Here is a 55,937-nt window from a genome sequence, read left to right on the forward strand (position 1 = left end):
AGCGCTCGGCGTTCTCCACCTGGGCTGCCGCGGGGGCGGCAAGGGTCAGGGCAACGGCTGCGGTCATCAGGGTTTTCATAATGTGTACTCTCTTTTCTGCTTCTGGCGGCTCGGCCGCCTGTTTTGGGGTTTGCGGCAGGCCTCTCGCCCGCCGTCATCTGCCCACCCAACCGCCGCGCCCCGCAAAAAGGTCCGCAACCTCACGACCCCGTGAATACACGTCAGTCGACCGTGAGACTTGCCGCCCCCGCCGCACGGCCCCATATCCAGACTATGCTGAAGCTCTCCCCCTTCCTGCTCGCCATTGTCTATGCGTGGGTGATGTATAAATTCTCCGCCTGGAACACCAAGCGGGCGCTCGACGCGCAGTCCACGCGGCTTGCCGATCCCGATCTCGAGCGGTTGAACCGCGATATGGCCGCAGCCCTCAATCTGCCGCAGATCAAGGTGCATATCTACGAGATCGACCCGATCAACGGTCTGGCCGCCCCCGACGGGCGCATCTTCATCACGCGCGGCTTCTACAACAAATACCGTGCAGGCGACGTCACGGCGCAGGAAATGGCATCTGTCATCGCACACGAGCTGGGCCACGTTGCCCTCGGCCACGCGCGCCGCCGCATGATCGATTTCTCCGGCCAAAACGCGATCCGAGTTGCACTGGCCTCGGTGCTGGGGCGGCTGATCCCGTTCGCGGGCGTCTGGCTTGCCAACATTCTGACCTCTATGCTTGCCGCCCGCCTGTCGCGCCGCGACGAGTACGAGGCCGACGCCTATGCTTCCGCCCTGCTAACCAAGGCGGGCATCGGAACAGGGCCGCAGAAGTCGCTCTTCACCAAGCTCGACAAACTCACTGGCTCCATGGGCGCGGGGGCACCCGCCTGGTTGATGAGCCATCCAAAGACCCCCGACCGCATCGCAGCCATTGAAGCGAACGAGGCGAAATGGGGCACCGTGAGTTGAGTGAGGCACGGCCCGACATCACGACGCTGACCACGGGTGCCGAGCTGCGCCGCTGGTATTGGCGCAAGGAGGAGCTGGTCGCCCACGCCAAGCGGCTGAAGCTGAAAAGCACCGGCGGCAAGTTCGACATCCTCGATCGGATCGCGCAATTCCTAGATACCGGTGAGGTGGCAGCGCCCGCCACGCCCAAACCAAAGTCCAAGTTCGACTGGCATTCAGCGCCGCTCTCGCCCGAGACGATCATCACCGACAGCTACCGCAACAGCCAGAACGTGCGCCGCTTCTTCAAGTCGCAGCTGGGCGACAGCTTCAAGTTCAACATCGAATTCATGGCCTGGATGAAGGCCAATGTCGGTTTGACCCTCGCCGATGCCTGCGCCGAGTACCGCGCGATGAAAACGCGCGAGGCCGACCCGAACTTTCAAAGCCAGATCGCCCACCACAACCAGTTCAACCAATACACGCGCGACTTTCTGGCCGCCCATCCGGAGGCCAGCCTTGAGGATGTCCGCACGTACTGGGCGCTGAAAATCCAGCAGCCGTCCGAGACCGGGCGGCACGAATACCACCCCGATGATCTGAAGCTACGCTAGCTCAGCGCCTTGCCCAAGCGCGGCAGTTTCGCCCGTTTCATCAATCCGCGCAGCGGCAGGTCCTCGCCGGACATTTCGCAGGCCACTTGATGCACGCGGTGCACGACGTTCGAGACCGGCTCCGGCGCGCCCATCCACATATCCATCAAGAATCCGTCCGGGCTGACCCGTTCGACCCCCTCAAACCGCAAGGTGCTTTGCGGAAAGTCCCGCGCGTTCAACGTCACCAGCACATCCGCCGAGCCCGCAATCGCGGAAGCCAGCACATGAATGTCGTCCTCATCCGGCAAATGCAGCCGCGCGAGGTCACCCGCCCGAGGGGTGATCGATGCGCCGGGCCAGCGCGCCTTCAGCATCGCCACCTCGCCGCGCGCAATTGCCTCGGCCCCGGGACCCAGCTTGACCGTCGCCCGCGCCCATTCCTCCAAAATACGCTCGGACCAGAGCGGCTCGAACAGCCCCTCGCCTGCGCATCCCATCAGAACTTCGCGCAACACCGTCGGATAGAGCACGCAGGCGTCGAGCAGCGCGCGCATCAGTCCAGCCGGAAGAACAGCGACTTCAGATAGCCGCTCTCTGCCAAGGCCGGGTGCATCGGGTGATCCGGCCCCGCCGCGCCCGTGTGCAAAAGCTGCGCCGCCCGTTCGGCCCGGGCGATCCCACGCAGCGACGCTTGGCGGAACTTCGTCACATCCGCCGCGTGCGAACACGAACACAGCACCAGATACCCGCCCGGCGCCACCAGCTTCGAGGCCAGCGAGGCCACGCGCGCATAGGCGGTCAGCCCGTTCGCCAGCGCTTGCTTGTTGGGCGCAAAGGCGGGCGGGTCGGCCACGACCACGTCAAACTGCGCGCCTTCCGCGATCAATGCCTCCATCACCTTGAACGCGTCGCCCTTGCGGGTCTCGAACCGGTCTGCAAGGCCAGAAGCCTGCGCCCCTTGCTCCGCCAGCGCCAGCGCGGCTTCCGATCCGTCGACCGCCACGCCAGACGCGGCCCCCGCCGCCAAAGCGGCGAGCGAGAAGCCCCCCACATGGGAAAATACATCCAGCACCCGCGCGCCTTCGGACAGCTTGGCGGCAAAGGCATGGTTGTCGCGCTGGTCATAGAACAGCCCCGTCTTCTGGCCGCCTTCGACATCCGCGATGTAGGTCGCGCCGTTCATCGGTACCTCTATCGGCCCGGGCATCTCGCCTCGCATAACCGACGAGACATCGTCGAGCCCTTCCAGCCCCCGCGCCCGGCCAGAGGCGTTCTTGATCACACAAGACGCCCCAGTCACCTCGCAAAGGATATCTGCCAGCGTCTCGCTGGCCTGCTCGGCCCATGCCGCGTTGGGCTGCATCACCAGCGTGTCGCCAAAGCGGTCGATGATGACGCCGGGCAACCCGTCGGCCTCCGCATGCACCAGCCGGTAGAACGGCTCTGCATAAAGCCGCGAACGCAGCGATAGCGCCCGCTCAATCCGCGCCCGCAGCCAGTCCGCATCCGGCACGGCACCGGGGTCACGATCCATCACGCGGGCAATGATCTTGCTCTCGGGGTTTACCGTCACCAGCGCCATGGGCGTGCGCCCGGCGTCTTCCAGCACGGCGAGCGAGCCGGGCGGCAAGCGCCGCGTGCGGCGGTCGGTGACAAGCTCGTCGGCATAGACCCAAGGCGCGCCCGCGTTCAACGCGGCGGTGTTGGCCTTGGGCTTCAGGCGGACGACGGGATAGGGCGGGACGGAAAAAGGGGAGGCACTCATGCCTCCCCCTCTAATCTCTCTTGATGTCGGGCGAAAGCCTTACCCGCCGGTATAGACATCCTCGGCTTCCAGCGCCGGGCGGGTCACGACCTGCACCGGCTGGCCGCCATGGAAATTCTTGCGCATCGTGCCCGCCAGATGGCTCTGGATGCGCACCTTCTGGGTCAGGCCCTGACGCTCGGCAATCAGCGCGCGCTGGCCGCCATAGGCTTTCAGGTCGACCTCCATGCGGATCGGGCCATGAAGCGCCTGGCCGGTGGCCGCATCGATCACGGTCAGCGTGTAGATGATGTTATGCACGCCGCCGGTCACCGCGCGGGCTTTCTCGGTCAGCGAGTGAAAGCGGTGCAGCTCGATGTCGAAATAGACGGGGCGCGGTCCTTTGAGGTGGCGCAGCCCGGCGGTCATGCCATCATCGAGGATCTTGGCTACCTGCGCACGGCGCTCGCCGTAAGGGTCGCCGCGCCACACGATGTCGGCCACCGGGTAGTACATGTTCGCCTCAGAGACGCTCAGCTTGCCCGATACGCGCACACGCACGTCCTTGAGCTGCCAGTCGGCGCTCTGGGCGGTCAGAACGGGTGCCACATCGGGCGTCGCCGTGCTCGGCGCGCTCCGGGTCACAGTCTCGCTGTTGGAGATCGGGGCACCGGCGCAGGCGCTCAGTCCAGCGGCCAGTCCAAGGGCGGCAATCATCTTGATCAGTTTCATATCGTCAACCTTTCCCGCAGGCCCGGCTCCCGGACTCCACGACTTCAGAATTGGTTAACGTCTGCTCCCGAAATGAGGCCAAAATGAGAAAACCCCGGACCGCTTTAAGGGCGATACCGGGGCTTTGACGGGCGCTGTGACGCGCCGGGTTGGGCTGGTCTCAGGCGGTCTTGCCGGAAACCGCAGCACCGCCGGACAGCTTCTCGGACAGCCATCCCCGCAGGTTGGCGGCCATCGCACGCATCGCCTCGGCCCGCAGGGCACGGGCTTCGCGCTCAATGGCGAAAGTGTCAATCATAATGGCGTCTTGAGTGTCGGTCTTCATCTTCATCGGGCATCTCCTGAATGTCTCTGTTCGCTTGAGACATATCTAGGCTCCGCCCCCGGCCACGACATCAGACAATGGCGAAATGCTGCCATGCGGCACGCGCATGGCGAGACCTCAGGCGTCTCGCATGCTCGCCACCGCCGCACGCGCGCCCGCCAGCATCCACGCATGTTCCGACCCCATGACGAACACGGTAAACCCGAAGCGCGTCCAGTCCTGCGCGACCTCGGCATTCGGCACCCAGGTGACATAGGCTTTGCCTGCCGCACGGGCGGCCTCGCCCACCGTCGCCATTGCCGCGCGCAGGTCGTCATTGTCGACCGAGCGGTGGCCATAGGCCACGCTCAGGTCGGCGGGCCCGATGAAGACGCCGTCCACGCCCTCGGCGCCGACAATGCCCTCAATCGCCTCGACCCCTTCCGGCTCTTCGATCTGCGCAATCACCAGCGTCTCAGCCTGCGACTGGTCCAGGATCTCCCCCATCGGCCGCGTCGCGTAGCCCGCCCAGCGGGTCGAGCCGGCAAAGCCGCGCCCACCGCGCCCGAACCGGGCCGCCTTCGCAATCGCTCGCGCCTTCTCGACAGAATCCACATGGGGCACCACGATCCCCAGAGCCCCCGCATCCATCACTTTCAAGATGTCATCCGCCCCGCCAGACGGCACCCGCACCAGCATCGGGAAATCCAGCGCGCGGGCCACCGCCAGACAGGCATCGAGCCGCATCCGGTCAAACGGCGCGTGCTCCGCATCCAGACAGCCAAAATCCAGGCCAGATTTTGCCAGCACCTCGATCATTTCCACCGATGGCGTCTTGATGAACGTGCCCAGCAGCTGCTCGCCCGCCAGCATCCGCGTCCGCAATGTAGAAAACCCCATGGGCCTCTGCCCTCCCCTGTCTTTCTTTGTTCCATAAATACGGGAAAAGCCGACACTGGCAACCAAACGCCACGCTGCTAGGTTGAAAGCCATGGTTCTCGAATTCAAATCCGAAGGCATCTACTGCCCCGCAGGTGATTTCTACATCGACCCCTGGCGGCCGGTGGAGCGCGCCTTGATCACGCACGGCCATGCCGACCACGCCCGCTGGGGCCACCGGCGCTACCTCGCCACCGAGCCCGCCGCCCCGGTAATGCGCCACCGCCTGGGCGACATCTCCCTCGAAACCATCCGCTACGGCGAGACCCGCCAGATCGGCGATGCGAGCGTCTCCTTCCACCCTGCCGGTCACGTGCCGGGCTCCGCGCAAATTCGGGTCGAGGTCGCGGGCGAGGTCTGGGTCGCCTCGGGCGATTACAAAACCGTCGATGATGGCTTCTCGGAGCCGTTCGAGACCATCAAATGCCACGCCTTCATCACCGAAAGCACGTTTGGCCTGCCGGTCTTCACCTGGGACACGCAGAAGACCGTCACCGATCAGATAAACCAGTGGTGGCAGGCCAACCGCGCCGCGGGCCGCTTCAGCGTGCTGGGCGCCTACGCGCTCGGCAAGGCCCAGCGCATTCTCGCCTCGGTCGACGCCTCCATCGGCCCGATCCTGACCCACGGCGCGATCGAGAACACCAACGAGGTGCTGCGCGCCCAGGGTCTGACACTGCCCGACACGATCCGCGTCACGCCGGACACGGACCTCAAGGCGCTCAAAGGCGCGCTTGTCATCGCGACCCCGTCCGGCATGGGCGGCCCGTGGATGCGCCGCTTCGGCGTTGGCGCCAATGCACCATCCACCGCCTTCGCCTCGGGCTGGATGTCCATGCGCGGCCACCGCCGCAGGCGCGCCGCCGACCGGGGCTTCGTGATGAGCGATCACGCCGATTGGGACGGGCTCAACGCCGCGATCAAGGCCACCGGGGCCGAGCGGGTCTTCGTGACCCATGGCTACACGCAACAATTCTCCCGCTGGCTGGGCGAGCAGGGCTATGACGCCGCCGTGGTCGAGACAGAATATGAGGGCGAAAGCCTCGACGCCCCAGAGCCAGAGACCCAGCCCCAACCGGAGACGACCCCATGACCTCCACCGCTCAAAAATTCTTTAACGGCTTCGCCCGTTACGTGCAAAAACCGGTACTGGCCTATGTGCCCCACCAGCCCACGCTGAACCGCATCTTCGAGGCCACCGCCGCGGTGACAATCCGACCGATGCGCGGCTGCGAGCAGCGCTTCACCTTCCTGCCAGATCTGCGCATTCGCCGGATGATCCCGAACGAGACGGCCAAAAACCTGCTTTTGTATTTCCATGGCGGCGGCTTCACCATCGGCTCCAGCTTCACCCATCGCTGGCTCGCCGCGCGGTTGGCCGCAGGCATCGATGCGCAGGCCTGGCTGCCCGATTACCGCCTTGCGCCCGCGCACCCCTACCCCGCCGGTCCAGACGATTGCCTGACGGCCTACAAGCATGCGCTCGACCACTACCCGGCAGAGCGCATCGTCGTCGCAGGCGACAGCGCGGGCGGCTGTCTCGCGCTCAACCTGTCGACGCGCGCACGCGACGCAGGTCTGCCCCAGCCCGCAGCCCTCGCCTTGCTGTCGCCCGCGACGGACCTAGCGGGCGGGTTCGAGAGCCGCGAAACCTTTCGCGAGACGGACATGCTGCTACCCGCGCAATGGGTCGAGCGCGCGGTCGCGATGTATCTTGACGGCCAAGACCCGGCGGACCCGAACGTCTCCCCCGCCCGCGCCGACCTCAGCCAGACACCGCCCACCGCGCTGCACTGGGCCGAGGGCGAGATGCTGGCAGGCGATGCGGAGGATCTGGCCAAGCGCCTGCCGCAGGTGGACTGCCAGACCTTCAAGGACGTCCCCCATGTGTGGCAGCTCGATGCGGGGTGGACGCCCGAGGCCGATCGCTCGCTTAAGATGATGGCCGATTACCTGAGAAAACATCTGCCATGAGGGAGTTCGCCGCTCTCTTCACTACGCTCGATCAGACCACCAAGACCAACGCCAAGGTCACAGCCCTCGCGGGCTACTTCCAGACCGCCACTGACAGCGACAAGCTCTGGACCATCGCGCTGCTCTCGGGCCGCCGCCCCAAGCGCGGGGTCACCACGACGCTGTTGCGCGAATGGGCCGCCGAAGTGGCCGACATCCCGCTTTGGCTCTTCGAGGAAAGCTATCCCATCGTCGGCGATCTGTCCGAGACCATCGCCCTCGTGCTGCCCCCCGCCACGGGCCAGAGCGACAAGACGCTCACCGAGTGGCTCGAGATTGTGCGCGATATCGGCCAGCAGGAGCCCGATCAGAAGAAGGCGATCATCGTTGCGGCCTGGTCCAGCCTGCCCCCGATCGAGCGGTTCCTGTTCAACAAGCTGATCACCGGCGGCCTGCGCATCGGTGTCAGCCAGAAACTGATGACCCGCGCGCTGGCCCAAGCAACCGAGATCGAAGAGGCCACGCTGGCCCACCGCCTGATGGGCGACTGGACCCCTGCGACGACGACCTTCCACGACCTGATCGAGGCCCACGATCCCAAGGCCGACGCCTCCAAGCCCTATCCGTTCTACCTCGCCTACCAGCTCGAGGACCTCGACGCCCTCGGGCCTCCTTCTGACTGGCGGGCGGAGCGCAAATGGGACGGCATCCGCGGCCAACTGATCATCCGCTCCCGCCAGCCGTTCCTGTGGTCGCGCGGCGAGGAGCTGATCACCGACCGCTTCCCCGAATTTGCCGCCGCGCCCGACTTTATCCCCGATGGCACCGTGTTTGACGGCGAAATCCTCGCCTGGGACCACGCCTCCGAGACGCCGCAGAATTTCAACGCCCTGCAAAAGCGCATCGGCCGCAAGACCGTGCCCAAAAAGCTGCTGAAAGACGCGCCCGCGATCCTCTACGCCTACGACCTGCTGGAACATGACGGCCGCGACCTGCGGGCAGAGCCGCTCGACACCCGCCGCGCGCTGCTCGCCCAACTGGTCGACACATTGCCCAAGGAAGCGCCCCTGCGCCTCTCCACCCAGCTGCCATTTGAGACATGGGACGACCTCGCCGCGATCCGCGCCACCTCCCGCGACAATCAGGCGGAAGGCTTGATGCTAAAGAAGGGCGACAGCCCCTATCTGGCGGGCCGCAAGAAGGGCGATTGGTGGAAATGGAAGATCGATCCGCTGACCATCGACGCGGTGATGATCTACGCGCAAGCGGGCTCCGGCCGGCGCGCGGGTCTGTTCACCGACTTCACCTTTGCCGTGTGGTCCGGCAACGATCTGGTGCCCTTCACCAAAGCCTATTCCGGCCTGACCGATGCCGAGTTTCGCAAGATCACGGCCTGGGTCAAGAAAAACACCCTGCAGCGCTTTGGCCCGGTCCGCCAGGTCACGCCCGAGCATGTGTTCGAGATCGCGTTCGAGGGCATTCAGGCCTCCCCCCGCCACAAATCCGGCGTCGCCCTGCGCTTCCCGCGCATGCTGCGTTGGCGCCACGACAAGCCGATGCAAGAGGCCAACACGCTGGACGATCTCAACGAAATGCTGGAGACCTACGGATAAGCGAGGGCCACGCCTTGGCTTCGTTTTGGTAAAAATACTCCCGCCGGAGGCTCCCATGATCCCCACCAGCGCCCCGCCCAACACGGCGACACAACCGCGCCAGAAAGCCCCCGCAGGCGCGGTGGACAGCCATATCCACATGCTCGCCGCCGCGTCCGAATTCCCGCTCTGGGAGAAGCGCGTGGAAAACCCCGCCGCCGGGATCGACATGGACGGCTTCCTCGCCCGATACCGCGCCCAGATGGACACGCTCGGCATCAGCCGAACGGTGGTCGTGCACTCGATCCTCTACGGGGCCGACAATGCTGTCACGCTCGAGGCCATGCGCCGCCTCGGCCCCGCCACGACCCGCGGCGTGGCTCTGCTGCCCGACGGCGCGCACGAGTCCGAGCTGGATGCGCTGGCCGATGCGGGCATCAAGGCACTGCGGCTGAACTACATCCATGGCGGCATCCTGACATGGGAAGGCGCCAAGGCGCTCGCCCCCGCGCTGGCCGCGCGAGACATGCATCTGCAAATCCTCGCCTCCGCCAATCGCCACATTCCCGAGATCGCCGATGATATCCGCGTCCTGCCCTGCCCCCTCGTGGTCGATCACATGGGCTGGCCGGATCTCACACTCGGCACAAACGACCCCGGCTTCCAGACCCTCTGCCACCTGCTGACCGAGGGCCACGCCTACGCCAAGCTCTCGGCCCCGTATCGCGTGTCTCAGCCGCCCTTCACCGACGCCACGCCCTTCGCCGCGGCGCTGGCAAATGCCAACCCGGAGCGCTGCCTCTGGGGCTCCGACTGGCCGTTCATCATGCTCGGCGATGCCACCATGCCCGACGCGGGCACGCTTCTGGACCGCTTCCACGAGGCCGTCGAAGACCCAAGTGCACGCCGATTGATCCTCGTGGACAACCCGACCGCGCTTTACGGGTTTTGACGCCACGTCGCAGTTGCACGCCCGGACCGCGCGCCCAAACTGACGCCAACGTCACACCACAGGGGAAGCAGGCCATGTCGTCCTTCGACAACTTCATCGAGATCGTCAACACCAAGGCGAAGGGCGCCATCAAGGGCACCGCCAAGCTGCTGGTCAAGGGCGAAGGCGCAATCATCCTGTCCGAGCACGGCGCGGCAGAAGCCTCCACCGAGGCCCCCGCAGATGTCACCCTGAAAGCGTCCGAAGCCACGTTCCGCGCGATCCTCGACGGCTCGCAAAACCCGATCATGGCGGTGATGTCCGGCAAGCTGAAAGTCGACGGCAACCAGATGCGGGCGCTCAAGGTCTCCGAAGCTCTGACCGCTTAGGTCCTCAGCCCCTCAAACATCACATCCGTGCGCAGCACGTATTTCTCGCCCGAGACAATCTCTTCGCCCCGGTGGGACAGCGGGTGGTGGAAGAACAGCGCCTTGCCGACCCCGGGCACAATTGTGAAATCCTTGAAGATGTGGGGCGAGAAGATGTCGGCAAACCGTGTGCCGCCGCCCTCGCACGCATCATTGAGGTAGATCATCATGGTAAACTGGCTGCGCCGCACGGCGCTGTCTTCGAACACACCATCCTGATGCCAATCGAAAAACTGACCCGGGCCATACCGGTAGACACGAAAACGCTCGTTCAGCCGCACGGCGCGCTGCCCCTTGAAAGGCTGCGCGAAATGTGACGCTGCCCGCAGCCACAGCGTTCGGGCAAGATCCGGATCATCGAAGATCACGCGCTCATTGTTGCGGATCTCCGGGGCGATCCCGGTGCCGTGCTCGGATGTGATCGTGGCGGGCTCGAACCCGATCGCGGTCGCCCGCGCAATGATGCGGTCGCAAAACCCAGGCGCCACAAAGTCAGGCGCTTCAATAACCAGATGCGCGATATCTGCTGGAATACTCATCTTCCATCTCCATAACTGTCTTTAAAGGGGGATCGTCGTCAGACCGCGAGGCGATCAACGATGGCAGCCCTTCAGAAAGCAGGCGTGGCAAGGCCACTGGAGAGTGTCAGAAAGCGGTTTCATGGCAGCCCGGATCGCAAATCACGCCGCCCGGTTCAAGAGAAATGACAACTCGCGCGCGGTGACCGCGGCAAAACCGCATCGCTGGAGGTGGCTCAGGCGAGCTTCAGAATTGCAGGCCGCTCGCCCTTGGCCCAACTGCGCGCAGCATCGCCAAAGCCCGCGAAAAGCGGACGCGACACGGGGTCTTCGCTCGCCTTGTATTCCGGGTGCCACTGGACAGACAGCGCAAAGCCCGGCGCATCCTTGATGTAAATCGCCTCCGGGGTGCCATCCGGGGCGAGCCCGTCGATGACGATCCGGGCGCCCGCATCCTTGATCCCCTGACCATGGAGCGTGTTGGTCATCACGACCTCCGCCCCCATCAGCCGGTGGAACGGCCCACCTTTGGTGAATGTCACTTCGTGGCGCAGCTCGAACTTCTCTTCCAGCGTGCCGTCGGGCGGCATCCGGTGGTTCATCCGACCCGGAAGGTCGCGGATCTCGGGATAGAGCGTGCCGCCCATCGCCACGTTGACCTCCTGGAAGCCGCGGCAGACGCCAAGGATCGGCTGCCCCGCCTCAACACAGGCGCGGATCAGGGGCAGAGCGACGCGGTCACGGGAGCGATCAAAGGTTCCATGCGCCTCGGTCTCTTCCTCGCCGTATTCCTCGGGATGCACATTTGGCCGCCCGCCCGTGAACAGGAAGCCATCGCAGGCATCCATCAAGGCAGGGATATCCACAAGTGACGGGCAAGACGGGATGATCATCGGCAGTGCGTCGCACACTTCGGCGATCGCTTCACAATTCATCTGGCCCGCCGCATGGGCGGGGTATTCATCGTTGATCAGGTAGTGGTTGCCAATGATGCCAATGACAGGCCGTGCCATGCTCGAAGACCCTCTTTGCTTTCCCTTCAAATACTACAGACACACGCATCCGTCGAGCCGCGCCGATGCACAGGCTGCCTGCGCACGCGCCGAATGCTGAAACTCTAGGCAGAAGAGGTGAATAAAGCGCTTACGCCTCACCTATCAGCCCGGCGGCTTCGATCCCGGCCAAGGCCGCTTCAGCGTCATTGTCCGACGTGTCGCCCGTGACCCCGACGGCCCCGATCACAGCGCCCTTCTTGTCGCGCAGCAAAACGCCGCCCGGCACCGGCACGACCGCGCCGCCGAACAAGCCATTGACTGCATTCATGAAATAGGCCTGCTGCTCGGCCCGCGTCATCTGCGCTTGCCCGCCCATGCCCAGCATCACTGCCCCAAACGCTTTGCCTCTCGCGATGTCAAACCGCCCCGGGCTCGCGCCATCTTCGCGCTCGAAAGCCTGAACGTGCCCGCCCGCGTCCAGCACCACCACGGAAAGCGGCTTCAGCTCCATCTCGCGGCCCTTCGCCAGCGCCTTGCGCACGATCGTGCGGGCCTTGTTCAACGACACGTTTGCCAACTGTCTGCTCCTTCTTTGTTCCGAAAATACGGCGGGTGAGGGTCCGGGAGAGGGCAGCGCCCTCTCCCGGCCTAGCTTGCTTTCAACTCAAGACGCCGGGCATGCAACACCGGCTCGGTGTAGCCCGACGGTTGTTCACGACCTTTGAAGACCAGATCGCAGGCCGCCTGAAAGGCGATCCCGTCAAAACCCGGGGCCATGGGCCGGTAGCCCGCATCGCCTGCGTTCTGGCGATCCACCACTTCGGCCATCTTGCGCATGGCCCCCATGACCGCCTTTTCCGAGACCACCCCGTGGTGCAGCCAGTTCGCCAGTGCCTGGCTGGAAATCCGGCACGTCGCGCGGTCCTCCATCAGCCCCACATCGTTAATGTCAGGCACCTTGGAGCACCCGACGCCGGCATCGATCCAGCGCACCACGTAGCCCAGGATGCCTTGAGCGTTGTTTTCGACCTCGCGCATGATCTGGTCCTCTGACCACATGCGATAGCTCGCCAGCGGAATGTCGAGGATCGTCTCCACATGGGCGCGCCTGCCGCCTGCCCGCAGTTTCTCCTGCACCGCGAAGACATCGACCTTGTGGTAATGCAGCGCGTGCAGCGTTGCCGCCGTGGGCGACGGCACCCAGGCGCAGTTCGCGCCCGCCTTGGGATGCTCGATCTTCTGCTCGATCATCGCGGCCATCAGGTCCGGCATGGCCCACATGCCCTTGCCGATCTGCGCCCGCCCCGACAGGCCGCATTCGAGGCCAATATCGACATTGCGGTTCTCGTAGCCGCCGATCCAGGCCTTGCGCTTGATAAATTCCTTGCGCGAGAACGGCCCGGCTTCCATCGAGGTATGGATCTCGTCGCCTGTGCGGTCCAGAAAGCCGGTATTGATGAACGCGACACGCGATTTGGCCGCCCGGATACACTGTTTCAGGTTCACCGTCGTGCGGCGCTCTTCATCCATGATTCCCAGCTTCACGGTGTTGGCAGGCAGGCCCAGCACGCTCTCGACCTTCGAGAAGATCTCGTTGGCAAACGCCACCTCATCCGGCCCGTGCATCTTCGGCTTCACCACGTAGACCGAGCCTTGGGTGGAGTTGCGCGCCCCCTCCGATTTGCCCAGGTCATGCATCGCGATCAGCGTGGTGACCATAGCATCCATCAGGCCTTCGAAAATCTCTTCTCCATCTCGGGTCAGGATCGCGGGGTTGCGCATCAGGTGGCCCACATTGCGCACCAGCATCAGCGCGCGGCCTTTGACGGACAGCTCCCCGCCATCAGGCCCCGTGTAGACCCGGTCCGGGTTCAGCGCGCGGGTGAAAGTCTTGCCGCCCTTGGAGACCTCCTCGGTCAGGTCCCCACGCATCAGGCCCAGCCAGTTGCCATAGGCCTGCACCTTGTCCTCGGCATCGACGCAGGCGACCGAATCCTCGCAATCCATGATGGCGGAGACGGCGCTTTCCATCACCACATCCGCCAGCCCCGCCTGATCGCGCGAACCGATCATATGGGTGCGATCGAAAACAAGTTCGACATGCAGCCCGTTGTTTTTCAACAAAACTGCGTCGGGCGCCTTGGGGTGCCCACGGTAGCCTGCAAACTTGGACGGGTCCGCCAGCGGCAGGTCATCGACCAGAAGCGCGCCGTCATGCACGTAGTAGCGCCGCGCGTCGGCGTGGCTGGTGCCCTCCAGCGGGAAGGCCTCGTCCAGAAACACCCGCGCCCGCGCCACGACCCGCGCACCGCGGCCCTTGTCATAGCCACCTTTCGGCGGGGCCGAGCCCATGGCATCGGTGCCGTAGAACCCGTCATAGAGCGAGCCCCAGCGGGCATTCGCCGCGTTCAGCGCGTATCGCGCATTGGTGATCGGCACCACCAGCTGAGGCCCGGGCACTTTCGCGATCTCGGCGTCGACATTGGCCGTATCGATTTCGAAATCATCGCCCTCCGGCAACAGATAGCCGATCTCCTGCAGGAACGCCTTGTAGGCGGCGTGGTCATGCTGCTGGTTGGCGCGGGCCTTGTGCCAGTCATCGATCTGGTCCTGCAACTCGGCGCGGCGGTCGAGCAGCGCCTGGTTCTTCGGCCCCATCTCGTGGGCAAGGTCCGACAGCCCCTTCCAGAAATCTTCTGCTGCGACGCCAGTGCTCGGCAGCGCCTGCTCTTCGATGAAGGCGGCCAGTTCGGCATCCACCTGCAGGCCATGTTTGTCGAGGCGGTTCTGGGCAAGGTCTTTCATCGCGGCGGTCTCCCAAGCAGCGGTCTGGTATACGTTGGCACACTACCTAGAAACAAAGTTTCCGATAGGCAACAAACCTGCCGGGAAATACTTTCGAATTCTGCCGTCCGCGCAAACAATCAGATCAGAAACTGAGGCGTAGCCCGCGCCAACGATCAGACCTCCGTCGCAACCGTAACGGCATGCGGTCTTCCGAGATACCGAACAGGATCAGGACCGCTTGAAGAGCGATCAGGACACCAACCAACTTGGCGATACGTCCACTCCAAATCGTTCGGGTGAGCATCTTGTCGCTGCGCATGTCGCCCCGGTCCGGATCGTAGCGCCCGGAAACGACATCCCCCGGCTGATGCGGTTTGAAATGAAGCCACCAGTTTTTGCCCACGTATTCTTCCCGGGGCGAAGCTGCCGTTTCGAGGGCAAGGACCGGGCGATACGACCATGCGCCGCCGACGCTTCGCTTCGATTGCACTTCCAGAACAATCAGCTGCGCAGGTTGTGAGCGGTCCCGGAAATGTGTTGCATCGCCAAAAAACAAGGCCCCCGCAAACCATACAAAGCAGGCGATCGCTAAGTATTTGAAGACCGTGATCGCGCGCGTGATGAATTCCATGGTCCCGGCTCCCGAGGTTTCGGGTTGAGGATGGTCAGAAGAAGCGGGCGAAATTGAGTTGGCTATGTGAAACCTTGATGGTGTCAGAGGCGTCAGCTCTGCAAAACCCAGCGCCTAGGTTTGACGCTTGGCCTCTCGGCGGCAGCGGTCCGAGCAATATTTGACCTCGTCCCAGACCTTTTCCCATTTCTTGCGCCACGTGAACGGCAGGCCGCATTGCGCGCAAATTTTCGATGGCAGGTCGGATTTCTTGCGCATCTTCGGCATGTTACAGGTCCAACTTCATTTGCCGCTCGGCCTTGGGCTCCGGGTCCCGTATGAACCGCCGCTGGCGATCCTTTCGGCTGGCGTGTTTCTCCACGATCTGCGCGGCCTCGGCCCGGAAGGCCTCGCCCTTGCGCACGCCCCAGACCCGCTCCCGCGCGGCTTTCGCGGCGGCTTTCACGTCAACGAGCGGCTCGGGGTAGCTGCGCCCCAAGATGCGCCCGGCCCCGTCCCAGCGCCACGGCTCTTGCAAGACCTCATCCGGCACCTCCGCCAGTTCCGGCACCCAGGCCCGTGTGAACACGCCATCCGGGTCCTGATCGCCCCCCTGTTTGACCGGGTTATAGATGCGCACCGTGTTCATCCCCGTCGTGCCCGATTGCATCTGCATCTGCGACCAATGAATACCCGGCTCGTAATCGGTGAAATACCGCGCCAGGATCGGCCCTGTGCTGCGCCAGTCGAGCCACAGGTGGTACGAGCCCACGGCCACGACCATGCTGCGCATGCGGAAATTCAGCCAACCGCCTGCCCGGGTGTAGCGCATGCAGGCGTCCACAAAAGGCAGCCCGGTCTCGCCCATCTCCCACGCGCGGAGTCGCGCGGCGTCGGTGCCGCGCAGGCCCTCATAGGCGCGGTGCAGGCATTCGCTCTCGATCCGCGGCTCGTCTTCGAGCTTTTGCATAAAGTGATCGCGCCACGCGAGGCGCGAGCGGAAGCTTTTGACCGAGCCGCCCCAGCCTTCCCGCGTGCCTTTGACCTCCGCCGCGCGGGCGCGGGCCGCCGTTTCAGCCTCCCGGCCCGACAACGTGCCAAAGGCCAGATGCGGCGAGAGCCGCGAGCAGGCCCATTCGCCCGCCACGGGTGAAGACATGTCGCGGCGGTAGGTCCGGCCTCGCTCAGTCAAAAAGCCACCCAGCAGCGACAGCGCATTAGAGCGCCCGCCGGGTTGGCGATCCGGGCACGGGTCCGGGGCGAGATCGGGATCGGGGATGTCCCCGGGCTCGACCGCCACTGCCTTCAGCGCAGCTGGGGCCACCAGAGGTTGGCCCATGAACCGGTCGCGCTGTTTCGCCCAGCCATCGCGGCCCTTGAGCCTGCGGACCACGCCCGATTGCGGCAGCTCTTCCCATGCGATGCCCTCCGCCCGCGCCCATGCTGCGACGCGCAGATCGCGGGCATAGGTCCAGGCGTTGCCGGTCTCCTCATGACTGATGATCCGCCCGATGCCGAAGCGCTGATGCGCACGCGCCAGAACATCGATCACGTCCCCCTGCCGCACGACCAAGGGCGCCCCGAGGCCCGCCAGCGCCGAACGTAATTCGATCAGGCTTTCACGGCAGAACGCCCATTGCCGGGCCGAGGTATCGTCGAGCGCCCAATATTCCGGTTCAACCACATAGAGCGGCAGCACGGGCGCACCGATCTCGGCCGCGCGCGCGAGCGCGGGGTGGTCTTCGACGCGCAGGTCGCGCTTGAACCAGAGGAGGGTTATGCCGCTCATGGGGTTCATCTATGCCCGCATCCTCTGCCGACAAGAGAGCGGCGGGGAAGGCCGTTGAAACGGCCTTCCAAACGCGAATTGAAATTCGCGTTTAAACCGTCTTCGAAGACGGTTTTCGCCCCGATCCAGACCGTCACGCCTATGCACTTGCAGGCCGCCAGCCCCCCGCCTACGCTCCGCCGCAACGCCGCCCCCGAAGGACCCGCAATGAAAGATGCAAGCCCCGCGACCCCGTCGCAGACGATCTACCTCAAGGACTACACCCCGCCGAGCCATTTGGTGGACAGCGTCGAGCTGGTCTTCAAGCTGCACCCGACGCAGACCCGCGTGATCTCGAAAATCGCGTTCCGCCCGAATCCGGACGCGGCCGATCCCACCTTCTACCTGCATGGCGAGCAGTTGAAGCTGATCCGCGCCAGCATCGACGGGCAGGACGCCAACGCCAAGGTCACCGATCTGGGCCTGACCGCGCAGGCCCCGGATGCGCCCTTCCTATGGGAGGCGGAGGTCGAAATCAGCCCGGCCACCAATACCGCGCTGGAGGGGCTTTACATGTCGAACGGCATGTATTGCACCCAGTGCGAGGCAGAGGGGTTTCGCAAGATCACCTACTACCCGGATCGCCCCGATGTGATGGCGGTCTTCACTGTCAAGATCGAGGGCGAGGAGCCGGTCAAGCTGTCCAATGGCAATGATCTGGGCGACGGGACGTGGCATGACCCCCACCCCAAGCCCGCCTACCTGTTCGCGCTCGTCGCGGGCGATCTGGTCAATCTGCACGACACGTTCACCACCCGTTCGGGCCGCAAGGTGGACCTGAACATCTATGTGCGCGACGGCGATCTGCACAAGACGCCCTTCGGAATGGACGCGCTGAAGCGATCGATGACATGGGACGAGGAGGTCTACGGGCGCGAATACGACCTCGACCTGTTCAACATCGTGGCCGTGGACGATTTCAACATGGGCGCGATGGAAAACAAGGGGCTCAACATCTTCAACTCCGCTGCCGTGCTGGCCTCGCCCGACACCGCGACCGACGGCAACTTTCACCGCATCGAGACGATCATCGCGCACGAGTATTTCCACAACTGGACCGGCAACCGCATCACCTGCCGAGACTGGTTCCAGCTGTGCCTGAAAGAGGGCCTGACCGTGTTCCGAGATCAGCAATTCTCCGGCGACACGCGCGGACACGCGGTGGAGCGCATTTCCGACGTGCTGCAACTGCGCGCGCGCCAGTTCCGCGAGGATAACGGCCCGCTGGCCCACCCGGTGCGGCCGGAAAGCTTTGTCGAGATCAACAACTTCTACACCGCGACGGTCTATGAGAAGGGCGCCGAGGTGATCGGAATGCTCAAGACGTTGATCGGCGACGCGGACTATTACGAGGGTTGCGATCTCTACTTCACGCGCCATGACGGGCAGGCCTGCACCATCGAGGATTGGCTGAAATGCTTCGAGGACGTCACCGGACGGGATCTCGCGCAGTTCAAGCTGTGGTACAGCCAGGCCGGCACGCCGCGCGTGAAGGTCGACGAAAGCTTCCACGACGGCACCTACACGCTGACCTTCATCCAATCGACCCCGCCCACACCGGGCCAGGACACCAAGGACCCCAAGGTGATCCCCATCGCTGTGGGCCTGCTCAATGAGGCGGGCGAGGAAATCCACGCCACCAAGGTCTGCGAGGTCACCGACGAGGTCCACAAGTTCCGCTTCACCGGGCTGGAGGCCAAGCCCGTCCCGTCGATCAACCGGAACTTCTCCGCCCCGATCATCCTTGAGCGCGACCAGAGCAATGCCGAGCGGGCCTTCCTGCTGGCCCACGACACCGACCCGTTCAACAAGTGGGAAGCGGGCCGGGCGCTGGCGCGCGACGTCATGGTGCGCATGGTGACCGAGGATGCGACACCCGATCAGGCCTATCTCGACGCGCTCGTGGCGGTGGCGCGCGACGACACGCTCGAGCCCGGCTTCAAGGCGATGTGTTTCTCCGGCCCCTCCAATGACGACATCCAGCAGGCGCTGGTGGATGGCGGCGTAACCCCCGACCCGACCAGAATTTTCCTGACAGGCCAGACGCTGAACCTCGCTATCAGCCAGACGATGCAGGACCTGCTGCCGCGAATCTACGCCGAGATGCAGGTCGACGGCCCCTACAGCCCGCGCAGCGAGGATGCCGACCGGCGCTTCTGGGGCAACGCGGCGCTGGCGATGCTGTCCCGGCTCGACGGCGGCGCGCAGGCGGCGGCGCAATATGCCAGTGCCGACAATATGACCCAGCAGCTGGCGGCCCTTGGCTGCCTGCTGCGCGCAGAGGTGGGCGAGGCGCAGAACGCGGCCTTCTACGCGCAGTGGAAGGATGACCGGCTGGTGATCGACAAGTGGTTTTCCATGCAGGTGAGCCACGCGAAGCTTGCCGCGGCCCCGGCCAAGGCGGCGGAGCTGACCGCCCATCCCGACTTCACCATGGCGAATCCCAACCGCTTCCGCGCCGTCTTTGGCGCGCTGGCGGGCAACAGTGCGGGGTTCCACGAGCCGGGCGGGTCGGGCTACGCCCTGTTGGCCGATTGGCTGATCAAGCTCGACGCCAAGAACCCGCAGATCGCGGCGCGCATGTCGACCGCGTTCGAGACTTGGCCGCGCTATGACGCGGACCGGCAAGGCATGATGCGCGAGGCGCTGACGCGCATCCAGGCCGCACCCGGCCTAAGCCCCGACCTGTCGGAGATGGTGAACCGGATTCTCGCCGCCTGATCCCTTGCGGGCCCCACATCGCGCAAGCGGGGCCTGCGCCGCGCATCGCACGTGCATTCCGGCTGCGCCTGTGTCATGCTGCATCGCAGCAACACGCGACTCGGGGGTAGTCTCTCATGGCAGGCACGGCAATCACCATCGCCCAGCAGAAGGGCGGCAGCGGCAAGACGACCGTGACTGCGAACCTCGCCGTGGCCTTCTCGCGGTTGGGCAAGCGCGTGGCGATCATCGACACCGATCCGCAAGGCAGCCTCGGGCGCTGGTTCATGGCCCGGCGCGAGCTGATGGAAGACCCCGGACTTGAGTTCTCCACCGCGTCGGCCTGGGGCATCGAATACGAGGTCGGCAAGATGCTCGGGGACTACGACCTCGTGCTGGTCGACACGCCGCCCAAGGCCGACAGTGACTTGCGCCCCGCCCTGCGCAAGGCGGCTTTGACGATCGTTCCCGTGGCTTCCAGCCATGTTGATCTGTGGGCCACCGAGGGCGTTCTGGATCTTGCCCGGCGCGAGGACACACCCGCGATGCTCGTGCTCAACCGCACCCGCAAAGGCACGCGGCTGGGCGAGGAAGTCGCCACAAAGGCCGCCGAAATGGAGGCGGGTCTGGCCGAGACAAGTCTTGCCAATCGGGTGATCTACGCCGAGGCGCTTGGCCGTGGGCAAGGTGTCGAGGACGCCGCGCGCTCTGGCCCCGCCGCCAAGGAAGTGCGCGCGCTGGCCGAAGAGATTTTGGCCCGTATCTGAGCGGTTTTCTGCCCGTCCGCGCTGCGACTGGCACGACCGCCATAAATCCGCCAAACTCCCACGGTTGAAGGCACAAAACAGCGTCACCCGAGGAGAGCTCCCATGGCCCGCAAGACCAAAACCGTACTGATCACCGGCGCAAGCTCCGGCATCGGGGCCGCCACCGCCGTGCTGGCCTCGAAAAGCGGCTATGACGTGGGCATCCACTACAATTCCGACCTGAAGGGCGCGCAGCTGGTGGCCCAGATGTGCGAGCAGGAAGGGGCCGTAACCCATACGTTTCAGGGCGATGTGGCCGATCCCGGCGATGTCGAGCGCATCTTCGAGGAGTTCGACGCGGCCTTCCCGCAGATGGACGCGCTGGTCAACAACGCGGGCATCGTCGACAAGCCCCAGCGGGTCGAGGAGATGTCCTACGCCCGCCTGCGCCGCATGGTCGATGTCAATCTGATCGGCGCGATGATGGTCGCCCAGCAGGGCGTGCTGCGCATGTCAAAAAGCTTTGGCGGCGATGGCGGCGTGATCGTCAATCTCGGCTCGGCGGCGGCGCGGCTGGGCTCGGCGGGGCAATATGTGGACTACGCGGCCACCAAGGCCGGTATCGACATTTTCACCAAGGGTCTGTCCGACGAGGTCGCCCCCGACGGCGTGCGTGTCGTGGCGATCCGGCCCGGGCTGATTGAGACGGCAATCCACGGCAAGGGCGGGCTGCCCGACCGCTGCGACGACCTGGCCCACCTGGTGCCGATGAAGCGCCCGGGCGAGGCCGAGGAGTGCGCGCATGCCATCGTCTTCCTGATGGGCGAAGGTGCGAGCTACATCACCGGCACCTCGATCGACGTGAGCGGCGGGCGGTAGAAAAGGCCCCTATCCGGCCTTATTCCTTGCACTTTTCTCGTGCTGTCTTGCGCGCACCGACCGCAAGGAGCCGACATGCACACATTCTTTCGCAGTCTCCCCGGGATGGGGCTTGGCCTGCTGGCCTTGCCCTTTGTCGCATTGGGCGCGCTGCAGCGCCTCCCTGCCGCGCTGTTGCGCCGCTTCCAAGGCGAGGGCGCGGGCTTCAAGGCGGAGTTTCTCGAGGCGAACCTCGTGATCGACAGTTTCACCGATCCCGCGAATGAGGCCGCGCAGGATGCGCTGCACGACCGCGTGACCGCGCTGCTGGACAAAGAGGATTGGGTCGGCATGGCCGCCTTCCTCGAAGAATTGGACCAGACGCGCGCGCGATTGCCCAACGGGATCACCTCGCTGAGCGTCGCCTTGAACAAGCTGCGCTGGTTGGTGTCTGATTTTTACGAGAACCCGCTGTTTTGTAACGATGAAATCGCCTTTTCCGTCAATGCGAGCGTCCTCGAGGCGGTCACAGAGGCCCATCGCGCCAACCCTGAGAACTACGCGCTCGCGGCGCTTCTGGGACGGCTTCACCTCGACTGCGGATGGGCCGCCCGCGGCAGCGACTGGGCCCACCGGGTCGACGAAGAAGGCTGGGCCGCGCTCAACAGCCATTACGCCCAGGCGCGGGCGCTGGTCACCCGGTTCGACCCGATTGCCTACAATTCTCCGTTCCTGGCGGAGGTTCAGCTGCTGATGAATATCGGCCTGTCGGAAGGCTATGATCGGTTCCAATCCGCGGTCGAGGACTGGGTGGAGCTCGATCCGACCGACCGGCGCATCTACCGGCTCGCGGCGTTCTACAGCCTCGAGCGGTGGTTCGGGGGCGATGAGGAAGCGGTCGAGATGGCCGCGCTCTGTGCCGAGCTGTCCAAGGACACCCTGAGCGACGGCGCCTATTTCCTGGTGGCCGCCCATGCAATGCATCACGACGAAGAGGTCACGCGATATGTCGATGTCGACCGTTTCGTAGCGAGCTTCCGGACAATCCTGCGCGCGAGCGCGTCCAACAGCTTTGCCCAGACCCGCCTGCTGGCGGCGCTGGACGACGCGTTGACGCCGCATAGCCCGTTCTCCCTGGTGTTTGACGACCCCGATGGGCGGGTGATGCTTCTGCTGCGCAAGCGTACCGGCGAGGTGCTTCGCGAAAATGTCCCGCAGCTCGATCATACGGCAATCCGCGGGCGCATGGCGCAGCTGCGCGCCATCCTGTCCTACGGCTTTGAGGAAGAGCTGCGGCGCGGCGCGCGGGTGAGCTTGTCGGGTGGCACGGTCGAGATCACGGAGCCGCCCGAGATCGCGACGGCCTGAGCCGTTGGCGCTAATCGCGCCGGGCGCTTTCGGCGGAGACCGACGTCAAATCCTTTGGACGCGGCTGCGGCTTCACGTCCGATATCAGGCGGCAATAGGGCTGGTCGCGCAGCCAGCCGGCCATCTCGCGCCGCTTCTTGGCGTTCACCATCGGCCCCCAATCGGCCGCAACGCCGCCGAGCCTGCCATTGGCCTTGCGGGCCACCGCGTTGTCGCGGATCACCGTTGTGGCCATGATGCGCACCGCGCAGCTGAGGTTGTCCGGACCGTCGCGCAAGGCCGCCCCGGTGCCCACGCGGCATTTGTAGCCGCGCGCGGTCGCAGGCAGAATTTGTGTCAGCCCGTACCATTTGCCGCCGCCGCCCACGGCGCGGGGCTTCCACGTGCTTTCATGCTTGGCCAGCGCGCTCAGGAAGCCGGTCCAGAAGGCCGCACGCTTGTCCTCGGAATTGCTGGCATAGGCCGGGCACCAGTCCGCCATATCCCGCGGCACGGTTTCGATCAGTGGCCGCCCGTGGCCCTTGAGCGCCTGCATCGTTGTGCGGGTCCAGAGCCGCCCCTCGGGCCGGAAGTCCCAGCGCGCCCGCGGCAGATACGTGTCGCGCGGCGTGGGTCGGATCGCGGGCATGGGGGGTCCCGACAGAGGCTGCCCTCCCAAAACAGCCCCTGTCGCGGTGCTTTTCAGCACCGGCTGCAGCACGCTCTCCCCCCTCGCCCCCGCTACGGGAGCGCTCAGAAGCAGTGCCAGCGATATGGTGATCCCCCTGATCATGCCGGATACCCTGCCCCGGAACGCGATTGCTGTGCAAATTCAACGGCGAAGCGGGCGCATTGGGGCCCGATTTCCGCGCAAATCCGCCGATTCTGGGCGATTGTTTCCGATCTGGCCACAATCAATCGCCCGAATCGCAGGCCGCCCCTGCCGTTGACCCAAGGGCAATTTGCGGTAGCGTGGAGGCATTGTTTTGCCAGTTTCAGGAGGCCGGAATGGTCGCCGCTCCACAGGCCTTGCCGGAGATCGTCTCCGTCGAAGGCGCACCGACCGACGATGTAGACCTGATCATTGTGCCCGGGGGCGACCGGCCCGGTGCGACCGCGCTGCGTGAACACTTGGCCACGCTTGTGGGCCTTGCGCATGGAGGACAATTGACCGATGGCGGGCTTCATTGGTTCGGTCAGCCCGAACGCCGTTTCCTTGTCCTGCCCCCGATCTCGGAGCCCGAGGACTACGAGGAAACGCTCGAGCGCGCCCTGCTGAGCGAGACTGCACCGGGCGGCTCCATTTATATTACACATGGTGCCCTATCAGATTTTGACGTCTCTCTGGGGCGCGAGGGGCTGTGGCTATCCGAAGTCCTGTCTCGGGTCTTCAGCGAGATGTCCGACGACATGCGTCCCGCCATTGTCGAAGTCGGCACACCTCCCGAGCTGCGCGCAATGTTCGACAGCGATGGCGCGATCCAAAGCTCCGCGCCGAAGGCCAAGGTGCCAGAACCAGACGAACAGACGGCCTTTGCGCTCCGCCTGTTGAACCGCGTGTTGCGCGGGTCGCTTCCCCGCTCGAACGGGCAGACGCACTTAGAGTTCACCGAAATACTGGCCCCGACAAACGAGGAACTCCTTGTTCTGACCGCGGCTTACCTCACTGCCAATCCGCATCTTGCACAAAAGACGGAAACAGCGAACGACCGGGTGGTCCACGCGTTTTACGTCGACGGCATCGTGAGAAGCATGTCCGGTTCTGGACCCGACATAAGACAAGATATTCTGGATCTGACCAATTTTCGATCTGACGAGACCAACGCTCATCTGACGAATTTTGAAACGGTCCTGTCCGGGGTCAAACTGGAGGTGTTCGCCTCGTTCCGAGGCAAGGACAGCGTCCGCATTTTTATCCCCATTAGCCCCGATCCGCAGAAAGGGGATTTCATTGAGGTCGATCCGGTGATCTCGGCCATCTCAGAGATAGGCACCGCAGATGACTGGCCCGAGCAGGTCACATTCCGCTTCGCCTACGATACCCCGCTGTCTGACGCAGCCCACACCCAGCTTCGCCACTCGGTCAAACGCGCGATTGAACGGCATGGCGGCACGTACCAGCCGCCCGACGATCCAGCTCTAGATGACGACAGCCCCGTCAACGAGATGCCCGCGCAGTTTCATCCCGACTACGCGCTGACCCATCCCGATGAGGATGATCTGGGCCGCGCCGCGATTGCGGAGACGATCGTCGAGAATGTCCGGCGGGTCTGGGGGGCGCAGAGGACTGCCTCTCGGCCCTTTGCCATCCACCTTTCGGGCCGGTGGGGGTCGGGCAAATCCTCGATCCTGACCTTCCTGAAGGACAAGCTGGTCCATGACTACACCTTCTTCGAGCCGTCTCCCGGCACGATCTACAAGCAGAAAAAGGAAGGCTGGGTGGTGATCGAATACAACGCCTGGCAGATGCAGGAGGCCGGCCCGCCCTGGTGGTCGCTGCTGACCACCGTGCGCGAACAGGGCTACGCGGCGCTGAAGGGCAAAGGCCACATGCCGCGGCTGCAAGACTGGCTCTGGCGCAACACGCGCGTCGCCTGGCCCTGGCTTGGCGCGCTGGCGGTCATCGCCGCGGGCCTGCTGGCCTTCACCATATTCGGCGACAGCGAGACCATGGGCTCGCTCTTTGACGCCGAGAACGCATGGAAGTTCGTGGCGGCCATCGTCACCGCCCTGGGCTCGCTCGGGGCGCTGGCCAAGCTTGTGCAGGGCTGGTCGCAAAGCGCCACCGAAACGGCCGAGGCCGTGCGCGACCTGCAATCGGACCCCACGGCGGTGGTGAAGGCGCGCTTCAAGAAGATCATCACCACGATCGAGCGGCCCGTAGCGGTGTTCATCGACGATCTCGACCGCTGTGAGGCGGGCTTTGTGGTGGAGCTGTTGCAAAGCCTGCAGACGGCCTACGCGCAGGTGCCGGTGCTCTATGTCGTGGCGTCAGACCGCGAGTGGATCGTGAGCGCCTACAACCAGGTCTACAAGGACTTCAAGCCGGAGATCTCGAAGCCCGGCGCGCCCTTGGGCTACCTGTTCGTCAAGAAAATCTTCCAGCTCTCCGTGCCGGTGCCCGACCTCGCGCCCGGCGACCGGACCCGCCTGACCGAGGCGCTGCTGAAATCCAAGGCAAAAACGCCCGTGCTCACCGCAACCCGCGAGGCCCGCGTGCAAAAAATCGAGGCCGCCGCCGCCAAGGGCGATCTGAGCGAGGTCTCCCGCATCCAGAAGAAGGCCCTGTCGGAGGGCCAGAACCTTGCCGACGCGGTGATGAAGGCAGTGACCGAGCCCAAGAACCAGATGAAGCTGCGCCACCAGCTGCTTGAATACACGCATCTTTTTGACGGGAATCCGCGCGCCATCAAGCGCATCATCAACGCGCTGACCTTCCGGCAGGGCTATATCCTGTCGGCCGCCGAGGACATCGCCTTCAACGTGATCGCGCGCTGGACGATCCTGAGCCTCAACCATCCCTACTCCGCCGACCTTCTGTCAGAGAATCCCGCGCGCATTGATGCGGTCTTCGCCGGGCCACCCGCCCCCGGCGAGACCGAGTTCCCCAATCGGGCGGCGGCGGCGCTGATCCTCGACGGCCTTGGCAAAGAAGACATTGAACAGATCGCGGCCTTTGGATAATTCCCGGGGGTGAGCCAAAGCGGAGAGCCCCCATGCTGGACCTGACCTACGAGACCCCGAAGCCCAAAGTCATCGCCGGTGCCAAGCAGGATTGGGAGCTGGTGATCGGCCTTGAGGTCCATGCCCAGGTGGCCACCAATGCCAAGCTGTTCTCCGGCGCCTCGACCCAGTTCGGGGCCGAGCCGAACTCCAACGTGGCCTTCGTGGATGCGGGCATGCCGGGCATGCTGCCGGTGATCAACGAGGAATGCGTGGCGCAAGCCGTGCGCACCGGGCTGGGGCTGAAGGCCGATATCAACCTCTACTCGGCCTTTGACCGCAAGAATTACTTCTACCCCGACCTGCCGCAGGGCTACCAGATCAGCCAGCTCTACCACCCCATCGTGGGCGAGGGCGAGGTGCTGGTCGATATGGCCCCGGGCATCGCCCGCGTGGTCCGCATCGAGCGAATCCACCTGGAACAGGACGCGGGCAAATCGATCCACGACATGGACCCGACCATGTCCTTCGTCGACCTCAACCGCACCGGCGTCGCGCTCATGGAGATCGTCTCCCGCCCCGATATCCGCGGGCCGGAAGAGGCCGCCGCCTACGTCTCCAAGCTGCGCCAGATCATGCGCTACCTCGGCACCTGCGACGGCAACATGCAAAACGGCAACCTGCGGGCGGATGTGAACGTGTCGATCTGCGGCCCCGGGGCCTATGAGAAATACATGGAAACGCAGGATTTCTCCCATCTCGGCACCCGCTGCGAGATCAAGAACATGAATTCCCTGCGCTTCATCCAGCAGGCGATCGAGGTCGAGGCCAAGCGCCAGATCGCCATCGTGGAAGCGGGTGGCGAAGTGGTGCAGGAAACCCGGCTCTACGATCCCGATAAGGGCGAGACGCGGTCCATGCGCTCCAAGGAAGAGGCGCATGATTACCGCTACTTCCCCTGCCCTGACCTGCTGCCGCTGGAGATCGAGCAGGACTGGGTCGACGATCTGGCCGCCCACCTGCCGGAGCTGCCCGATGAGAAGCGTTTGCGCTTCATGGCCGATTTCGGGCTCAGCGAATATGACGCGAGCGTGTTGACCGCCGATACCTCGGATGCCGCCTATTTCGAGCAGGTGGCCGAGGGCCGTGACGGCAAGCTGGCCGCCAACTGGGTGATCAACGAGCTGTTCGGGCGGCTGAAAAAGGACGACGACAAGGCAATTACCGACAGCCCCGTCAGCCCCGCGCAGCTGGGCGGCATCATCGACCTGATCACGTCTGACGCGATCTCCGGCAAGATCGCCAAGGAGCTGTTCGAGATCGTCTATACCGAAGGCGGCGACCCGGCCGAAATCGTCGAGGCCCGCGGCATGAAGCAGGTGACTGATACCGGCGCCATCGAGGCCGCTTTGGACGAGATCATCGCGACAAACCCGGCCCAGGTCGAGAAAGCCCGCGAGAACCCCAAGCTTGCGGGCTGGTTCGTCGGTCAGGTGATGAAGGCGACGGGGGGGAAAGCGAACCCAAAAGCCGTCAACGAGCTGGTTTCAAAGAAACTCAGCGCGTAGCGACCTTTTGGATTGGGTGCCATTAAAGCGCCCATACGGGATGGCGGGCGGGGCGATGGGCACAGCCCGAGCGTCGCACGTCCGTCCCGCACGCACCCCCGCCGCGGCACCAAGGCCGGACGGGAACCCGTATCTCTGATATGAAATGGTGGCGCCACCGAAGCAGACGGCCATGATCGGAGCCTGTGCCTTCAGGGGCTGTACCCCCCCAAAGACCCTTGATGTTCCGCGCGAAACAGATGGCAGCTTGCAATAAGCCGAGGCCCTGTCTCATGTGATGTCTTGGTGCGGCCGGGCGTCACCCCGGGCCCGCGTGGATCCGGGGCCTGGTATAGCGCCGTTGCGTTAACCAATTCTGACACCACCGTGCGCCGCGCCGCGCTGCCATGAAGACAGGCGTGAATTCTTTCTCACTCTTAACTCACGCGCCTTCCCCAAGGTCATCGGGCATAGTGATCCCACACCGAGTGACAAATTAACGAGTGACCTCCCAATGCCCGACGCAGTCAGCCTATATCAGATCATCGGCATCGCCGGATTTCTGGCCTATATGGCTGGCTTCGCCGGGCTGCAACTCGGCCTCATCGACGGCAATGGCACGGTCTATATCTGGACAAACCTCGTCGGCGCGAGCCTTGTTCTGATCTCCCTGCTCCACGCGTTCAACCTGGCCTCCCTGCTGATTCAGGTCAGCTGGATCATCATTGGTCTGGCCGGGCTGATCCGCCGGGCGCGCGTGCGCGCCGTGCCACGGGTGGCGCACCCGGTGCCATTTGTGCGAAGACCCGCCCGCAAACGCCCGGTCTATCTGGACAGTAGCCTGCGCGTTTTGTAAGGGCTATGGCTCACGTCTGATGGGGGACAGAGCCATGACAACCTACGAATACCAGGTGGTGCCCGCGCCGCGCAAAGCCAAGGCGCCGCGCAAGGTCAAGGGCCCGGAGGCCAAATTCGCAACCACCCTGACCGATGTGATCAACGAGATGGCGGCGGACGGCTGGGAATACCAGCGCGCCGAAACCCTGCCCTGCGACGAACGGCAGGGCTTCACCGGCAGAACCACGAAATACCACTCTGTCCTGGTCTTCCGGCGCGCGGTATCGACCGCGCCCGCACCCGAAGAAGCGATTGAGACCCCGGCGCTTTCAGCGGTTGCCGCGGCCCCCGTGGTCGCCGCGCCCGCCGCGATTTCCGAGCCGGTCTTAGAGCCGCAGCTTACTCGCGCGGAGGAAGGCCCCGCCCCGGAAGGCTTCCTGCAGGGCGACGACACCGTCGAGGCCGAGGCCGAAGACGAACAGAAGCGCGACGAAAGCGCCTAGGCGTCGAGGTCCAGCGCCAGCGCGTGGATCTTCCCGATAAGCTCCGGCCCGAGCGCACCGTGCACGGCGCGGTGACGGGCAATGCGGGACTGTCCCGCGAATGCCTCAGAGCGGATACGAACGTTCCAATGGCTCTCGCCGCCCTCCTGGTAGCCCGCATGGCCGCGATGGCTCTCGCTGTCATCGACCACCGCCAGTTCGCGCGGCGCGAAGGCGTCGGTCAAGCGCCGCTCCATCTCCTGCTGAATGCCCATCTTTTCTCCATTTTTTTCGGCCAAAGCCCCTTCACCTCGGCGCGTTAAGCTTTAAGCTGTCTGCTCCGAGTCGAAAAGGTGAAGCAATGGCCCGTCCCCCCTTTGATCCATTTGAGTTTGATATCTCAGCCAAGTCCGACAAGGCGCGCCGCGCCAAGGGCCGGCGCGGGATGTCGGGCGCGGTGGAGACATCGCAGCGCACCTGCGAGGCCCCGGACTGCCAGGAGGCGGGCAAATACCGCGCGCCGAAATCCCCCGACGTGCTCGATGACTACTACTGGTTCTGTAAGGACCACGTGCGCGAATACAACCTCAAGTGGAACTTCTTCGAGACCCACACCCAAGAGGAAATGGAGCGCCAGATGTCCTCGGACAAAGTCTGGGAGCGTCCCACCAAGCCACTCAAGAAGGGCGAAGAGCAGCGCGCCTGGTCGCGCCTGGGCGTCGATGACCCGATGGCCGTTCTGGGCGAGAACGCCACCCGCAACCCGGGCCGCAACCCCAATGGCGCAGGCCGCCGCCTGCCCGCAACCGAGCGCAAGGCGCTCGATATCCTAGAGGGCACCGTGCACATGTCCAAGAAGGACATCCGCAAGAAGTACAAAAGCCTTATCAAGGACTTGCACCCCGATATGAATGGCGGCAACCGCGCCGATGAGGAGCAATTGCAGCAGGTCGTCTGGGCGTGGGATCAGCTGAAAGACAGCCGGAATTTCTCCGACTAGGGCTTCGCCTCGTCAGAAATATTGCGCCACCGGCATCGCGTGCTGCGCGATCTGCGCGGCGTCGGGCATAACCGCACCCTCGTCGAAGACCGGGAAGGTGAAGGACAGCATCTGACCGGCCTTGGCCTGCCCGTTATGTAAAAGCCTGCCGCCCAACTGTTCGATGCACAGCGCGACGATGAAATCGGGCTCTCCGACGGGCACCATCGGGGCGCCGCAGGCCCATGTCAGCTCTGACCAACCTGCGATTTGAGGTGTCGCGCGCAGAACGAGCGGCGCACTTTGCAGCATGCCCATACGCAGGTGGTGCAGCAGCATCACAAGTGCGGCCACATCCTGCACCCGGATCGCCAGCCCCGGCGCGAGGTCAAAGCGACGCAGCCGCTCCGGCACCCGGCGCAGCGCGCGACCGACCACATCCTCAAGCGGCAAGGCGGCGCGGTTTTTCTGTTCGTGCAAGAGCACGTCGGAGGCCAGTTGGTGGGCGTCAGACAATGCGTGGATCTGGGTCTGCAACATTGCCGCGAAATCCTCGGCGCGGCGGTATTCCATCTCGCCCATGGCGATCAGCGCCTCCATCAGCGCGTAGCTGTTATTGACCCGGTGATCCATCTCACGGGTCAGGTCGAGCCTGCGCGCCTCTTCCTGCTTGGCCCGGGTCATGTCCCAGTTGACGCCAATCATGCGCAGGGGGCGGCCGTCATCGTCACGTTCGACCACGCGCCCGCGCCCGCCGATCCAGACGGTCCGACCGGCGCGCAGAATACGAAACGACGTGTCGAAATCTGCGCCCCGCGGCGCGAGCGTCGCCGCGATCGTGGCGCGTAGCGCGCTCAGGTCATCGGGATGGACCCGATCGAACACCATCGCCCCCGTCACCTCGCCCTCGGGCAGGTCGAAAAGCTGGCGCAGGGTCGCATCCACGATGCAGGTATCGGCCGCCAGGTTCCACTCGAACGTGGCAAGGCTGCCCGCCTCGAGCGCAAGCTGGGCGCGGTGGGAGAGGTCTTCGACCTTGCGCAAGGTGCGGCGCATCGGATTGGTGGGAAAGGTCACGCTCATCGATCAGGCAATCTCGCGCTGCATATCCGGCAGGGAGATCTGCGCGGCAAGGGCATCGACGATCTCCGGCGTCGGCGCCGGCTTGTCGAGCGCGCGCACCCAGGCCGTGGGCCCCGTGGTCAGCACCGGCTGGTCATGGCCGGAGTGAAACACGATCGGCACCCAGCGCTGGATCAGCAGCTCTGCGGCGGGCAGCACCGAGCCGTCCTCCAGCGAGACATCGAGCAGCGCGACATCAAAATGGCGGTCGGCCATATGGGCCAATGCCTCGACATCGGCGGCGCGGCGCACCGGGGTCACGCAGGCGCCCGCCCGCTCCAGCACCCGGCACAGATAGCGAGAGATCAGAACCTCGTCTTCAGCCAGCAAAATGGTTCGGTCGGCCAACACCGGATGTCGTGTCATGGATACTCCCTTTCGTCTGACTTCACGCGGACCGACGTCGAGGCTCCAATGCGCCGGCTCCACCGTGATGGCCGGGTGTTGGTTAAGACAGAATTAATGCAGGTTGAGATTTTCTACCCAACGGCGAGTTTTCGCGCAGGCCCCCTTGGCGACGAGCCCGCGCGCCGCCTATTCGGGCGCCTTCACCGTCACGAAAACGGTGGCGTCCCTGACCGACCAGGTGGGATGGTCGAAATCGATCCGGTAGGTGCCCGCCGTGAGCGGCAACGTCACCCCGCCAGAGACGCCCTGCTGCGACAGATCGGACCGAAGCATCCCGTTCTCGAACACGGTGAGATCCAACGCGTCGGGCAGCCGCATCTGCGTAACCGCTTCAAGTGCGCGGCGCAGGATCGGCTTTTCGAGACGCCAGTCGAGATAGAGCGCCTCCACCGGCGCGGCCTCGAACCTTTCGCCGTTGGCGACCGGGTGGCTGACCTCCACCGCGGACCAGCCCAGCAGCACTAGCCCAGCCCCACCGACGCCCAACGCCGCCAAGCCACCTGTCCCGGCTTTGATCAACCCACTGAAGCGGCTGACTTGCGTGGTCACGACCTCCAAGACACTTGGCCGCTCCGGCAAGGACGTTCCCGGCTCACCTTCCACCAGCTTCATCCGCAGCCCGTCGATCAGCGGGCGGGCGTGGTCTTGCACCATGATCAGCGGATCGTTGCCCCAGAACTCCAGCCGCTTGTCGCGGACGTTCACGGCGAGGTTGATGCGGGTCATGCCGTGGGCCTCGAGCGAGACATTGATGGCGCGCAGGGTCTTGTAGCCGTCGCCCAGCCCTTCGAAGAAATCCGGCAGGGTCTCGTAGGGCTCCAGAACCTCGACCGGGCCATCGAAGCGTTCCTGCGCCTGCCCGTCGCGGGTCAGAAACAGGTGGGTCACCTCTGGCGCGGGATGGTTGCGACCGGAATCCGAGCCTTGCGCCCCCTTGGGCCGCCCGCGTCGGCGCAGCCGCCCGACCATGCGTTTCAGGCCGTCCTCGAACATATGCGGCGACCACCGCCCGATCTCGTAGGTCAACGTGCCGGAGCGATAGGTATCGCGGGCCTGGCTCAGGCGCTGCAGGCCGATTTGCGCATCGAGCGTCTCGCAGGCGTCCGCGATTAAGGTCGAGCTGGCCGTGGCCCATGTGTAGAGGTCAATGAGGCCGGTGGGCAGCGTGAAGGTGCAGTCGAGATCGCCGTCGCGTGTGTAAAACGACGCACGCACGCGCCTTATCTGGTGAAATTCGTCCAGGTCGCCCAGGGCTTGCTTGAGCGCCGCAAGGTCCATCTCGGCGGAGTTGTAATCCTTCTGGCGGCGTTTGGAGAGGTGAAATTTTGCGGGCTTCAGCGCGGTCTTGGCCGCGGACAGGGCCTCGATCGCGTCCAAAACCACCGCAGCGCTGAGGGCCGTGGTCGAGACGCGCGTCAGCTCTTTTGCGGTGAAGCTCTTGCTGTGCTTGCGGTCGACCTCGAGCTGCAGCGCCGCGGCGAGCGTGTCGAGGCGCGCGGCGGCGGCCTCCGCCGTGGGGGCCTCGCTGGTGATATAGACGCGCCCGAGCCCATCATCGGGGTGGAAATTCAGATACAGCGCAGCCGCGTCACGGCGGCCCGAGATCGAAAAACTGGACAGTCCCTCGCCGCGCAGGGCCGCCGCGTCGATCTGGCCCACCGTCATGCGTGTGCCGTTGTCCTGGACGACCTCAAGGCGCAGCTCCGCCTCGCCCACCTCCTTGCGCACAAGAGCCAACGCACGTTCGACCCACGCGGCATCGATCGGGTGCGCGGGAACGAAATCACCCAGATTGGTCGCCGGGTCCGGCTGCGCCCCTTCCCTCATCTCCCTCACCGCCTGATAAGACCAGTTTCGCGCAAGCTTATGCCCAAGACGGCGGCATCTCCAAGCCCTGCGGCCCGGAGCGCCGTAAATGTCCCTTTGCCGCAGGGCTTCCCCTTGTCCTTCCCCGCGATATGTTGCATCCCGTCCGGGTTATTCGAGAGGACTTCACCCATGGCCGACGGCAGCATCGATCTGAACGCGAAACCCACCGAGGACGTCTCCGTCCGCGAGGTCTTCGGCATCGACAGCGACATGAAGGTCAAGGCCTTCCCGGACCGCACCGACCGCGTGCCGGAGTTCGACAGCACCTACAAGTTCGACCGCGACACCACGCTCGCGATCCTCGCGGGCTTCATGCACAACCGCCGGGTGATGATCCAGGGCTACCACGGCACCGGCAAATCCACCCATATCGAGCAGGTCGCAAGCCGCCTGAACTGGCCCTGCGTGCGGGTGAACCTCGACAGCCACATCAGCCGGATCGACCTGATCGGCAAGGACGCGATCAAGCTGAAAGAGGGCGTGCAGGTCACCGAGTTTCAGGAAGGCATCCTGCCCTGGGCGCTGCGCAACCCCACGGCCATCGTCTTTGACGAATATGACGCGGGCCGCGCGGACGTGATGTTCGTGATCCAGCGCGTGTTGGAGACCGACGGCAAGCTGACCCTGCTGGACCAGAACAAGGTGCTGACGCCGCACCCGCAATTCCGCATCTTCGCCACCGCCAACACCGTGGGCCTTGGCGATACGACGGGGCTTTATCATGGCACCCAGCAGATCAACCAGGGCCAGATGGATCGCTGGTCGCTGGTGTGCACGCTGAACTACCTGTCCCACGACGCGGAGGCCGCGATCGTGCTGGCCAAGAACCCGTTCTTCAACACCGAGAAGGGCCGCAAGACCGTGGGCCAGATGGTCACCGTCGCGGACCTGACCCGAACGGCCTTCATGAATGGCGATCTGTCCACACTGATGTCGCCCCGGACCGTGATCGCCTGGGCGCAAAACGCGATGATCTTCAACGATGTGGGCTACGCCTTCCGCCTGAGCTTCCTGAACAAATGCGACGAGCTGGAGCGGGAGACCGTGGCCGAGTTCTACCAGCGCTGCTTCGACGAAGAGCTCCCCGAAAGTGCCGCCAGCGTGTCGCTGGGCTGAGGTTTCGGACATGGGTTTGATAGGCCGCTCCCTGTGGGGCGGTCTTTTGTTTTTGGCGCCTTTGCCGCAGGTTTTGGATTGTCGCGGCGGGCCCAGCTTGTAGGGTACCTGCCATGATGAATGCTGCCCTCCTCCGCCCCGTGGCCCTGGCGCTTGCCTGCGCGTGCCTGCCCTACACCGTCCATGCCGCCGAGCCGATTGTGCCGCTCGAACGCGTGATCTCGGGCGGGGCCGATGTCAGCACGGTGGCCTTGCATTGTGCGGGGCTGTTCCACTCGGTTCTTGATTTCGGCAGCGAGGTGCGGCTCGACGCCGAAAATATCGATGCTGCGAAGGCCAATGTCTCGCGCTTCCTGACGGCGGGGATCGATCTGCGTCTGAAGGCGGGCGGCGCGAGCGAGGCGCAGCTGCGTGACGCGGCGGTGAAGGAGGCCTTCGCCGTCTCCAGCCGCTACCACGCGCATTACACGGCTAATGTGAACGCCGGGCGCGAGCCCTATGCGACCGACAAGGTGTGGAACGAGGATCTCGACGTCTGCCGAAATCTCGACGCGCAGCTCTAGTGTTCGCATGTGGCGTTAACGCTACATTTACCCTGTTTTTGCATAGCGCTTAATTGTTGAGCTACTTTTTGGGGCTAAGCTCCAAAACATGCGCGGTATACGAACATATACAATCGCTCTGCTTCTGGGGATGGGCCTCGCGGCGCAGGCCGCCGCATTTCCCAATTCCCCCTCGCAACGCGCGCAGCTTTTTGCCACCTGTGCCGGGCGGCTTGGCGCGCTGGAGGAGCATCAACGCATGTTCGATGGCCCCGCCTCGGAACGCACACTAGCCTTCAAGCAGCAATTCGAAGCCTTGCTGGACGCGGTGATGCCGGATGCGATGGAATACGGCATGCCCGGAAGGCTGGCATTGACCTGGCGGATCACGGCCAAAATGGCGCAATCGCGCCTGCTGACCCGCGCAACCTTCGCACAAGACCCGCGCAGCGTGGCGCTGGCGCGGGAGGCCTCGGCGCAACTGATCGCAGAGTGCAATGAGGTCGTTTTGCCGCCCGCCTCCGCGCCAAATGGCATGGTCTTCCCCGCCAAAGCACCCTAGATTGCGCCCTGAGAGATCAGGACGTGAGACATGGCGCAAAACGACAACCCCGCAGACCCGTTCAAGAAGGCGCTGGCCGAAGCGACGAAGACGCTCGCCAACGACCCGGATCTGGGCGTGGCCTATTCCGTTGACCCGCCGGGGATGACCAATGACCAGGTGCGCCTGCCGCAGGTGACGCGCCGCATGACGCGTCAGGAAGTGCTGATGGCGCGTGGGACCGCGGATGCCTTCGCGCTGCGCCGCCGCTTCCACAACCCCTCCACCAATGCGCGCTACGAGCCACAGGGCAACATGGCGCGTGATCTGTACGATGCGATGGAGACCGCGCGCTGCGAGGCGATGGGCGCGCGCACCATGCCCGGCACGGCGGGCAATATCGACGCCAAGATCGGCTCGGAGGCGGAGCGCAAGGGATACGGCCAGATCACCGAGGCGAGCCAGGCGCCCCTATCGGTCGCCGCGGGCTACCTGATCCGCCATCTCGCCACGGGCCGCGAATTGCCCGCCGACGCGGCGAACGTCATGAACCTGTGGAAGGATTTCATCGAAGGCGCCGCGGGCGGCACGCTGGAGGACCTGCAGGACGTGCTGTCCGATCAGGGCAAGTTCGCAAAGTTCGCGCGCCAGGTGATTGATGATCTGGGCTATGGCGACCAACTGGGCGACGACCCGGACGACATCGACGAAGACCAGGAAGACGAGGCGTCTGAGGATCAAGACGAGCAGGAAGCCGACGAGGACAGCAACCCCGACAAGGAAGACAATTCCGAGGACGAGGAAGCCTCCGCCGAGCAGAGCCAGGAACAACAGGACGACGCCAGCCAGGCGACGGTTAACCTTGACGACATGGCCGATGCGGAGATGTCTGAGGAAGCCGAGATGCCCGAGGGCGAGGCGCCGATGGACCCGCCCCCGCCGCCGCCCCATTCGGATGCGGACCCGAACTACACCGTGTACTCGACTGAAAATGATGAAGAAATCCGCGCTGAAGAGCTGGCGGAGCCTGCCGAGCTGGAGCGCCTGCGCGCCTATCTCGACCAACAGTTGGAGCCCCTGAAGGGCGCGGTCTCGCGCCTTGCCAACAAGCTGCAGCGCCGCCTGCAGGCGCAGCAGAACCGGTCCTGGGAGTTCGATCTGGAGGAAGGCATCCTTGATGCCGGACGCCTCGCCCGTGTCGTGGTCAGCCCGACCACGCCGCTGAGCTTCAAGCAGGAAAAAGACATGGAGTTCCGCGACACCTGCGTGACGCTTCTGCTCGACAATTCCGGCTCAATGCGCGGGCGGCCGATCTCGATCGCGGCGATCTGCGCGGACGTGCTGGCGCGCACCTTGGAGCGCTGCCAGGTGAAGACGGAAATTCTGGGCTTCACGACGAAGGCCTGGAAAGGTGGCATTTGCCGCGAGACGTGGCTCGCCGAAGGCCGCGCACAAGCGCCGGGCCGCCTGAACGATCTGCGCCACATCATCTACAAAAGCGCCGACGCCCCGTGGCGCCGAGCGCGGCCCAATCTTGGGCTGATGATGAAAGAGGGGCTGCTGAAGGAAAACATCGATGGCGAGGCGCTGGAATGGGCCCATCGCCGGATGCTGGGCCGCCCGGAGGCGCGCAAGATCCTGATGGTGATCTCGGACGGTGCGCCGGTGGACGATTCCACCCTGTCGGTGAACCCGGCGAACTACCTCGAAAAGCACCTGCGTGACGTGATCGCCATGGTCGAAAAACGCCGCGCGGTGGAGCTGATCGCCGTGGGCATCGGCCACGACGTCACCCGCTATTACGACCGCGCCGTGACGATCACGGATGTGGAGCAGTTGGCCGGCGCGATGACCGAGCAGCTGGCGGCTCTGTTTGACAGCGACCCGCGCGCCCGTGCCCGGGTCATGGGCATGAAGCGGGCCAGCTAGGTCAGGCCCGATGGACGCGGACGCGGAATTTCAAACCTTCCTCGACGCGATTTCGGACTGTTTCATCGCCCGCGACTTCGACGCATGGCAGGCGCACATCTTGCTGCCTTTCTCGATGGTGACCCGCGCCGGACCGCAGCTTTTCGACACGCCCGACGCGCTGCGCAGCAATTTCGACCACTACCTGCAAGCCTGCGACGCGATGCAGCTTGACTTGATCTACCGCAAGCCGCTGGCGCTGGAGCGCAGCATGGACGGCACCTGGGTCGGCACGTACGAGACCAGCCTGCTGTCGGGGGGCAAGCGGGCAACGGCGGCCTACACGTCCTCGGCCCTGTTGGAGGTCGTGGACGGGCGCTTCAAGATGCGCTCGATCCTGAATGCGCGCGGCCATACCGACTGGACCGGAGTGGCCGCCAAAAGCTGAGCTTGCGGCCCGGCGCGATTGCCCGCAAATTGCGGCCATGTTTCAAAGTTTCGACGACGCGACGTCCCCCGACCAAGGCCCTCCCCGTCTCGCCGCCCTGCGCGAAGAGCTTGCGCGCGAAGGCTATGACGGCTTCCTGATCCCCCGCGCCGATGCGCATCAGGGCGAATATGTGGCGCCGTGCGACGACCGGCTGGCGTGGCTTACGGGCTTCACCGGCTCTGCGGGCTTTTGCGCCGCGTTGCGCGACCAAGCGGGCGTCTTCATCGACGGGCGCTACCGGGTGCAGGTGAAGGATCAGGTGGCGCTGGACCATTTCACCCCGGTGCATTGGCCGGAGACCCAAGCGGGACCCTGGCTGAAAGACGCGCTGCCCGAGCCCCACAATATGGCCTATGACCCCTGGCTGCATACGCAGGCGGAGGTCGAGAAAATCCGCGACGCGGGCGTGACGCTTGTCGAGACCGACAATCTTGTCGACCGCATCTGGGAGGACCGCCCCGCCCCACCACAAGGCCGCGCCGAGGCACAGCCGCTGGAGCTGTCGGGCAAAAGCTCCGGTGACAAGCGCAAAGAGATCGCGGCGATCCTGAAGGACGCAGGCCACGATGCGGCCGTGCTGACCCTGCCCGACAGCATCTCGTGGCTTTTGAACATTCGCGGCTCCGACATTCCACGTAACCCGGTGGTGCAGTGTTTCGCGATCCTCCACGCTGACGCCCGGGTGGATCTGTTCATAGATCCCGAGAAGGTCGCGCATCTGGGGCCCGATCCGGCAATTGACCAACACCCGCCCGACGCGTTTGCCGATGCGCTCGCGGCACTGACAGGCACGATCCGGGTGGACCGGGGCAGCGCGCCCGCGGCGGTCTCCCAGCTGATCGAGGCGGAGATCGCCTATGCGCAGGACCCCTGCGTGCTGCCCAAGGCGATCAAGAACCCGACCGAGATCGAGGGCACCCGCACGGCCCATATCCGCGACGCGCACGCGATGGTGGAATTCCTCGCCTGGCTGGACAAACAGGGCCCCGGGCTGACCGAGATCGACGTAGTGACCGCGCTGGAGGGCTTCCGGTCCAAGACCAACGCGCTGCGCGACATCAGCTTCGACACGATCGCGGGCGCTGGCCCGCACGGGGCTGTGGTGCATTACCGCTGCACGACCTCGACCAACCGGGCGGTCAAGGCGGGGGAGCTGCTGCTGGTCGACAGCGGCGGACAATATGTGGACGGCACGACCGATATCACCCGCACGACGGTGATCGGTCGGCCCAGCCGCGAGCAGCAGGAATGCTACACGCTGGTGCTGCAAGGGATGATCGCGATCAGCCAAGCGCGTTTCCCACGTGGCGTGGCTGGGCGCGATATCGATGCACTGGCCCGGGCGCCGTTGTGGCGGCATGGGCTGGATTACGACCATGGGACGGGCCATGGCGTGGGCGTCTATCTGTGCGTACATGAAGGACCGCAGCGCCTGTCACGCATCTCGGAGGTGCCGCTGGAGCCGGGAATGATCCTGTCCAACGAGCCGGGCTACTACCGCGAGGGCGCATTCGGCATCCGGATCGAGAACCTTATCGTCGTGCAGGAGGCGCCAGAGCTGGGCGACAGGCGCGACCAGCTGAGCTTCGAGACGCTGACATGGGTGCCGTTCGAGCGCCGTCTGATCCTGCGCGATATGCTCGCGCCCCATGAGATCGAGTGGATCAACGGCTATCACGCCGAGATCTGGGAGAAGCTGGAGCTGTCGGGTGCTGCGCGCGACTGGCTGGATGCCGCCTGCGCGCCGCTTTGAGCGGGGCCAAATTCTTTTGAAGAATTTGCGCTCAGACTTTCCGTGAAAGTCTGGCTTGCGCAACCTGCGGTTGCTGCAAGTTGTGTCTTTTCAAGCTGACACGAAACTGTCATGTTCCCCCTCTAGCACACATTGAGATGACCTAAAGGAGGCTCCGCCCATGGCCGACCACATCAAATTGCGCGCCGCAACAGGCACTTACTCGATCCGCGCCGCGGGGGCCGTGTTGGGCGAAAGTAGCAATGTCATCGAGCTGAGCGAAGGGGATCACGCGCTCGTGCTCTACGTTCCGCGCGCCGATCTGGCCATGGCGTTCTTTGAGCAAACCGACACCAAGACCACCTGCCCGCACAAGGGCGAGGCCAGCTATTTCACGCTGCACGCGAAAAGCGGCCCGATCGAGGATGCCGCCTGGTCCTACGAGACGCCGAAGGAGGGCCTTGAGCGGATCGCCGGGCATCTGGCGTTCTATCCCGAAAAGGTGACCGTCGAGGCCGTGTGACGCGATGCAGATCGAGCCGTTCGGGGTCGAGATATGGATGAACGCGTGGGAGACCCGCTGCACCCATAATCTGGGCGAAACCTGCGTCGAGAGCCTGACCATCGAAGAGCTGCTGTCCCTGTCGGGCCGCAACGAGACCGATCTGTCCGCGCTTTTGGCCCTGAAGATGACCTATGGCGACATTCGCGGCTCGGACCGGTTGCTGTCGGCCATCGCGGGGCTTTATTCCAAGCAAGGCCCTGAGAACCTGATCACCACCCATGGCACCATCGGGGCCAATATGCTGGTGCATAAGGCGTTGATTTCAAGCGGTGATCATGTGGTCGCCGTGGTGCCGAGCTACCAGCAGCACTACTCCATTCCGGCCAGCATCGGCGCGGAGGTCGACAAGCTTTGGCTGCGGGAGGAAGACCGCTTCCTGCCCGATCTCGACCGCCTGCGCGCGCTGGTCCGCCCTGACACGCGGCTGATCGCGCTGACCAATCCGAACAACCCGACCGGCGCGCTGATCGAGCGGGAGATTCTGCTGGAGATCGCGGAAATCGCGCGCGAGGTGGATGCGTGGCTGCTGTGTGATGAGGTCTATCGCGGCACGGATCAGGACGGCTCCGGCATGACGGATGCGGTGGCGGATCTGTACGAGAAAGGCATCTCGACCTGCGGGATGTCGAAGGCGTTCTCGCTTGCGGGGTTGCGGCTGGGGTGGGTTGCAGGACCTGCCGAGGTGATCGAGGCGGTGGAGCGACACCGCGACTACGACACGATCTCCATCGGGCGCATCGACGACCATTTCGCGACGCTCGCGCTGGAGAATCGAGACCGCATCCTGGCCCGATCCCGCGCGATCACGCGTGGCAACCTGGCCATCCTGAGCGACTGGGTCGCGGGGGAGCCACGCGTGTCCTGGGTCAAGCCGCGCTCTGGCACGGTGACGCTGTTGCGGATCGATATGGCGGAGGGATCGGAGGCCTTTTGTCGGGGGCTGCTGCAGGAAACCGGTGTGCTGTTCACCCCCGGCGCCGCGTTCGGCATGGAAGGATATGTGCGGATCGGGTTTGCCAATCCGGAAGCCGACTTGCGGGCGGGGTTGGCGCGGGTCTCTGACTATCTGGCGCGTGGCTAGCGGCGAGATAGTCCGTATTTTTGGAACAAAGAAAGACGTGAGCGCGCTATGAGTGCTCTTCCGCTGCGGTGGCGGCAAGCGCGCGGTTGTATTGTTTGAGCGCGTCGACCTGGAAGAGCGCGCCGTGGATTTCGGGCGGCACGCCCTCGTCTCCGACGGAAACCACCGGCAGGAAGGCGCGGTTGGTACGCTCGAAGATCGGCATGGCGTCCTCCAGCGTCGCGTTGGGACCGATGAAGTGGCCTTGGGCGATGGCGTCCCAGATCGCGTCATCATCTGCACCTTCTGGGTGGTCGCCTTTGCGCATCACATTGGCCACACGGAACATCGACAGAAGGTAGGCCTGCGGGCCTGCGGCGAGATGCGTGCCACGCCGCTCGAGCTGAGTGAGAAAGAAGGAGCGGTCGACCAGCCCGCCCGCGATGGCGGTCGAGAGCGACACAGCGACCATCACGGCGAGGCCGGTTTGCCAGTCGCCTGTGAGCTCAAACACGATGAGCGTGGTGGAAATCGGCGCGCCGAGCACCGCGGCGGCCACCGCGCCCATCCCTGCGAGCGCATAGAGCGTCTCGGATCCGGAGATGTCGGGGAGCAGCCCGGTGGCGATCCCGCCGAAGGCGAGGCCCGTCAACGCGCCGACCATGAGCGAGGGTGAAAACACCCCGCCGCCCATGCGGCCCGCCATGGTGATGGCGACGGCGGCGACCTTGAGCACGGCAAAAATCACCGCCTCGTAGAGGATCAGCTCGCCCGTCAGCGCCGCGGACGTTGTGCCGTAGCCGACCCCGATGATGTGCGGAAACCAGATCGCCATCAGGCCCAGCAGCGCACCGGCACAGGCCGGGCGCAGCCAGCGTGGCATGCCGGTCTGGCGCTGCACATAGGTGCCGAGATCGTCGGTCCAGAAGATCGCGCGCATCAGGGCCACGGCCACGAGGCCGCAGACGATGCCGAGGATCAGGAAGGCGGGCAGCTCGACATAGAAATCGAGCGTGTTGGCCTCTGGCAGCGCAAACTCGGTCACGTCGCCAAAGGCCAGCCGGTTGATCACCGTGCCCGCGGCGGACGCAATGACGATGGGCGCGAAGGCGTGGATGGCGAAGTGGCGCAGCACGACCTCCAGCGCGAAAAGCGCGCCGGCGATGGGCGCATTGAAACTGGCGGAGACGGCCGCGGCCACGGCGCAGCCCAAAAGGTCGCGCCCGGTGATGCCGTCGGCCTTGATCAGCCCGCAGGCCCAGCTGGAGATTACCGCGGCCAGGTGCACGACCGGGCCTTCCCGGCCCGACGAGCCGCCGGAGCTGAGCGTGATCAGCGAGGCGGCGGCGGAGGCGAGCCCTGCCCGCTTCTCGACCCGGCCATTGTTCATCGCGGCCCCCTCGATCACATCGGCGACCGAGCGGACCCGCCCGTCATCGGTGAACAGGTGCAGGATGATGCCGGTGATCAACCCGCCCGTGATCGGGATCAGCACAATCCAGTACCACTCCAGATCGGTGACGAATTCCTGCAGCTCGCGGATGTCTTTGGCGTCGTAGAGCACGCCCTGCAGCCACTCGATCCCCTTGCGAAAGAACAGCGCGGCGAAGCCCGCGCCGATGCCGATCAGGAGGGCGATGAACCAGAATTGCAGCTGGGAAGGCCCCTTGTGACGCAGGAGACGCCAGCCATCCCGGCACGCCATCAGGGCTTCGTCGAGCTGCTGGCTGGCGAATCCCTTGGGGCGGTCAGGAGGTATGTGCTCGGCCATGGGTCCCCGGCGTGCCGTGCTGCGGTGCAACAGTCTTATGACAAAGCTGTGGGATGGTCTAGGCGAGGAAGCCCGTTGCAACGGGCTTTAAGCGCCTTCCAAGGCGCTTCACCCGTCCAAAAGCGCGCGGGCCGCGTCGCGGGCGGCGTCCGTCACCGTGTCACCGGACACCATGCGCGCGATCTCGTCGATGCGCGTCTGGGCGTCGAGGGGAACGACTGTGGAGAAGGTCTGCTCGTCGCGCACGCTCTTCTCCACCCGCCAATGGTGCCCACCAAGCGCGGCCACCTGCGGCGAGTGGGTTACGACCAGCACCTGCGCGCCATCGGCGAGCGAAGCGAGCCTGCGGCCCACGGCATCCGCCGTGGCACCGCCCACGCCGCGGTCGATCTCATCGAAGATCATGGTCACGCCTTGGCTCGTCGACGACAGGCAAACCTTCAGGGCCAGGAGGAATCGCGACAGCTCGCCCCCGGAGGCGATCTTGTTCAGCGGGCCGGAGGGCGCGCCGGGGTTCGTGGCCACGGTGAAAGAGACATCATCTGCGCCGTCGGGCCCCGGGGCTTCCGGCGTCACATCGGTCTTGAACACCGCGCGCTCCATCTTCAGGGGCGCGAGCTCTGCTCCCATCGCGGCGTCGAGGCGGGCGGCGGCGTCTTGGCGGGCAGCGGTAATGCGGGCCGCCTCGACATCATAGGTTTCCGTGGCCTGCGCCAGCGCCTTTTCCAGCTCTGCCAACTCCACCTCGCCGCCGTCGAGCGCGGCAAGGCGGATACGCAGGCCTTCGGCAAACTCAGCCAGATCATCGGCCAGCACGTCATGCTTGCGCGCCACGCCGCGCAGGGCAAAAAGCTGCTCTTCGACCTGCTCCAGCTCCATCGGGTCGAAATCGAGATGCTCGAGCATGCGTTCGACCCCTTCGTGGGCCTCGCCCAGCTCGGTCAGGGCACGCTCCAACGCGGAAAGCGCACCGTCGAGCTGGCCCTCGGCCTGCTCTGCCACGCCGTCGAGCCAGCGGGTCGCGTCGCCGAGCAACCCCTCTGCCCCGTTCAGCCCAAGGGCCTGCAGGGCGCGGGAGACGTCGTCGCGGATGCGCTCGCCCGCCTGCATCTGGCGGCGGCGGGCATCAAGGGCGGCCTCTTGGCCCGGCTCAAGCGCGAGCGCGTCAAGCTCGGCGACCGCGTGGCGCAGGAATTCTTCCTCGCGCCGGATTTCGTCGAGCGCTTTCTGGGCCTTCTTCAACGCGCGGCGCGCGGCTGTCATCTGGTCCCAGGCGGCGCGCACCGGGGCGAGGTCGAGCCCCGCGAACTCGTCGAGCATGTCGCGATGCGCGCGCGGGTTCAGCAGGCCGCGGTCGTCGTGCTGGCCGTGCAGCTCCACCAGCGTCTCAGACAGCGCGCGCAACAGCTCGCCCGAAGCGCGGCGGTCGTTGACATAAGCCTGCTTGCGGCCGTCGGGGTAGTTCGTGCGGCGCAGGATCAGCTCGCCTTCGATCTCGAACCCCGCTTCTTCCAGCACGGCCCAGGCCGCGTGGCCTGCAGGCAGATCAAACTGCGCCGTGACTTCGCCCTTGGTCGCGCCTGCGCGCACAAGCTCCGCGCGACCGCGCCAGCCCAGAACGAATCCGAGGGAATCCAGCAGGATCGACTTGCCCGCCCCGGTCTCGCCGGTCAGCACGTTGAGACCCGGCTGGAACTCGAGATCCAGCCGGTCGATGATCAGCATGTCGCGGATATCAAGCTGCGTGAGCATCGGACGTCAGGTGGGCCTGCCCCACCTCCCCTAGAGCCACTGGCCCCGGATCACCTGCCGGTAGATGTCCTGAAGCCAGCCGGAGCCCGCCGCTTCGGGCTCGAGCCCACGGCCTTGCAGCAGGTTGAAACTGTCCTGATAGAAGCCCGACGACTGGTAGTTGAAGCCGAGGATCGCGCCCGCGGTCTGCGCCTCGTCGGTCAGGCCCAGCGACAGGTAGCTTTCCACCAGCCGGTGCAGCGCCTCTGCGGTGTGGGTCGTCGTCTGGAACTCTTCGACCACAACCCGGAAGCGGTTGATCGCCGCCGAATAATGCCCGCGCTTAAGGTAATAGCGCCCGATCTCCATCTCTTTGCCCGCGAGGTGATCGAAGGCGAGATCAAATTTCAGGATCGAGGATTTGGCGTATTCGCTGTCGGGATAGCGTTCGATCACAGTGCGCAGAGACTGCAGCGCCTGGAAGGTCAGGCCCTGATCGCGGCCGACCTGATCGATCTGGTCGTAGTAGCTGATCGCCAGAAGATACTGCGCATAGGGCGCGTCATCATCGGCGGGGTAGAAGTCGAGAAAGCGCTGCGCGGAGGCGCGCGAGTTCTCGTAGTCGCGGTCGGCGTGATAGGCGAAGGCCTGCATGATCAAGGCGCGCTTGGCCCACTCGGAATAGGGATAGAGTCGCTCGACCTCGGAGAACAGGCGCACGGCATCGTCGATATCTTGCGTTTCCAGCTCGAACTCGGCGCGTTTGTAGATCTCTTCCGGGCCGAAGCTTTCCAGCGGGGGCTCCCGATTGGATTGGAAGAAGCCGCCGAACAGGCCACCACGTTCGCCGCCGCCACCGCCGCAGGCCGATAGACCGGCCACCAGCGCCAGCGCCGCGGCTGATTTCAGAAATGCCCTGCTGCGTGCCGTCATCGACCGCGACCCCATCTCACATCCCGCCCCGGTACGCCCCGGGTTGCGGCTCTTTGGGCTGGTCTAGCACATCTATTTGCAGGGCAAAACGCCTTTGAATGATTTTGTGAGCGCCGCGCGCGGCTTAGGCCACCAGCGCCAGATCGGCCATGCCAACACCCACGCCCGGAAGACGGGCGAGCTGAGCATGCGAGCAGGGCACGAAGCGATAGGCGGACGGATCCGCGAACAGCTTGCGCAGCAATTTGTTGGTCATGGCGTGGCCCGCTTTGACGCCGGTGTAGCGTCCGAGAATGGGCGCACCGGCCAAGGCCAGATCGCCAAGCGCGTCGAGCATCTTGTGACGCACGGCCTCGTCCACGTGGCGCAGGCCACCGGGGCTCAGCACATCGGCACCGTCCACGACGACCGCGTTATCGTAGGTGCCGCCCAGGGCCAGGCCCTGCTCGTGCATCTTGTCGATATCGGCTTTGCGGCAGAAGGTGCGGCTGTCGGACAGCTCGCGCACGAAAGTGCCGTTGCGCATGTCGAGCGCCATATGCTGGCGGCCGATGGCCTCATCCGGGAAGTCGATGTGGAAGTCGATCTCAAGGCCCTTGGCCGGGGTCAGCATCGCCACCGCGCCGTTCTCTTCGACCATGACGGGGGAGAGAACCTCGATCGCGTAAAGCCGTGCGGCCTGCTTTTGGGCACCGACCTGAACGATGGCCCGCACGAAATCCTTCGAGCAGCCATCCATGATCGGCACTTCCGGGCCGTCGACTTCGATCAGCGCGTTGTGGATGCCGCAGCCTGCGAGTGCGGCCATGACGTGCTCTACCGTGGAGATGGTCGTGCCGGCGTCGTTCGACAGCTCCGAGCACAGCGGCTTGGTGCCGACGCCCGTGTAGATGGCGCGGATCATGTTATCTGCATCGGTGACGTCCGTGCGCTTGAACCAGATGCCAAAACGCGCGGCGGCCGGGTGCACGGACATGCGCACCGGCTTGCCGGAGTGAAGGCCCACGCCCTCAAAGCTGATCGTCTGCGTCAAAGTTGCCTGCACGGTAACCCCTTTCGGAAGACCTAACGCGGCCCTCGCGGTTTTAGTTCACCTATCAGCCCCCCAGGCTGCTTGGTTGCCGTGCAAATTAGGTCCCGTAAGCCATTGTCACAACTCACTCTTTATGACCGATTGCAACATACCTGACACATTTCGCAACATTCACGCTGCAGCGCGGCAAGTACATTGATTTCAAATGATAAAAACGACAAAGGCCGGGACGAACCCGGCCTTGCGACGTTGCGTAATTTGGTTTGGCTCAGTTCGCCTGACGGCGCAGGAAGGCCGGAATTTCGATCTTTTCCTGCTCCGGATCGGCCTGCGGAGCCGGGGAGACCGCGCGCGGCGCCTGTGCCATCTGCGGCTGCTGGCGCGCAGGCTGCTGCGGCTGGCCCTCTTCGCCGTGGCCGGTCATGCGACCGATCAGCGAGTTGATCCCGAAGCGCGGCTTCTCGGCCTCGGCGGGTGCCGGGGCGGCGCGCACCGCGTCGGCGGTGGCTTGGGCCTCATCCGACGGCGACTTGCTGACCGCGGCGCGCAGGCGCTGCATGGCTTCCGGTGTCGGGGTGCCCGGCTGGCGCGATTGGAACATCGGCTGCTCCGGCTCGGCGGCGGCGGCAGGGGCTTGCTGCGGTGCAGGTGTGTAGACCGGAGCGGGCAAGCCGTCCTCATCCGTGGCCTCATGATGTGCGGGTGCGGTCGCGGCCACACCTTCAAACAGCGAAGGCTCTTCAGAGGCGAAGTTCGGCTGGGCCGGCTCTGCGGCCGGGGCGGCTTGTGCGGTTTCCGGCACCGGCTGCGGTGCGACCTCTGCGGCACGCTCCATTGGCAACGGCTGGGCCAGAGAGCGGCGCGCGACGGGCTGCGCAAGCAACTCCTCGGACGCCTCGATGCCGGTGGCCACGACCGAGACGCGCATCTTGCCGTCCATGGTGGTGTCGAGCGTCGAGCCCACGATGATGTTGGCTTCCGGGTCGACCTCTTCGCGGATGCGGTTGGCGGCCTCGTCCAGCTCGAACAGGGTCAGGTCGTGGGAGCCGGTGATGTTGATCAGCACGCCCTTCGCGCCACGCAGGGAAATCTCGTCCAGCAGCGGGTTGGCGATGGCTTTCTCGGCGGCTTGCACGGCGCGGTCTTCGCCCTCTGCCTCGCCAGTGCCCATCATGGCCTTGCCCATCTCGTCCATCACCGCGCGCACGTCGGCGAAGTCGAGGTTAATCAGGCCCGGCCGCACCATCAGGTCGGTCACGCCTTTGACGCCTTGGTAGAGCACGTCATCGGCCATCGAGAAGGCCTCGGTAAACGTGGTTTTCTCGTTGGCGAGGCGGAACAGGTTCTGGTTCGGGATGATGATCAGCGTGTCCACGACCTTCTGAAGGCTCTCGACGCCCTCTTCGGCCTGCTTCATGCGCTTGCCGCCCTCGAACTGGAAGGGCTTGGTTACGACGCCGACGGTCAGCACACCAAGCTCACGGGCGGCCTGGGCGATGATCGGGGCGGCGCCGGTGCCCGTACCACCGCCCATACCGGCGGTGATGAAGCACATGTGTGCGCCAGCGAGGTGGTCGACGATTTCTTCAATGGTCTCTTCAGCGGCAGCGGCACCGACCGAGGGGCGCGCGCCTGCACCCAGACCTTCGGTGACTTTCACACCCATCTGGATCTTCGCGGGTGCCTTGCCCTGCTGAAGCGCCTGGGCGTCGGTGTTGGCCACCACGAACTCGACCCCGTCGAGCTCTTTCTCAATCATGTTGTTGACGGCGTTGCCGCCGGCACCGCCCACCCCGAACACGGTGATGCGTGGCTTGAGGTCTGGTTGATCTGGCATCCGAAGATTGAGTGTCATGTGCTGGTCCGCCCGTGAGTTTTAAGTCTGGTGTACTTTGTAACGATGGGTCGTTTCGACCCTTATGGTTATGCCTCGTTTCCCGAAATCCTATCGAGAGTCGAGAGTGAGGTCACGCAAAAAAGGCAAAATTGCCACAAAATATGGGGATAACTCTGACCTAGATCGGCATGATCTCGCCAAAACCCCGACATTTCGCGGGTTTACGCGCTCTGACCACTAGGGACAGGGCAAAACGGTACACCCCAAGCGCAAGAGCGCGCGTGGAAAGGTTCATTTGTTGTCAGGGGCCAACTGCTCGGCCATGTCTGCGTCTCTTCCGGACGCGATGAATGAATAATAGCAAAACCGGGACGGGCTGTCATCCCGATTCCCGCCCAAGTGGCGGATTTTATTGACGCTTCATCTCTTTGAGCGAGCGCAGGAATAGCCCGATGCCACCCACCAGAAGTACGAGGATCACCAACAGATCGAAGGCGCTCATGCGCACCATCTGCAAATTGATATTGGCGATCACCCCGAAAACCAGCGCGATCAGCGAGGCGGCGGCAAGCCCCCAGCCCAGAAAGTTGCGCGCGTTGTAGAAGATCATGCCGACGCCGAACATAAACGGCACCAGCACCATGCCCGATGTCACCGGCACGCCGCCGACCCGAAACGCCACCATGCCGAGGCCAAATTGCGGGCGCACGATGATGCCGTTGAGCAGCAGGTAGCCGCCCGCACAAATCATCACGAACCCCAGCAGGAAACTGCCCGTGCCGCCATCCGTGCCCCCTGCCCCGCGATACCGTGCCATGCTGTCCTTCCTTTCACCTCGATCCCCGCGCATGCCAGCGAAGGTATATGGTGGTCGTCAACTGACCCAAGGCGCGGCACAAAGTCGAGGAAAATGCGCGCCGTTCGAGAACCTAGGTGAGAGATGTTGCATCCCGCCCCTTCGGAGCCCTGCGCAATTGGCTGGAACTCATTCCAAGCTGAACAACCCAAGTTTGACAGCTTCCACAAGTTAACCTAGCGTCAATCTTGTTTTCTGAGTGCCCGGCGTCACTCCACGCCGATATTTTCGAGGTTATTCCATGTCCAATTTATCTACGTTCCGGCGTCTTTGCGCAGTCCTGCCACTCGCGCTTTGCACCACCGCCCTCAATGCTGCAACGGTCACGCTGGAGCAGACCAGATTTGGGGGAACCGGAAAAACCGTGTCGCACACGACCGATCTTGATGCGAGCGGATTGCAACGCAACCTGTCCGGCAGTCAGGAAGGCATCAGCGAAGACACCAGCCCGGCCGAAATGAAATTTGACTATTTTGATGCCAGCTTGGGTACGCTGACGGACGTCGAGATCATTTTCACTTTGACGAACCTGGGAACCAACAGGGTCACGCGCGAGGTACAGACCTGCCGCAAATTTGGGGTTGGAAGCTGCGACACCCGCATGTCCGCTGAGGTCAGCGTCAGCTATGGCGTCTTGATAGACCCGTATGTGACCACGCTTCCCGGCGCTCCGGGGTATCGCAATCCCACGGAACTGGGAGTCGGCGCGTCTGAAACACTCAACTCAAACGAGAACGGTGATAGCTTTTCGCCGTCCATGAGGTCAGCGCTGGTGAATATCTCCGGTCCGGGGTCGCAGCTTCCAAATTTCGAAGGAACCGGAACGTTTGGAATTCAGCCCATCTTCGTTGTGCGCAACGACACATTCGTCAGCTGTTCCAGCAGTTTTGGCACGAACATCACCGAATGCAGTGGCGAAACCCGGGTCACCTACAATGCGAACTATCGCGTCGACGTGAAATACACCTATGACGAGTTCCCGCCTGAGTCGGCTCCGGTTCCTTTGCCCGCGGGCTTGCCAATGTTACTTGCCGGTCTGGGCGCGTTTGGTCTGCTTCGTCGCCGCCAAGGCCAAACTTAGAGAACGGATTCTACCAGTTATCCTTGAACCACTTGACCGCCCGCTTGAGTGAGCGGGCGGGATAGCCCTCGACCGGGATGTCGAAATCCCACCATTCGTCCTGTGGATGCGCGGCGAACAGGCAGGTGCCCACGGCGGACGCAAAGCTCGGCCCGGTCACGGATTGCGGCAGGCCTTGAACGCGTAGTGGGCGACCGAGGCGGACCTGCTGGCCCAGAATGCGCGTTGCGAGACCGTCGAGGCCGGGAAGCTGCGACGCGCCGCCGGTCAGCACGATGCGCTGCGAAGGCAGATGCTCGAACCCTGCCGCATCCAGCCGGACGCGGACCTCTTCGAGGATTTCCTCCATCCGCGGGCGCATCACGCCGATCACCTCGGCGCGGGAAACGGTGCGGCGGTCATGTTCCCAATCGCCGGTGTCCGAGCTGAGGTCGATCATATCGCGGTCGTCCATGCCCGTGGCCTGCACCCCGCCGTAGAAGGTCTTGATCCGCTCGGCCGTGGGCATCGGCACCTGCAGGCCCTGGCTGATGTCGGAGGTGACGTGGTCGCCGCCCATCCGCACCGTGTCGGCGTAGATCATGTGTTTCTTGATGAAGATCGAAATGCCGGTGGAGCCGCCGCCCAGATCAATGCAGGCCGCGCCCAACTCCTGCTCGTCCTCGACCAGCGACGAGATACCGGCGGCGTAGCTGGACGACGCGATGCCCGCCAGTTCCAGATCGCAGCGCTTGATGCAGTAGAGCAGGTTCTCGATGGGGGAGCGGTCGACCGACAGCATATGCATGTCCACGGACAGCGCGTTGCCCGCCTGCCCGCGCGGATCGCCAAGGCCCGAGCGGTGATCGACCGCGAAGTTCACCGGCTGCGCGTGCAGGATCTCGCGATCCGCGCCGTAGTCCGGGATGTCACAGGACGACAGGACACGGGCGATACAGTTATCTGTGACAGCGCCGTCATGCAGATCGACCGATCCGGCCAGCCCGTAGGAGCGCGGCTTGGCCCCGGCAAAACAGGCAATGACATGATCGACCCGGACCCCCGCCATCTTCTGCGCGGCCTGCACAGCGGTGCGAATGGCGCGCTCGGTCTCGTGCATCGCATCGATCTCGCCAAAGCGTACCCCGCGCGAGCGTGTCGTGGCCGCCCCGATGACCCGGAAGGAGGACTGCCCGGCCATCGACCCGATCCCGTCGCTTTCACGGAAACTGTCCGGCCCGTCGAAGCGCAGCACCAGACAGGCGATCTTGGAGGACCCCACGTCCAGCACGGCAATCACGCCGCGCTGCATGGCGGCCTGACGTTTGTTTCGCATCGCGCGTTGGGATTGGTAGAGATCGGTCATGGGGCTGCTCTCACGTCTCGTTTTTGCTCTTATTCTGTGCTCGCCTTGACCTGAATCCCGCGCATCTCGCGCATCGTGGTCAGGGCGTCGTCGGTCATTCGAAGGGTCGGGCGGTCGGGCTTGCGCATATCGATATGGGTCACATCGCGGCTGAGCAGATCCTGCGCCTCGTTGAGCGCCAGCACCCGGTCCAGCGCGGCATCCGCGCCGCGCGGCGGCAGCATGATGCGCTGGCCGCGGGTCAGCACCACGTCCCACCGGCGCTCTGACACGCGCACAAGGCCGACGACACGGTCCCGGATCGGCGCGGTCTGGCGCAAAAGCGCGAGCGCTTCGGGCACCGCGGCCGACGCCGCCTCACCCGCGATAAGCGGCAGATCGGGGCGCGCCTTGCGGATCGACAGGGCAGAGACCCGGTGGCCACCCTGATCGAGCAGCTCCAGCCCATCGGGTCCGCGCCAGATGATGGCCGGCACGCGCTCCTCGACATTGATCTGCAACAGCCCGCCCGCCTTGACGCGCACCTCCACGCGTTTAACCGCGTCGAGGCTTTCGACCTGCTTGCGCATCGCCTCAAGGTCGAGATCGAAAGACGACAGCGGCAGGTCCACCGGCATGACTTCGCGGATGGCGGAGTTCAGCTCTGGCGAGGCCCCGTCGATGGCCATGAGTTTGACCATGAACTCCGGACGCTCCTCGATGGAGCGGCGGATTTCGACAACCTTTTCGGCCATGGCCTGCTGCCGCGCCTCGTTGGCGAAGAAGACGTAGCCCGCGCAGAACGCCAGCGCGCAGGGCATGCCCACCCGCACCAGTTTGCGGAAGCCGGGCGTCAGCCACAGCCGTTCCCACCGGTAGGCCCAGCGACTGGGGGCCGGGTCGTGGGATGGGTCGCGGCGCAGGAAGCTCAGCGGTCGCATGACGCGTCCTCCACCATCCATGCGCAGAGCGCGCCCATGGACATGCCGGTCTTCTGGGCCTGCTCGGGGGTGAGCGAGGTGGGCGTCATGCCGGGCTGGGTGTTTGTTTCGAGCAGGATCAATCCGTCCGCGCCGCGGGCTTCGTCCCAGCGGAAATCGGTGCGCGTCACGCCGCGACACCCCAACGCCTGATGCGCCCGCAGGGCGTAGTCGAGGCACAGCGCTTCGATCTCCTTTGGGATATCGGCGGGCACCACATGGCGTGAGCCGCCTTCGGCGTATTTCGCCTCGTAGTCGTACCAGCCGTCGGTGAGAATATCCGTGACGCACAGCGCGCGGTCGCCCACCACGGTCGTCGTCAGCTCGCGCCCCGGCGCGAAGGCCTCGACCATGACGATCTCGGGCATGTCGTCCGACAGCTTCGGCGGCGCGTTCGCGCCCTCTTGCACAAGGTAGACGCCGACCGACGAGCCCTCGTTAAAAGGCTTCACCACGTAGGGCGCGTCCATCACATGGGCGGCCATCACGTCGGCCTTGGAGGCCAGGATCGAGGGGACCACGGGCAGACCGTGTTCGCGGTAGATCGCCTTGGTGCGCTCCTTGTCCATCGCCATGGCCGAGGCCATCACGCCGGAATGGGTGTAGGGAATGCGCAGCCATTCGAGCAGGCCCTGCACGCAACCATCCTCGCCCCAGCGACCGTGAAGTGCGTTGAACACGGCATCAGGGGCAATGTCGACGAGACGCGCGGCGAGGTCCGGACCCGCGTCCAGCTCGACCACTTCGTAGCCCTCATCCCGCAACGCAGCGGCGCAATCACGCCCAGACGACAACGACACCTCGCGCTCTGCCGAGGGTCCGCCCATCAGTACCGCCACTTTGCGAATAGCCCTGCTCGACATATCCGCCTCAATTGCCCCTTTATCGGGCTTATTTTGTGTGTGGAGCCTTTGCGGCCCCTATATTTAGTTTTGCCTGCTCAGGCTAGCGTTTGCCCACCCGAAGCACCTCCCAGTGTAGCTCAATTCCGGAGGCTTTGAGAACCCTTTTCCGCACCTCCTCGCCCAAATCTTCCAGCTCCGCGGCGGTGGCCCCGCCGGTGTTGATCAGGAAGTTGGGGTGCTTCTCGCTCATCTGGGCCGCGCCCAGCCTGTGGCCGCGCAGGCCTGCATCGTCAATCAGCTTCCACGCCTTCAGCTCATGGGTGTCATCGTCGCGCCCGGTGGAGCTGAAACCGGCCGGGTTGCGGAAGGTCGAGCCAGCTGTGCGGTCCTTGGTGGGCTGGGTCGCGTCGCGCTTGGCGAGTTGTGTTTCCATGCGGTGGTGCAGCTCTTGCGGATCGCCGTAGGGCGCTTCTAGCACGGCCTCGACGATCACCAGCCCCGCGGGCAGATCGGAGCTGCGGTAGGCGAAGTTCAGATCGTCACGGCCCAGCGTGACCGTCTCGCCGTCGCGCGTGATCGCGGTCAGCTCGACAAAGACATCCGCCATGTAGCTGCCATAGCATCCCGCGTTCATTGCGATCGCGCCGCCGATGGCGCCGGGGATTGTGCGCAGGAAGGTCAGGTCGAGACCCTGATCCGCCGCCTTGCGCGCCACATGGGCGTCGAGGGCAGCGGGGCCGACGGTGATGGTATTTCCTTGAAAATCAATATGATTGAAGCCGCGGCCGAGGCGGATGACGACCGCATCCAAGCCCCCGTCGCGCACAATCAGGTTTGAGCCGACGCCCATGGGGAAGATGTCGACGCTTGGGTCGAGCGCTTGGAGAAACGCCGCCAGATCCTCGCGATCCGCAGGCTGGAACAGCGCCTTGGCAGGTCCGCCCACGCGCAGCCAGGTGAGGTCCGCGAGGGGGCGGTCGAGGGTCAGCGTGCCGCGGGTTCCAGGGAAATCAGCCATGGCCGCTGGTTACGTGGACAGGGCGCGCGGGGCAAGAAAAAAGGCCGAAAATGGCGGTCGGATACCTGTCGGCTTTGCGTCGGACTTCCGTCGGGCATCATTTCGGAATTTGGCCTTCCGTAAGGATCAAAACAGTTTCCTGAGGCTTTCGACAATTGCCCAAAGGCCAAGACCACGTTTTTGCCATTTCAAAGTGACGTCGACCACTTTTCCGGTCTGACCTTCTGCCGAGACGGCGCGTTCACGATAAATGGCGATTGTTGCGCCAAGCTTCGCCAGTTCAAAATTGATGTCGCGCTGTAGACTAGCGATTGCACCTTCTTCGTGGGTTGCATCCAACGCTCGCATCTGGCGATCGACGCTATCGAGAATATCCTCCAAGACCGCGGCATCTTCTTGGGCCAAAGCGGGACGGTCCGCGCCGTCACCCATTCGCACCGTGGAGACTAGATCGCGAAATCCTTGTAGGACCTCCCAGCGGCTCGCATCCTCTTCGATCCCGATATCTCGCAGTTCGGCGAAGCGGCTGAGTGTACGCGCAAAGTGATTGCGCATGAGGTTGAGGATCGCCTGCCCATTGTCTTGCAGAGCTGGGGCGAGAAGCCCGAACTCCGCCTGAGCGGAGGGATCAAGTCGCGCGTTTTCAATCATGCGACCATATTGAACAAGTTTTCCAACGCGAAGCGTTTGGCGATCTGCGGCTCGTGAAAGCTCCGTCAGAATGGCAATACAATACGTCCTTACGACGCCTGCGCCCTGCATCGCGCTACCTTCAGAATGCATTGCTTCACAGAAAAGCTCCAAGTCTTCGCGAAGATCCTCTGCATCTTCGAGAAAGGCTCTCAGCAAATCCGGGTCATTGAGGTGTTTCCAATCACGATCCAACGGCACGGCTCGCATAACCGCTTCAGCATGGTCGTATGAAAAGTCGAAGAGCGTCGCGCGAAATACCTCAAGCTTCCCCTCTGTGGCTTTGGATATCTGCTTGTGTTGGGCGACAATATCGGCGATTTTTTTCATCGCCTCTGAGGAAGAGCCTGTCCAGTACTCCTCCTCCATGAGCGCAACGTCGGTCAGCATTTCCCACCGGTGTTCAGTGCCGTCAAGTGCGCTCTCA

General features: G+C 64.4%; 54 protein-coding genes (1 of these 54 running past the window's edge). 26 read left to right on the top strand and 28 right to left on the bottom strand.

Annotated features, from left to right (window positions below; all coding sequences use genetic code 11):
* The 3 genes from C8N43_RS19745 to C8N43_RS13880 all read left to right on the top strand — a co-directional run.
* Window positions 1-214 (top strand): hypothetical protein (locus C8N43_RS19745; RefSeq protein ID WP_211308604.1); only part of this gene is annotated, 214 nt, incomplete at its 5' end.
* 59 nt (window positions 215-273) lie between these two features.
* Window positions 274-963, top strand: coding sequence for a M48 family metallopeptidase (locus C8N43_RS13875; RefSeq protein WP_107846374.1), 690 nt, complete (start codon window positions 274-276; stop codon window positions 961-963).
* Window positions 960-1,556, top strand: a complete 597-nt coding sequence (locus tag C8N43_RS13880; protein WP_146174224.1) for a DUF6434 domain-containing protein — start codon at window positions 960-962, stop codon at window positions 1,554-1,556. The genes C8N43_RS13875 and C8N43_RS13880 overlap by 4 nt, the downstream gene beginning before the upstream one ends.
* Here the strand turns inward: C8N43_RS13880 and C8N43_RS13885 are convergent.
* From C8N43_RS13885 to C8N43_RS13900, 5 genes are all read right to left on the bottom strand, one after another.
* A complete protein-coding gene (locus C8N43_RS13885) occupies window positions 1,553-2,092 on the bottom strand; it encodes an RSP_2648 family PIN domain-containing protein (RefSeq protein ID WP_107846376.1) in 540 nt (179 codons plus the stop codon). The two genes, C8N43_RS13880 and C8N43_RS13885, sit on opposite strands and share 4 nt — an antisense overlap.
* Window positions 2,092-3,303, bottom strand: a complete 1,212-nt coding sequence (locus C8N43_RS13890; protein WP_107846377.1) for an RSP_2647 family RNA methyltransferase — start codon at window positions 3,301-3,303, stop codon at window positions 2,092-2,094. Before C8N43_RS13890 ends, C8N43_RS13885 begins: the two co-directional genes overlap by 1 nt.
* 39 nt (window positions 3,304-3,342) lie before the next feature.
* Window positions 3,343-4,014, bottom strand: coding sequence for a DUF6778 family protein (locus C8N43_RS13895; RefSeq protein WP_107846378.1), 672 nt, complete (start codon window positions 4,012-4,014; stop codon window positions 3,343-3,345).
* A gap of 160 nt (window positions 4,015-4,174) precedes the next feature.
* Complete coding sequence (locus C8N43_RS19635; RefSeq protein WP_158269987.1) at window positions 4,175-4,345, bottom strand: RSP_7527 family protein; 171 nt, start codon at window positions 4,343-4,345, stop codon at window positions 4,175-4,177.
* Window positions 4,346-4,456: 111 nt separating this feature from the next.
* Window positions 4,457-5,218, bottom strand: coding sequence for an HpcH/HpaI aldolase family protein (locus C8N43_RS13900; RefSeq protein WP_107846379.1), 762 nt, complete (start codon window positions 5,216-5,218; stop codon window positions 4,457-4,459).
* Between the two features lie 91 nt (window positions 5,219-5,309).
* Here C8N43_RS13900 and C8N43_RS13905 point away from each other — a divergent pair, with 91 nt between their 5' ends.
* The 5 genes from C8N43_RS13905 (at window position 5,310) to C8N43_RS13925 (ending at window position 10,122) form a co-directional block, all read left to right on the top strand.
* Entirely contained in the window at window positions 5,310-6,350 is a 1,041-nt protein-coding gene (locus tag C8N43_RS13905) for a ligase-associated DNA damage response exonuclease (RefSeq protein WP_107846380.1), read from the top strand.
* The gene (locus C8N43_RS13910) at window positions 6,347-7,231 is read left to right on the top strand and encodes an alpha/beta hydrolase (RefSeq protein ID WP_107846381.1); all 885 of its coding nucleotides are present in this window, start codon (window positions 6,347-6,349) and stop codon (window positions 7,229-7,231) included. Before C8N43_RS13905 ends, C8N43_RS13910 begins: the two co-directional genes overlap by 4 nt.
* A complete protein-coding gene (locus C8N43_RS13915) occupies window positions 7,228-8,823 on the top strand; it encodes an ATP-dependent DNA ligase (protein ID WP_107846382.1) in 1,596 nt (531 codons plus the stop codon). The genes C8N43_RS13910 and C8N43_RS13915 overlap by 4 nt, the downstream gene beginning before the upstream one ends.
* A gap of 55 nt (window positions 8,824-8,878) precedes the next feature.
* Window positions 8,879-9,754 carry an amidohydrolase family protein gene (locus C8N43_RS13920; protein ID WP_107846383.1) on the top strand — a complete coding sequence of 292 codons (876 nt, stop codon included), beginning with the start codon at window positions 8,879-8,881 and terminating at the stop codon, window positions 9,752-9,754.
* Between the two features lie 74 nt (window positions 9,755-9,828).
* Window positions 9,829-10,122 (top strand): SCP2 sterol-binding domain-containing protein, encoded by a 294-nt coding sequence (locus C8N43_RS13925; protein WP_107846384.1) that lies wholly within the window; start codon window positions 9,829-9,831, stop codon window positions 10,120-10,122.
* On the opposite strand, the gene C8N43_RS13930 is transcribed toward C8N43_RS13925, so the two are convergent.
* The 7 genes from C8N43_RS13930 to C8N43_RS13960 all read right to left on the bottom strand — a co-directional run bounded on the left by C8N43_RS13930 (window position 10,119) and on the right by C8N43_RS13960 (window position 16,860).
* The gene (locus tag C8N43_RS13930) at window positions 10,119-10,700 is read right to left on the bottom strand and encodes a 2OG-Fe(II) oxygenase (RefSeq protein WP_107846385.1); all 582 of its coding nucleotides are present in this window, start codon (window positions 10,698-10,700) and stop codon (window positions 10,119-10,121) included. The genes C8N43_RS13925 and C8N43_RS13930 overlap by 4 nt on opposite strands.
* A gap of 215 nt (window positions 10,701-10,915) precedes the next feature.
* Window positions 10,916-11,692: a gamma-glutamyl-gamma-aminobutyrate hydrolase family protein gene (locus C8N43_RS13935; RefSeq protein ID WP_107846386.1), complete on the bottom strand. Its 777-nt coding sequence runs from the start codon at window positions 11,690-11,692 to the stop codon at window positions 10,916-10,918.
* A gap of 130 nt (window positions 11,693-11,822) precedes the next feature.
* Window positions 11,823-12,251, bottom strand: coding sequence for a GlcG/HbpS family heme-binding protein (locus tag C8N43_RS13940; RefSeq protein ID WP_107846387.1), 429 nt, complete (start codon window positions 12,249-12,251; stop codon window positions 11,823-11,825).
* Window positions 12,252-12,322: 71 nt separating this feature from the next.
* Entirely contained in the window at window positions 12,323-14,479 is a 2,157-nt protein-coding gene (locus C8N43_RS13945) for a malate synthase G (RefSeq protein ID WP_107846388.1), read from the bottom strand.
* A gap of 124 nt (window positions 14,480-14,603) precedes the next feature.
* On the bottom strand, window positions 14,604-15,092 hold the full coding sequence (locus C8N43_RS13950) for a hypothetical protein (protein ID WP_107846389.1): 489 nt from the start codon (window positions 15,090-15,092) through the stop codon (window positions 14,604-14,606).
* Between the two features lie 114 nt (window positions 15,093-15,206).
* The gene (locus C8N43_RS13955; protein ID WP_107846390.1) at window positions 15,207-15,359 is read right to left on the bottom strand and encodes a DUF2256 domain-containing protein; all 153 of its coding nucleotides are present in this window, start codon (window positions 15,357-15,359) and stop codon (window positions 15,207-15,209) included.
* Window position 15,360: 1 nt separating this feature from the next.
* Window positions 15,361-16,860, bottom strand: coding sequence for an FAD-binding domain-containing protein (locus C8N43_RS13960; RefSeq protein ID WP_170114426.1), 1,500 nt, complete (start codon window positions 16,858-16,860; stop codon window positions 15,361-15,363).
* A 207-nt stretch (window positions 16,861-17,067) separates the two neighbouring features.
* On the opposite strand from C8N43_RS13960, the gene pepN reads away from it, so the two are divergent.
* From pepN to C8N43_RS13980, 4 genes are all read left to right on the top strand, one after another.
* Window positions 17,068-19,620 carry an aminopeptidase N gene (gene pepN / locus C8N43_RS13965; RefSeq protein ID WP_107846392.1) on the top strand — a complete coding sequence of 851 codons (2,553 nt, stop codon included), beginning with the start codon at window positions 17,068-17,070 and terminating at the stop codon, window positions 19,618-19,620.
* Between the two features lie 116 nt (window positions 19,621-19,736).
* The gene (parA, locus tag C8N43_RS13970; protein ID WP_107846393.1) at window positions 19,737-20,366 is read left to right on the top strand and encodes a ParA family partition ATPase; all 630 of its coding nucleotides are present in this window, start codon (window positions 19,737-19,739) and stop codon (window positions 20,364-20,366) included.
* A 102-nt stretch (window positions 20,367-20,468) separates the two neighbouring features.
* Entirely contained in the window at window positions 20,469-21,224 is a 756-nt protein-coding gene (locus C8N43_RS13975; protein ID WP_107846394.1) for an SDR family oxidoreductase, read from the top strand.
* Window positions 21,225-21,299: 75 nt separating this feature from the next.
* Window positions 21,300-22,571 (top strand): hypothetical protein, encoded by a 1,272-nt coding sequence (locus C8N43_RS13980; RefSeq protein WP_107846395.1) that lies wholly within the window; start codon window positions 21,300-21,302, stop codon window positions 22,569-22,571.
* A gap of 10 nt (window positions 22,572-22,581) precedes the next feature.
* On the opposite strand, the gene C8N43_RS13985 is transcribed toward C8N43_RS13980, so the two are convergent.
* Window positions 22,582-23,199 carry a transglycosylase SLT domain-containing protein gene (locus C8N43_RS13985; RefSeq protein WP_245913030.1) on the bottom strand — a complete coding sequence of 206 codons (618 nt, stop codon included), beginning with the start codon at window positions 23,197-23,199 and terminating at the stop codon, window positions 22,582-22,584.
* 359 nt (window positions 23,200-23,558) lie between these two features.
* Here C8N43_RS13985 and C8N43_RS13990 point away from each other — a divergent pair, with 359 nt between their 5' ends.
* From C8N43_RS13990 to C8N43_RS14005, 4 genes are all read left to right on the top strand, one after another.
* Window positions 23,559-26,234, top strand: a complete 2,676-nt coding sequence (locus tag C8N43_RS13990; protein WP_107846397.1) for a KAP family P-loop NTPase fold protein — start codon at window positions 23,559-23,561, stop codon at window positions 26,232-26,234.
* 32 nt (window positions 26,235-26,266) lie between these two features.
* The gene (gene gatB, locus C8N43_RS13995; protein ID WP_107846398.1) at window positions 26,267-27,781 is read left to right on the top strand and encodes an Asp-tRNA(Asn)/Glu-tRNA(Gln) amidotransferase subunit GatB; all 1,515 of its coding nucleotides are present in this window, start codon (window positions 26,267-26,269) and stop codon (window positions 27,779-27,781) included.
* Window positions 27,782-28,274: 493 nt separating this feature from the next.
* Window positions 28,275-28,616, top strand: a complete 342-nt coding sequence (locus C8N43_RS14000; protein WP_211308605.1) for a CBU_0592 family membrane protein — start codon at window positions 28,275-28,277, stop codon at window positions 28,614-28,616.
* A gap of 34 nt (window positions 28,617-28,650) precedes the next feature.
* Window positions 28,651-29,100, top strand: a complete 450-nt coding sequence (locus C8N43_RS14005) for a DUF4177 domain-containing protein (protein WP_158269988.1) — start codon at window positions 28,651-28,653, stop codon at window positions 29,098-29,100.
* Here C8N43_RS14005 and C8N43_RS14010 read toward each other — a convergent pair.
* On the bottom strand, window positions 29,097-29,354 hold the full coding sequence (locus C8N43_RS14010; RefSeq protein ID WP_107846400.1) for a BolA family protein: 258 nt from the start codon (window positions 29,352-29,354) through the stop codon (window positions 29,097-29,099). The two genes, C8N43_RS14005 and C8N43_RS14010, sit on opposite strands and share 4 nt — an antisense overlap.
* Before the next feature lie 86 nt (window positions 29,355-29,440).
* Here C8N43_RS14010 and C8N43_RS14015 point away from each other — a divergent pair, with 86 nt between their 5' ends.
* Window positions 29,441-30,079: a J domain-containing protein gene (locus C8N43_RS14015; protein ID WP_107846401.1), complete on the top strand. Its 639-nt coding sequence runs from the start codon at window positions 29,441-29,443 to the stop codon at window positions 30,077-30,079.
* 12 nt (window positions 30,080-30,091) lie between these two features.
* Here C8N43_RS14015 and C8N43_RS14020 read toward each other — a convergent pair whose 3' ends face one another.
* The 3 genes from C8N43_RS14020 to C8N43_RS14030 form a co-directional block, all read right to left on the bottom strand.
* Window positions 30,092-31,141, bottom strand: a complete 1,050-nt coding sequence (locus C8N43_RS14020; protein WP_107846402.1) for a PAS domain-containing protein — start codon at window positions 31,139-31,141, stop codon at window positions 30,092-30,094.
* 3 nt (window positions 31,142-31,144) lie between these two features.
* A complete protein-coding gene (locus C8N43_RS14025) occupies window positions 31,145-31,546 on the bottom strand; it encodes a response regulator (RefSeq protein WP_107846403.1) in 402 nt (133 codons plus the stop codon).
* Window positions 31,547-31,714: 168 nt separating this feature from the next.
* Window positions 31,715-33,415 carry a hypothetical protein gene (locus tag C8N43_RS14030; RefSeq protein WP_107846404.1) on the bottom strand — a complete coding sequence of 567 codons (1,701 nt, stop codon included), beginning with the start codon at window positions 33,413-33,415 and terminating at the stop codon, window positions 31,715-31,717.
* A 171-nt stretch (window positions 33,416-33,586) separates the two neighbouring features.
* Here C8N43_RS14030 and cobS point away from each other — a divergent pair, with 171 nt between their 5' ends.
* From cobS to C8N43_RS14070, 8 genes are all read left to right on the top strand, one after another.
* A complete protein-coding gene (gene cobS, locus C8N43_RS14035; RefSeq protein WP_107846405.1) occupies window positions 33,587-34,573 on the top strand; it encodes a cobaltochelatase subunit CobS in 987 nt (328 codons plus the stop codon).
* A gap of 113 nt (window positions 34,574-34,686) precedes the next feature.
* On the top strand, window positions 34,687-35,136 hold the full coding sequence (locus tag C8N43_RS14040; protein ID WP_107846406.1) for a hypothetical protein: 450 nt from the start codon (window positions 34,687-34,689) through the stop codon (window positions 35,134-35,136).
* A gap of 88 nt (window positions 35,137-35,224) precedes the next feature.
* Window positions 35,225-35,677, top strand: a complete 453-nt coding sequence (locus C8N43_RS14045; RefSeq protein WP_146174225.1) for a hypothetical protein — start codon at window positions 35,225-35,227, stop codon at window positions 35,675-35,677.
* 30 nt (window positions 35,678-35,707) lie between these two features.
* On the top strand, window positions 35,708-37,585 hold the full coding sequence (gene cobT, locus C8N43_RS14050) for a cobaltochelatase subunit CobT (protein WP_107846408.1): 1,878 nt from the start codon (window positions 35,708-35,710) through the stop codon (window positions 37,583-37,585).
* Window positions 37,586-37,595: 10 nt separating this feature from the next.
* On the top strand, window positions 37,596-38,012 hold the full coding sequence (locus tag C8N43_RS14055; RefSeq protein ID WP_107846409.1) for a hypothetical protein: 417 nt from the start codon (window positions 37,596-37,598) through the stop codon (window positions 38,010-38,012).
* 37 nt (window positions 38,013-38,049) lie between these two features.
* Window positions 38,050-39,807 (top strand): aminopeptidase P family protein, encoded by a 1,758-nt coding sequence (locus C8N43_RS14060; protein ID WP_107846410.1) that lies wholly within the window; start codon window positions 38,050-38,052, stop codon window positions 39,805-39,807.
* Between the two features lie 160 nt (window positions 39,808-39,967).
* Window positions 39,968-40,309, top strand: coding sequence for a DUF427 domain-containing protein (locus C8N43_RS14065; protein ID WP_107846411.1), 342 nt, complete (start codon window positions 39,968-39,970; stop codon window positions 40,307-40,309).
* A 4-nt stretch (window positions 40,310-40,313) separates the two neighbouring features.
* Window positions 40,314-41,432, top strand: a complete 1,119-nt coding sequence (locus tag C8N43_RS14070) for an aminotransferase (protein ID WP_107846412.1) — start codon at window positions 40,314-40,316, stop codon at window positions 41,430-41,432.
* A gap of 46 nt (window positions 41,433-41,478) precedes the next feature.
* Here the strand turns inward: C8N43_RS14070 and C8N43_RS14075 are convergent, their stop codons facing one another.
* The 6 genes from C8N43_RS14075 to C8N43_RS14100 all read right to left on the bottom strand — a co-directional run bounded on the left by C8N43_RS14075 (window position 41,479) and on the right by C8N43_RS14100 (window position 49,533).
* On the bottom strand, window positions 41,479-43,182 hold the full coding sequence (locus tag C8N43_RS14075) for a chloride channel protein (RefSeq protein WP_107846413.1): 1,704 nt from the start codon (window positions 43,180-43,182) through the stop codon (window positions 41,479-41,481).
* A gap of 108 nt (window positions 43,183-43,290) precedes the next feature.
* Window positions 43,291-44,934, bottom strand: coding sequence for a DNA repair protein RecN (gene recN / locus C8N43_RS14080; RefSeq protein WP_107846414.1), 1,644 nt, complete (start codon window positions 44,932-44,934; stop codon window positions 43,291-43,293).
* Between the two features lie 30 nt (window positions 44,935-44,964).
* Window positions 44,965-45,846: an outer membrane protein assembly factor BamD gene (locus C8N43_RS14085; RefSeq protein ID WP_107847257.1), complete on the bottom strand. Its 882-nt coding sequence runs from the start codon at window positions 45,844-45,846 to the stop codon at window positions 44,965-44,967.
* A 124-nt stretch (window positions 45,847-45,970) separates the two neighbouring features.
* Complete coding sequence (gene lpxC, locus C8N43_RS14090; RefSeq protein WP_107846415.1) at window positions 45,971-46,891, bottom strand: UDP-3-O-acyl-N-acetylglucosamine deacetylase; 921 nt, start codon at window positions 46,889-46,891, stop codon at window positions 45,971-45,973.
* A 256-nt stretch (window positions 46,892-47,147) separates the two neighbouring features.
* Window positions 47,148-48,734, bottom strand: coding sequence for a cell division protein FtsZ (gene ftsZ, locus C8N43_RS14095; RefSeq protein WP_107846416.1), 1,587 nt, complete (start codon window positions 48,732-48,734; stop codon window positions 47,148-47,150).
* A gap of 391 nt (window positions 48,735-49,125) precedes the next feature.
* Entirely contained in the window at window positions 49,126-49,533 is a 408-nt protein-coding gene (locus tag C8N43_RS14100; RefSeq protein ID WP_107846417.1) for a hypothetical protein, read from the bottom strand.
* 280 nt (window positions 49,534-49,813) lie between these two features.
* Here C8N43_RS14100 and C8N43_RS19830 point away from each other — a divergent pair, with 280 nt between their 5' ends.
* On the top strand, window positions 49,814-50,653 hold the full coding sequence (locus C8N43_RS19830; RefSeq protein ID WP_245913031.1) for a VPLPA-CTERM sorting domain-containing protein: 840 nt from the start codon (window positions 49,814-49,816) through the stop codon (window positions 50,651-50,653).
* A 10-nt stretch (window positions 50,654-50,663) separates the two neighbouring features.
* On the opposite strand, the gene ftsA is transcribed toward C8N43_RS19830, so the two are convergent.
* The 5 genes from ftsA to C8N43_RS19490 all read right to left on the bottom strand — a co-directional run.
* On the bottom strand, window positions 50,664-51,998 hold the full coding sequence (gene ftsA, locus C8N43_RS14110; protein WP_107846418.1) for a cell division protein FtsA: 1,335 nt from the start codon (window positions 51,996-51,998) through the stop codon (window positions 50,664-50,666).
* A 29-nt stretch (window positions 51,999-52,027) separates the two neighbouring features.
* Window positions 52,028-52,918, bottom strand: a complete 891-nt coding sequence (locus C8N43_RS14115) for a cell division protein FtsQ/DivIB (RefSeq protein WP_107846419.1) — start codon at window positions 52,916-52,918, stop codon at window positions 52,028-52,030.
* On the bottom strand, window positions 52,906-53,784 hold the full coding sequence (locus C8N43_RS14120; protein ID WP_245913033.1) for a D-alanine--D-alanine ligase: 879 nt from the start codon (window positions 53,782-53,784) through the stop codon (window positions 52,906-52,908). The genes C8N43_RS14115 and C8N43_RS14120 overlap by 13 nt, the downstream gene beginning before the upstream one ends.
* A gap of 118 nt (window positions 53,785-53,902) precedes the next feature.
* Window positions 53,903-54,820 carry a UDP-N-acetylmuramate dehydrogenase gene (murB, locus tag C8N43_RS14125; RefSeq protein ID WP_107846421.1) on the bottom strand — a complete coding sequence of 306 codons (918 nt, stop codon included), beginning with the start codon at window positions 54,818-54,820 and terminating at the stop codon, window positions 53,903-53,905.
* Window positions 54,821-54,946: 126 nt separating this feature from the next.
* Window positions 54,947-55,937: the 3' portion of a hypothetical protein gene (locus C8N43_RS19490; RefSeq protein ID WP_146174226.1), read on the bottom strand. Its footprint extends 716 nt past the window's final position; the window shows 991 of its 1,707 coding nt (coding positions 717-1,707); the start codon falls outside the window, past its right edge; it ends in the stop codon at window positions 54,947-54,949.

The organism is Litoreibacter ponti, from assembly GCF_003054285.1.
In the GTDB taxonomy this organism is placed as follows: domain Bacteria; phylum Pseudomonadota; class Alphaproteobacteria; order Rhodobacterales; family Rhodobacteraceae; genus Litoreibacter; species Litoreibacter ponti.

What these genes read in the sequence shown, in the direction of transcription:
- C8N43_RS13875 (WP_107846374.1), top strand. Translation starts at nt 274, where the DNA reads ATGCTGAAGCTCTCCCCCTTCCTGCTCGCCATTGTCTATGCGTGGGTG.
- C8N43_RS13885 (WP_107846376.1), bottom strand. Translation starts at nt 2,092, where the DNA reads ATGCGCGCGCTGCTCGACGCCTGCGTGCTCTATCCGACGGTGTTGCGC.
- C8N43_RS13890 (WP_107846377.1), bottom strand. Translation starts at nt 3,303, where the DNA reads ATGAGTGCCTCCCCTTTTTCCGTCCCGCCCTATCCCGTCGTCCGCCTG.
- C8N43_RS13895 (WP_107846378.1), bottom strand. Translation starts at nt 4,014, where the DNA reads ATGAAACTGATCAAGATGATTGCCGCCCTTGGACTGGCCGCTGGACTG.
- C8N43_RS19635 (WP_158269987.1), bottom strand. Translation starts at nt 4,345, where the DNA reads ATGAAGATGAAGACCGACACTCAAGACGCCATTATGATTGACACTTTC.
- C8N43_RS13900 (WP_107846379.1), bottom strand. Translation starts at nt 5,218, where the DNA reads ATGGGGTTTTCTACATTGCGGACGCGGATGCTGGCGGGCGAGCAGCTG.
- C8N43_RS13905 (WP_107846380.1), top strand. Translation starts at nt 5,310, where the DNA reads ATGGTTCTCGAATTCAAATCCGAAGGCATCTACTGCCCCGCAGGTGAT.
- C8N43_RS13910 (WP_107846381.1), top strand. Translation starts at nt 6,347, where the DNA reads ATGACCTCCACCGCTCAAAAATTCTTTAACGGCTTCGCCCGTTACGTG.
- C8N43_RS13915 (WP_107846382.1), top strand. Translation starts at nt 7,228, where the DNA reads ATGAGGGAGTTCGCCGCTCTCTTCACTACGCTCGATCAGACCACCAAG.
- C8N43_RS13920 (WP_107846383.1), top strand. Translation starts at nt 8,879, where the DNA reads ATGATCCCCACCAGCGCCCCGCCCAACACGGCGACACAACCGCGCCAG.
- C8N43_RS13925 (WP_107846384.1), top strand. Translation starts at nt 9,829, where the DNA reads ATGTCGTCCTTCGACAACTTCATCGAGATCGTCAACACCAAGGCGAAG.
- C8N43_RS13930 (WP_107846385.1), bottom strand. Translation starts at nt 10,700, where the DNA reads ATGAGTATTCCAGCAGATATCGCGCATCTGGTTATTGAAGCGCCTGAC.
- C8N43_RS13935 (WP_107846386.1), bottom strand. Translation starts at nt 11,692, where the DNA reads ATGGCACGGCCTGTCATTGGCATCATTGGCAACCACTACCTGATCAAC.
- C8N43_RS13945 (WP_107846388.1), bottom strand. Translation starts at nt 14,479, where the DNA reads ATGAAAGACCTTGCCCAGAACCGCCTCGACAAACATGGCCTGCAGGTG.
- C8N43_RS13950 (WP_107846389.1), bottom strand. Translation starts at nt 15,092, where the DNA reads ATGGAATTCATCACGCGCGCGATCACGGTCTTCAAATACTTAGCGATC.
- C8N43_RS13955 (WP_107846390.1), bottom strand. Translation starts at nt 15,359, where the DNA reads ATGCCGAAGATGCGCAAGAAATCCGACCTGCCATCGAAAATTTGCGCG.
- C8N43_RS13960 (WP_170114426.1), bottom strand. Translation starts at nt 16,860, where the DNA reads ATGAGCGGCATAACCCTCCTCTGGTTCAAGCGCGACCTGCGCGTCGAA.
- pepN (WP_107846392.1), top strand. Translation starts at nt 17,068, where the DNA reads ATGAAAGATGCAAGCCCCGCGACCCCGTCGCAGACGATCTACCTCAAG.
- parA (WP_107846393.1), top strand. Translation starts at nt 19,737, where the DNA reads ATGGCAGGCACGGCAATCACCATCGCCCAGCAGAAGGGCGGCAGCGGC.
- C8N43_RS13975 (WP_107846394.1), top strand. Translation starts at nt 20,469, where the DNA reads ATGGCCCGCAAGACCAAAACCGTACTGATCACCGGCGCAAGCTCCGGC.
- C8N43_RS13980 (WP_107846395.1), top strand. Translation starts at nt 21,300, where the DNA reads ATGCACACATTCTTTCGCAGTCTCCCCGGGATGGGGCTTGGCCTGCTG.
- C8N43_RS13985 (WP_245913030.1), bottom strand. Translation starts at nt 23,199, where the DNA reads ATGCCCGCGATCCGACCCACGCCGCGCGACACGTATCTGCCGCGGGCG.
- C8N43_RS13990 (WP_107846397.1), top strand. Translation starts at nt 23,559, where the DNA reads ATGGTCGCCGCTCCACAGGCCTTGCCGGAGATCGTCTCCGTCGAAGGC.
- gatB (WP_107846398.1), top strand. Translation starts at nt 26,267, where the DNA reads ATGCTGGACCTGACCTACGAGACCCCGAAGCCCAAAGTCATCGCCGGT.
- C8N43_RS14000 (WP_211308605.1), top strand. Translation starts at nt 28,275, where the DNA reads ATGCCCGACGCAGTCAGCCTATATCAGATCATCGGCATCGCCGGATTT.
- C8N43_RS14005 (WP_158269988.1), top strand. Translation starts at nt 28,651, where the DNA reads ATGACAACCTACGAATACCAGGTGGTGCCCGCGCCGCGCAAAGCCAAG.
- C8N43_RS14010 (WP_107846400.1), bottom strand. Translation starts at nt 29,354, where the DNA reads ATGGGCATTCAGCAGGAGATGGAGCGGCGCTTGACCGACGCCTTCGCG.
- C8N43_RS14015 (WP_107846401.1), top strand. Translation starts at nt 29,441, where the DNA reads ATGGCCCGTCCCCCCTTTGATCCATTTGAGTTTGATATCTCAGCCAAG.
- C8N43_RS14020 (WP_107846402.1), bottom strand. Translation starts at nt 31,141, where the DNA reads ATGAGCGTGACCTTTCCCACCAATCCGATGCGCCGCACCTTGCGCAAG.
- C8N43_RS14025 (WP_107846403.1), bottom strand. Translation starts at nt 31,546, where the DNA reads ATGACACGACATCCGGTGTTGGCCGACCGAACCATTTTGCTGGCTGAA.
- C8N43_RS14030 (WP_107846404.1), bottom strand. Translation starts at nt 33,415, where the DNA reads ATGAGGGAAGGGGCGCAGCCGGACCCGGCGACCAATCTGGGTGATTTC.
- cobS (WP_107846405.1), top strand. Translation starts at nt 33,587, where the DNA reads ATGGCCGACGGCAGCATCGATCTGAACGCGAAACCCACCGAGGACGTC.
- C8N43_RS14040 (WP_107846406.1), top strand. Translation starts at nt 34,687, where the DNA reads ATGATGAATGCTGCCCTCCTCCGCCCCGTGGCCCTGGCGCTTGCCTGC.
- C8N43_RS14045 (WP_146174225.1), top strand. Translation starts at nt 35,225, where the DNA reads ATGCGCGGTATACGAACATATACAATCGCTCTGCTTCTGGGGATGGGC.
- cobT (WP_107846408.1), top strand. Translation starts at nt 35,708, where the DNA reads ATGGCGCAAAACGACAACCCCGCAGACCCGTTCAAGAAGGCGCTGGCC.
- C8N43_RS14055 (WP_107846409.1), top strand. Translation starts at nt 37,596, where the DNA reads ATGGACGCGGACGCGGAATTTCAAACCTTCCTCGACGCGATTTCGGAC.
- C8N43_RS14060 (WP_107846410.1), top strand. Translation starts at nt 38,050, where the DNA reads ATGTTTCAAAGTTTCGACGACGCGACGTCCCCCGACCAAGGCCCTCCC.
- C8N43_RS14065 (WP_107846411.1), top strand. Translation starts at nt 39,968, where the DNA reads ATGGCCGACCACATCAAATTGCGCGCCGCAACAGGCACTTACTCGATC.
- C8N43_RS14070 (WP_107846412.1), top strand. Translation starts at nt 40,314, where the DNA reads ATGCAGATCGAGCCGTTCGGGGTCGAGATATGGATGAACGCGTGGGAG.
- C8N43_RS14075 (WP_107846413.1), bottom strand. Translation starts at nt 43,182, where the DNA reads ATGGCCGAGCACATACCTCCTGACCGCCCCAAGGGATTCGCCAGCCAG.
- recN (WP_107846414.1), bottom strand. Translation starts at nt 44,934, where the DNA reads ATGCTCACGCAGCTTGATATCCGCGACATGCTGATCATCGACCGGCTG.
- C8N43_RS14085 (WP_107847257.1), bottom strand. Translation starts at nt 45,846, where the DNA reads ATGACGGCACGCAGCAGGGCATTTCTGAAATCAGCCGCGGCGCTGGCG.
- ftsZ (WP_107846416.1), bottom strand. Translation starts at nt 48,734, where the DNA reads ATGACACTCAATCTTCGGATGCCAGATCAACCAGACCTCAAGCCACGC.
- C8N43_RS14100 (WP_107846417.1), bottom strand. Translation starts at nt 49,533, where the DNA reads ATGGCACGGTATCGCGGGGCAGGGGGCACGGATGGCGGCACGGGCAGT.
- C8N43_RS19830 (WP_245913031.1), top strand. Translation starts at nt 49,814, where the DNA reads ATGTCCAATTTATCTACGTTCCGGCGTCTTTGCGCAGTCCTGCCACTC.
- ftsA (WP_107846418.1), bottom strand. Translation starts at nt 51,998, where the DNA reads ATGACCGATCTCTACCAATCCCAACGCGCGATGCGAAACAAACGTCAG.
- C8N43_RS14115 (WP_107846419.1), bottom strand. Translation starts at nt 52,918, where the DNA reads ATGCGACCGCTGAGCTTCCTGCGCCGCGACCCATCCCACGACCCGGCC.
- C8N43_RS14120 (WP_245913033.1), bottom strand. Translation starts at nt 53,784, where the DNA reads ATGGGCGGACCCTCGGCAGAGCGCGAGGTGTCGTTGTCGTCTGGGCGT.
- murB (WP_107846421.1), bottom strand. Translation starts at nt 54,820, where the DNA reads ATGGCTGATTTCCCTGGAACCCGCGGCACGCTGACCCTCGACCGCCCC.